The organism is Rhodococcus sp. PSi06 (genome assembly GCF_054960675.1).
In genome coordinates this window covers 57,672-115,342 of the sequence record NZ_JBHNYO010000002.1, presented here as the reverse complement: position 1 = coordinate 115,342, position 57,671 = coordinate 57,672, and the positions used below count along the sequence as shown (strand labels likewise).

Genomic DNA, 57,671 nt, shown 5'->3' with positions numbered 1-57,671 from the left:
CCGTAGTTGTGGTGGGCTACGAGAATTCGGACGCCGTCGGTGCCAGGTTTTCGGAGCTGCCGAATTTGCGTCTGGTTCAGACCCTCAACGCCGGTTACGAGCAGTGGCTGCCCCACATCGCCGACGGCGTGATGCTGTCCAACGGACGCGGCGCGCACGGCGGATCGTGTGCGGAGTGGGCGGTGGCCGCGCTGCTGGCCATCTACCGTGAGCTGGCCCTGTTCGGCGAGCAGCAGCAGCGCGGCGAGTGGGGGCCGAAAACCACCGACACGCTGATGGGAAAGCGCGTGTTGGTCCTCGGTGCCGGCGATCTCGCGGTCAACCTCGCGGCCAGGCTGACACCCTTCGAGGTGGAGGTCATCCTCTACGGCCGACGCGCCAGGCCCGGCGTGCTGGCGCTCGAGGACGTCGGCGAGCTGTTGCCGACCGCCGACGCGGTGGTCGTCATGCTGCCGGAGAACCCGTCGACCCATCACATTGTCGACGGCGAGTTCCTGGCGCGGTTGCACGACGGCGCGATCGTCGTCAACGCCGGTCGCGGGGGTGCCGTCGACACTGCGGCACTGCTGCGGGAGCTGACGGCCGGCCGGCTACGCGCCGCGCTCGACGTCACCGACCCTGAGCCATTGCCCGCCGGGCACCCGCTGTGGTCGGCTCCGGGACTGCTGCTCACTCCGCACGTCTCCGGTATGACAGCAGGTGCGTGGGAGCGTGCCTGGAACATTGCCCGCCACCAACTCGATCTGTACGCAGGTGGCGGGCGTCCGACGAATGTCGTGGTCGGCCCGACTGGTTCGGGACCACGCGACCTTCGGTAGGGCGAGTCGTCCGGAGGTCGATCTAGCGGAACGCGTCGATCCCGGTCACCGCCTTTCCCACGATCAATTGGTGGACCTCGGACGTGCCCTCGTACGTCAGGACGGATTCGAGGTTGTTGGCGTGGCGCAGTGCCGGGTATTCGAGCGTAATTCCGTTGGCTGCCAATATCGTTCGGCATTCACGGGCAATGCCGATGGCTTCGCGGACGTTGTTCAGCTTGCCGACGCTGACCTGCTCGGGCTTCAGATTTCCCGCGTCCTTCAACCGGCCGAGGTGGAGCGCGAGCAATTCGCCCTTACCCAGTTCCAGCGCCATGTTCGCGATCTTCGCCTGTGTCAATTGATAGCCGGCCAATGGCTTGTCGAAGATGTCGCGGGTCTGCGAGTACTCGACAGCGGCTTCGAGGCAGTCGCGTGCGGCACCCATCGCGCCGAAGATGATGCCGAAGCGGGCTTCGTTGAGGCAGCTCAACGGCCCGCTCAAACCGCGGGCCTCGGGCAGCATCGCATCGGCGGGGAGGCGAAGGTCGTCGAAGACCAATTCGCCGGTGATCGAGGCGCGCAGCGAGAGCTTCTTCTTCACCGTGTTCGCGGTGAAGCCCGGTGTGTCCGTGGGTACAACGAACCCTCTCACCTTGTCGTCGGTCTGCGCCCACACGACGGCGACGTCGGCGACCGGTCCGTTGGTGATCCACATCTTGCTGCCGTTGAGAATCCAGTCTTCGCCATCGCGCTTGGCGCGGGTGAGCATGCCGCCGGGGTTGGATCCGAAGTCTGCCTCGGTGAGACCGAAGCAGCCGATCAGCGATCCCTCGGCCATCCCCGGGAGCCACTGCTGCTTCTGCTCCTCGGACCCGTACTTCCAGATGGCGAACATCGCCAGCGAGCCCTGCACCGAGACCAGCGAGCGGATGCCGGAGTCGATGGCTTCGAGTTCGAGACAGGCCAGGCCATACGCCGTCGCCGATGTTCCGGCGCAGCCGTAGCCCTCGAGGTGCATGCCGAGTAGCCCGAGCGATCCCAACTCCTTGGCGAGTTCACGAGCGGGAACGGTGCCCTCGTCGAACCAGTCCGCGATGTGCGGACGGATGCGTTCGTTGCCGAACTTGCGCACGGTGTCCCGGATCTGGCGTTCCTCGTCGTCGAGGAGTGAATCGAGTGCGAACAGTTCGTCGACGCTCTGGGAGTTGGCCACGATGCCTCTTTTCCGCTGGGGGTTGTCTTCGCAGGTTACCCACGACCCCGCCGGGCGACGCAGGCCGATTAGTGTGGAGGGCATGAGTGAGCAGCGCAGCAAGGCAGACAACACCTCCGGGAGTGGAGCCCGCGGAACGACCCCGGCAGGTCAGCAGGGCTTTTCCACCAAGGCGGTACACGCCGGCTACGAGCCGGATCCGCTGACCGGCGCGGTGAACGTGCCGATCTATGCGAGCTCCACCTTCGCCCAGGACGGCGTGGGCGGTATGCGCAGCGGATTCGAGTACGCGCGCACCGGCAACCCGACGCGTCGACCGCTCGAGGCGAACCTCGCGGCCATCGAGTCGGGTAGCTACGGGCGAGCGTTCTCCTCGGGGATGGCGGCAACGGACTGCTTGCTGCGTTCGGCGCTGCGTCCCGGCGACCACCTCGTCATTCCCAACGATGCCTACGGCGGCACGTACCGATTGATCGACAAGGTCTTCACCCAGTGGGGCATCGAGTACTCGGTGGCCGCGGTGTCGGACGTCGACGAGGTTCGCGCGGCGATGCGACCGAACACCAAGCTCGTCTGGGTCGAGACGCCCACCAACCCGTTGCTCAACGTCGGAGACATCGAGGCGCTCTCGGGTGTAGCGCACGAGGGTGGAGCCAAGCTCGTCGTCGACAACACCTTCGCATCTCCTTACCTGCAGCAGCCTTTGAGCCTCGGTGCCGACGTGGTGTTGCACTCGACCACCAAGTACATCGGCGGACACTCCGATGTCGTCGGCGGCGCACTGGTGACCGACAGCGAAGAGCTCGATACGGCGTTCGCGTTCCTGCAGAACGGAGCAGGCGGAGTTCCGGGACCGTTCGACGCGTTCCTGACCTTGCGCGGCATCAAGACCCTCGCGCTGCGCATGGAACGGCACAGCGACAATGCCGAGAAGATCGTCGAATTCCTGAACGGACACCCGGCGATCTCACAGGTCATTTACCCGGGCCTCGAATCGCACCCGTCCCACGCGGTGGCCGCGAAGCAGATGCGACGCTTCGGCGGCATGGTCTCGGTGCGCCTGGCCGGCGGCAAGCAGGCGGCACTCGACTTCTGCGCGAAGACCGAAATCTTCACACTCGCGGAGTCTCTGGGCGGCGTCGAATCGTTGATCGAACACCCCGGCGCGATGACGCATGCGTCCACGGCAGGTTCCCTGCTCGAGGTACCCGACGATCTGGTGCGGCTGTCCGTCGGGATCGAGGACGGTGCCGATCTGGTCGGTGACGTAGAGCAAGCGCTGGCGTGATCGTCGCACTGATCGACTCGGGCCTGGGCATGATTCCGACGGCGGCGCGGCTGCGCCGACTGCGTCCCGAGCTCGATCTGGTGCTGTTGATGGACCCCGACAATGCCCCGTGGGGTCCCAAATCGGATCGATGGGTCATCGACCGGGTCGTGGGCACCGCCCAGCATGCCGTCGAACTCGGAGCCGAGGTGGTGGTACTGCCGTGCAATACGGCCAGTGTGACGGCGCTGAGTCACGTGCGGGCTGCATTGGGTGACTCGGTTCCCGTCGTCGGTACCGTGCCGGCGATCAAACCTGCTGCGGCAGTGAGTGATCGGATTGCGATCTGGGCGACGGCAGCAACAACGGCGAGTGCGTATCAGGCCCGCTTGATCGAGGAGTTCGCGGCGCATCGGACGGTGACCACCGTGGCGTGCCATGGTCTGGCCGATTCGATCGACCGCGGCGACGAACGTGGGATCAGCGCGGCCATCGCTGCTGCGGTGGCGTCGACCCCCGATGACGTCGAGTCGATCGTGATGGGCTGCACGCATTACCCGCTGGTGCGGGATGAGATCGTGGCTCGCCTGCCCATCGGGGTGACGATGTTCGACAGCGCCGAGGCTGTGGCCAACCAGACGATACGACGGGTAGACGAGGTCTCGCCGGGTGGTTCCGGCTCCGGCCGCGTATCGGTGTGGCTCAGCGGCGTCGAAGGCGAATTGCCTGCCAGTGCGCAACGTTATCCCGAAGGGCAGCTGTTGCTCGACGGGGCGCAAGCGCACCGACTCTGAGTCGTCGGGAATGCGAGACCGTCCTACGCGTTGTCTTTCACTGAAGTAACGGTCACTGCAGCGGAGGGACAACACATGGTCGACATGGACGTGCGGGGTAGTGCCGGACGCAGTGCCGTCAGAATGCCGAATCGGTACGCCTTCTGGGTGGTCGGCGTGGCCTTCGTCGTGTTGATGGCGTCCTCCGCAGCACCGTCCCCGCTGTATCCGGTCTACCAGCAGTCGTGGGGATTCAGCGCGATCACGCTCACGGTCATCTTCGCTGTGTATGCACTCGCCCTGCTGTTCACGTTGCTCACTGTCGGTAGCCTGTCGGACCACATCGGGCGCAAACCGATTCTGGTCGCGTCCCTGCTGCTGTTGGTCGTCAGCCTGGTGCTGTTCATCGTCGCCGACAGCGTGCCGCTCCTCATCGCGGCACGCGTCGTGCAGGGAATCGCAGCAGGTGCGGCTACGGGTGCCATGAGTGCGGCCATCATCGATCTGCAGCCCACCGTGTCGACCGGGCCGTTGCTCAACAGCGTGGCCCCGTCGTTCGGTCTGGCGGCCGGGGCGCTCGGTGCCGGGTTGCTGGTGCAGTTGGCACCGGCGCCGGAGATCCTCGTGTTCGCCCTGCTGATCGGCGCGGCGTCGGTCCTTGCGGTGGCACTGCTGTTCGTACCCGAGACCTCGGCGTTGCGAGGCTTCGATTCTCGACGACACCTCGCGTCGACGCTGCTGCCGCGAGCGTCCATTCCGAAGTCCGTAAGAGCACCGTTTCTTCTCATCGCGCCCGCTCTGTTCGCGACCTGGTCATTGGGCGGGTTTCACCTCTCGCTCGGTCCGTCGATCATCGGCACAGTGTTCGGCATCGACAACCACATCGTCGGTGGGTTGGAAATCTTCGCACTGTTCGGTTCCGGCTCGATAGCAGCCGCTGTGGTGCGCAAGGGATTTCCTCGCTCGGTGATGATGATCGGAGCCTCGGTCCTGGCCGCGGGTGTCGCCCTCACTCTGGTGTCGGTACAGATCGGCTCCATCGTGTTGTATTTCGTCGGTGCGGTGATTGCCGGATCGGGCTGGGGAGCAACTTTTCTCGGTGCGATGCGCACACTCGGTGCAATGGTTCCCGCCGCAGAGCGCGGTGGAGTGTTCGCTACGACATTCGTCATCAGCTATCTCGCATTCAGCGTGCCCGCAGTAGTAGCCGGACTGGCCGTGCACCGGTTGGGGCTCAGCACGACGGTGGAGATCTACGGAGCATTCGTCATCGTGCTCGCACTGATCTCGGTACTCGGATTCTCTGTCGCAGCGCGTCGAGATCGGTAGTGCAGCAGTCTCGCTCGGCCGACCTGTACCGAGGATGAGCACGGCTCCCTGCCCGATCGGGTAGTTCGGTGCGTCGTTGGCAGAGTTCACCCGGCCGGCTGTTCCCAACACGGTGCCGGGTCGTCAGTGTGGTCATCAGTGAGACGCCGATCACAGAGGATGGCGTCTCCGACTCACACTCACCGAGGAGACACCGATGGTTATCGAGCTCAATCAGATCTGGGAATTCCCCATCAAGGAGTTTCACCCGCTACCGCGCGCCAAGCTGGGAGTCGGTGCCCACGACATGATCGGTGTCGAGGCCAAAGAACTCGGATTCAAGCGCTCGCTGCTCGTCACGACCGGTCTGCGCGGATCGGGCATCATCGAGGAACTGATCGGCAAGATCGAATACCAGGGCGTCGAGGTGGTTCTCTACGACAAGGTCGAGTCCAACCCCAAGGACTACAACGTCATGGACGGTGCCGCGCTCTACCAGAAGGAAAAGTGCGACAGCGTCATTTCCGTCGGTGGTGGTTCCAGCCATGACGCGGCCAAGGGCATACGCGTCGTCGTTGCCCACGACGGCCGCAACATCAACGAGTTCGAGGGCTTCTCCAAGTCCACCAACAAGCAGAATCCGCCGCACATCGCCGTATCGACCACTGCCGGTACAGGTTCGGAGACATCCTGGGCCTATGTCATCACCGACACCTCGGACATGGACAAGCCGCACAAGTGGCTCGCCTTCGATGAGGCGTCGACACCGACTCTGGCGCTGGACGATCCGCTGCTCTACTACACCTGTCCTCAGCAGTGGACCGCGTTCTGTGGGTTCGACGTTCTCGCACACGGTGCCGAGCCGTACGTCTCGCGTCTCGATTTCGCGCCGTCGCTGGGCAATGCCATCTACTCCATCGGCCTGGTGTCCAAGCATCTTCGTGAAGCCGTGTACGACCCGGGCAATCTGAAGGCTCGTGAGGGCATGATGAACGCCCAGTACATCGCGACACAGGCCTTCAACTCCGGCGGACTCGGTATCATCCACTCGATCTCGCACGCGATCAGCGCCTTCTACGACAGCGCGCACGGGCTCAACAACGCCATCGCGTTGCCGCGCGTGTGGGAGTACAACCTGCCTTCACGCTACGAGCGGTACGCCGAGATCGCCGTCGCCATGGGCGTCGACACCCGGAACATGACCACCGTTCAGGCGGCCGACGCCGCCGTCGAGGCCGCCATCAGGCTGGCCAAGGATGTCGGCATTCCCGACAACTTCGGGTCGATTCGATCGGCGACCTACGACAAGAACCGGATGAACACCGGCAGGTACGCCGGCAAGGGCGACGTGATCAAGGGCGACGAGAAGTCGGTGCTGAAGATTTCCGAGCACATCCAGGACGACTGGTGCACCCCGGGCAACCCGCGCGAGGTCACCGTCGAGTCGATGATTCCCGTCGTCTCACACGCGATCAACGAATCGTACTGACCCACAACCCATGTGAGTGGAACTTCGTAGCAGGCTACGAAGTTCCACTCACATGCGGCGCAGCCGCATTCCGAAGGGAAACACATGACCTCGCTGTCGACAGTGCGTAGCGACGACACCGACACCGTCAGATTCACCGACGCCGCGGATCTGCGTAGTGCGCTCGCCGAGCAGGACTACATCGCCGACGACGACCTCGCCACCGTGGTGCATCTGGCGACAGCGCTCGATCGCCCTCTTCTGCTCGAAGGCCCAGCAGGCGTCGGTAAGACAGAGCTGGCGAAATCTCTTGCCGCGGCGAGTGGGCGCAAGCTGGTGCGTCTGCAGTGCTACGAAGGCCTCGACGACAACCGAGCCCTGTACGAGTGGGACTACGCCAAGCAGTTGCTGCACGTGCAGATGCTGCGCGAACACATCGGTGCGCTCACCCAGCACGTCACCGATATCGACGATGCCTCGAAGATGCTCGCGGCCAAGGATTTCGGTCTGTACTCCGAGCCGTTTCTGTCCGTCCGGCCCCTGCTGGAATCGGTTCTGTCCGAGGAGCCGGTGGTGCTGCTCGTCGACGAGGTCGACCGCACCGAGGAATCGATGGAGGCCCTGCTGCTCGAGGTGCTCGCCGAGAAGCAGGTGACCATTCCCGAGGTGGGCACCTTCACGGCACGGAGTGATCCGTGGGTCATTCTGACCTCCAACGACACTCGTGAGCTGTCGTCGGCCCTCAAGCGCCGTTGCCTGCACTTTCATCTGGATTACCCGACGGCCGAGCGCGAACGCGAGATCGTCACCGCTCGCGCTCCCGAGGTGCCTGCCGACGTCGCGGCCGACATCGTCGCACTGGCAACGGAACTGCGGGAGCTGCCGCTGCGCAAGAGCCCGTCGATCTCGGAGGTCATCGACGCTGCTCGTATCGCATCGGTCCTCGGCCACACCGAGGACACCCGCAAATACCTGCTTGCCGCGCTGGTCAAGTACTCGTCCGACATGAAGATCGCGTTGGCAGGGCCGACCACCGAGACAGCCTCTGCAACGACATCGCTCGGAGCCGTCGTCAACACGACCGCGACAGCATTTCGTGGACACGGCGGACGTGACAAGGGTGGCATCGGAATCCGACGATGACTGTGCATCAGACGTTCTCGGCATCGGTGGTACTCGACGTGCTGTCGGCAGTGTTCGGCAGAACGCTGCGGCGATTCGGTGTGCCGGCGTCGCCTGCCGAGGTCATCGAGGTACGACGCGTGCTCGGGCTGCTGGGGGCACGTGACCTGACGGTTCTGTGCGCGGCACTGCGTGCCACGTGCGCGAAGTACGATCACGAACAGCAGGGCTTCGACCTTGCGTTCGAGTCGATGTTTCGGCACGTGGCAAACACGGCTGTGGACGAGCCTCGCTCGGCTGTGGGTGCACAGGTGGCGGGCGGCCTCCCGACCGATCTGGATGTGGGAGCCGACCAGGAGGCGGCGAAATACGCCGAATACAACGAGCGTGCCGTCGAGATCGGAGATCTGCTCGACGCCCCGGAGGCAGAAAAGGGCTTCAACCCGCACAAGGACGACGACGACATCAGCCTGTCGTCCGAGGACCACGATCTGTCGATCGACACCGACGGCGACATGGGTCGACGCGGTGTCACCTACACCGTCGATCTGGAGCGTTCCGGTTCGACGGCGGCAGGGGAGTTGGCGTCGAGTACGAGCGGAGCGGTTGCCGGGCAACTGAACTGGGAAGATCCGGCGAGCATCCTGGCCTGGTTCGACGCCTACGACGCCCGCAGCGTGTACGGGGACGGTGGCGATGCGGAACCACTGAGCGCGGCGATGCTCGACAGGATCACCGATGCCGTCGAGGCTTTCGTGGCCGCGCTGGGTGAGTTGACCGGGACGATGTCGGCGGCGGTACCCGTGGATGGTGTGGATCGGGCGATCGACCGTCATGCCGAGATCGAGAAAGCCACACACGAGATCTTGCGTCACATGCGGGGGACTCCGCGGCCCCGGCCGCGTGAACACTCACGGGGCCCGCTGGACATGCGGCGCACGGTCCGGTCGAGCCTGCGCACGGACGGCATTCCGTTCCGGCTGGTGACCAAGACGCCGGTTCCGGACAAGGTTCGGGTACTGGTGCTGGCGGACGTCTCGTTGTCGGTGCGCCCGATCACCGCGTTCACGCTCAGACTCGCGCAAGCGATGCATTCGCGCGCGCACCGGTGCACGGTGATGGGCTTCGTCGACGCGCCGGTGGACGTGACGACCACCCTGCTCGCGAGCACGGGCGACGGCGCACTGGCTGCCGTGTTGGCAGATGCTCGACTCGACCTGGAGGCCAGCAGCGACTACGGCACCACGTTCGCCGCGTTGTTGGACTCGCACGGTGAGGCGCTGAACAAGCGGACTGCGCTGATCATCGTCGGCGATGGTCGGTGCAACGGACGCCCACCGGGACTCGACGCTCTGGAAAAGATTCGGTCCAAGGTGCATCGCATCGCCTGGATCACCCCCGAGGCCCGCCGTTACTGGGCGCAGGCAGCGTGCTCGATGGAGGACTACGAGCAGTTTTGCGACCGCGTGGTGGTAGCACGAGACGGCGAACAGTTGACGGCGCAGGCCGCCGATCTGGGACATGCTCTGTCCTGACCGGCGGTGCGGTTCACCTGCCCGAACGGGCAGGTAGGAACCTGTTCGGTCGCGGGTAGGAATCCCCACGGCAGGCCTCGTAGAGTTGTAACCTGAATCACAGACTCGAGAGCGTTCGAGTCGACAATGCAGTGAGGGTGACAACGGTGGATCAGGCGGCGACTGCGGATATCGGAAAGGCGCTACACGAGCTGGATTCTCGACGAGTGCGAGCCGAGTCACCGCGCGTACTGAAGTTTCATGACCCGGAGATCGTGTTCGGTCAGGACTCGCTCGGTGAGGTGGCGCACGCGGCCCTTCGTCTCGGTGGGGTACGTCCGATGGTTGTCACCGATGCCGGCTTGATCGAAAGTGGTTGGGCCGGAAAGCTGATCGATCTGCTCACAGCGCAAGGTCTGATGCCGCAGCTGTGGAGTGGTCTCACACCCAATCCGAAGGATGTCGAGGTCGAAGCCGGCTTCGCCGTGTACACCGAACTCGGGTGCGACGTGCTGGTGGCGATCGGCGGCGGATCGGTCATGGACGCCGCCAAAGGTATTGCCGTGCTGGCCGGCAACGGTGGCAGGATTCTCGACTACGAGGGAGTGGACCAGGCGACTCGTCCCATTCCGCCTCTGGTCATGGTGCCCACCACGTCGGGTACCGGTGCCGACGTATCCCAGTTCTGCATCGTCACCGACACCGCGCGTTCGACCAAGATCACGATCCTGGGACGCGCGTTGGTTCCGGACATCACCGTGATCGATCCGCGCTTGCTCACCACGATGCCCGAATGGCTCAATGCAGCAACCGGTTTGGATGCGCTGACCCATGGGATCGAAGCTTTCGTCTCGCTCGGTCACAATCAACTCACCGACCATCACGCCCTGCGCTCGATCACCATGGTGATCTCCCACTTGGCTCACACCATCGACGAGCCGGGCGACATGACCGCTCGTGGTTCCATGGCGCAAGCGAGTCTCGAAGCGGGGCTGGCGTTCACGAATGCGATCCTCGGTGCCACGCACGCCATGAGCCATCAGGTCGGGGGCTTGCTGGACCTGCCGCACGGGGTGATCAACGGGGTGCTGCTGCCGCATGTCATCCGCTTCAATGCTGCTCAGGATCCGCTGCCGTACGTGGCCATCGCGACGAGCCTCGGCTTGCCGGAGGGCAGAGCCAGGCCGGAGGAGGCGGCGATGGCCGTGGCAGATCGAGTCGACCGCCTCGCCCGTCAGGTCGGTGTCCCCACCGGGCTCGCGGAAATCGGGGTGCGCGAATCCGATCTGGATGTGTTGGCCACCAACGCATTGCACGACGCGTGTATGTCGACGAACCCTCGGTCGGCCACCCATCGGGAGATAGTCGATCTGTTCAGGTCGGCGTTGTGATGTCGAGACCGGATGCGGCCCCTGGGCCCGACCTGTCGCTGTTGACGGGACTGCGATCGGGCAAGAACACCTTCTACCCCCAGTATCGAGGCGCGGCAGAACGTTTGGAACGAGTTGTCTACGCGCTGGAATTGATTTCTCGGGCTCTGGTGCGGACGGTGGACGGACCGGAAACGCTGGTGTGCGCGGTCGCGGAAGCCGCGCGGGCGCACCTGAGCGCGCAGTGGGTGGTGTTCGCGCTCGCCGACGGAGCACTGCCCGATGCCGGCCCACGCCGGTTGGTACTGGGACCGGATGCGACCCCGTTCTTGGTCGACAACGTCGAGGGGCCGCCGCTGCCCGAGGACGTCATCGACTGCATCGAGTCGATTCAGTCGTCGTCCCACGGAGCCGGCGCAGCCCCGGTGATCTCTGCCCATCATGCGTTCGTGCCGATCGCATTCGACGGTGGCGTCGTCGGTGCGATCGCCGCGTGGACCGGTGAGCTGCGCGTTCTCGACGCCACCGACGCGGCGGTGTTGAGCATCCTGGCCAGCCAAACTGCTGTGGCGCTACAGAATTCGGCACTGTTCCAGAGTCGGCGGCAACTTCTCGAACGTACCGAGAACGCATATGCGGAGGCCAACCGGACAGCTGCCGATCTCGCGACTCGAAATGCCGAACTCGAGGCGACGCAACGCCAATTGGGTGCTGCACACCGGCATCAGGTCCTCGACGACGAGCGTCACCGGATCGCCCGAGAGCTGCACGACAGCGTGACTCAGGCGGTGCTCTCGGCGGGCATGCAGATCGAGGTGTGCCGCAGCGATATCCCGGCGCAGGAGCGCGGCGAACGGCTCGATCTGGCCAAGGAACTGACGCGGCGGGCCGTCGAGCAATTGCGCTCGGCCATCTACGCTCTCAACCATCCGCAGGATGCCGATCGCACGTCCCTGCCCGAGATGCTCGAGCAACTCTCGGTGGTACACATGCCCGACGAGTTGCAGGTCTCGCTCCGAGTGGACGGAACTCCCGTCGAGTTGAGCAGTGAATGCGAACATGCGCTGCTGCGCATTGCGGGAGAGGCCCTGTTCAACACCGCGGTACACGCGCATGCTTCGCGCGCTGTTCTCCGGCTGACGTACTCCGCGGATCAGGTCCAGTTGTCGGTAGCCGACGACGGGAACGGCGATCCGGCACATCTACGCATGATGTTGCACCTGTCCGAAACGACCGACGTCGATGGTCGACATCGAGGATTGGCGAACATGGCAGCTCGCGCCCGCGAGCACGGCGGCGTTTTCGACATCCGCCGCGCTCGTACCGGGGGCGTGCGAGTGGCAGTGCGCATTCCGCTCGACCAGAATCCCACGAAGGGCACAGCATGAGCGTCACCGCGGTTCGAGACAATTCGGCTCAGGCGGCACCGCCCACCGTTCGCATCGTCCTGGTCGACGACCATGCGATTCTGCGCGATGGATTGCGTTCGGTGCTCGAACGCGAGTCGGACCTGACGATCGTGGGGGAGGCGTCGACGCGGGAGGAAGGGTTGGCCGTCGTCGCACGCGTCGAACCCGACATCGTACTGATGGATCTCAAGCTGTCCGCCAGCTCGGACTACGAGGGGCTTGCCCTGTGTGCACAGTTGTCGAAGGCGCACAACGGAATCGGGCTACTCGTCCTGACGACTTTTCTCGACGATCGTCTGGTGGTGGAAGCTGTGCACGCCGGAGCCCGGGGATACGTGGTCAAGGACGTCGACACCACAGAGTTGGTTCGTGCGATCCGTGCCGTGTCGCGCGGGGAGAGCGCGTTCGATTCGCGGAGTGCATCGGCGGTCGTTCGTTCCCTCAACGGCTCGCCCAGCAGCATCGAGCGGCTCACCGAGAGGGAGCTCGAAGTGCTGCGCCTACTGGCGACGGGGCTGTCCAACAACATGATCGGAAGTCGGCTGTTCATCTCGGCGACCACGGTCAAATTCCACGTCAGCAACATCATGCGCAAGCTCGCGGTGTCTCGACGCGCCGAGGCCGTCTACGCCGCGAGTAAACAGGGATTGATCTGAGCAGTGGGCCTTCGGGCGCAGAGTGCAAAGTAGACGGCACTCGGCGTCCTGTCGGGAGCGTCTTCGCGGTGCAGGCTACGGATTACACACACCAGTGACATCCACGCCGAGGAGCACCCATGACGACTGTTCAGGACGACACGCGCCCACACGACGCTCCTGCCGACCGCCCGAAGGAGCTCACCGTTCTGGGGGCCTGCGGGCAGGACTGTCCGGATTCGTGCTCGATGGTGGTGACCGTCGAGGACGGAGTGGCGACAAGCGTCAGCGGTAGCAAAACGAACCCGTACACCAACGGTGGCCTCTGCGTGAAAGTGGACAACTATCTCGACAAGGTTTACAGCCCGGAACGAGTGCTGTACCCGCTCAAGCGATCCGGACCGAAAGGCTCCGGCCGCTTCGAGCGAATCTCGTGGGACGAGGCGGTCGCGACCATCGCCGCGAAATTCACCGCCATCGCCGAGGAATTCGGCCCCGAAGCGATCATGCCGTGCAACTACCTCGGCACCCAGGGAATCACGCAGGGTCTGAACGTGGGGGATGCGTTCTTCAATCGACTCGGGGCGACGGTTGCCGAGCGCACCTATTGCGATGCCGGCTCGTGCACTGCGTACGCGATGACGGTGGGCGACACGGCAGGCGTCGACCCCGAGAGCTTCGTCCACTCGAAGTTCATTCTCATCTGGGCGTCGAACATCATGAGCACCAACCTGCACCTGTGGCCCTATGTGGCCGAGGCGAAGAAGCGCGGGGCCAAGGTGGTGGTGATCGATCCGGTCAAGACCAGAACCGCCAAGGCCGCGAGCTGGTACGTCCCCATTCGTCCCGGTACCGACGGCGCTCTGGCCCTGGCGATGATGCACGTCATCATCGACGAGGGACTGACCGACGCGGACTACATCGAACGCTTCACCATCGGTTTCGACGAATTGGCCGAGAGGGTGAAGCAGTACACCCCGGAATGGGCCTCCGAGGAGACAGGCATTCCCGTCGAGAACATCTACACGCTGGCCAGGGAATACGCGCAGAGTCAGCCGTCCGTGATTCGCATCGGCGTCGCCATCGAGCGCAGCGCCGGGGGCGGTCAGAGCGTACGAGCCATCTCGTGTCTCCCGTCGTTGGTGGGGGCATGGCGTAAGCCCGGTGGCGGCATTCTCCAGCTGCCACTGTGGGCGTTTCCAGTGAACTGGCCGGAGTTTCTGCAGACGGATCTGCAGACTCCGGGTACCCGCGTGATCAATCTGTATCAGCTGGGAGAGGCGCTGACCGGCGGGCTGAATCTGGACACGCCCCTCAAAGGACTGATGGTCTACAACTCGAACCCGGTGGTGGTGTGTCCGGATCAGAAGCGCATGGTCGACGGGCTCAGCCGCGAGGACTTGTTCACCGTCGTCAGCGACCACTTCATCACCGACACAGCCGATTATGCCGATATCATCCTGCCCGCCACGACACAGCTGGAACAGGACGACATCAACTTCTCCTGGGGCCATCTGTTCGTCACGTACAACAATCGGTCGATCGAGCCCATCGGAGAGGCCGTCCCCAATACCGAGCTGTTTCGTCGTCTGGCCGCAGCGATGGGCTTCACCGAACCGGTGTTCTCGCGCACCGACGAGGAACTCATCGCACTGTCCTACGACTGGAACGCCCCCGCCATGGAGGGCATCACGATCGACTCGCTGAAAAAGCTCGGGTGGCAGCGCCTCAATCTCCCCGGTCCCGACGAGTACGCGCCGCACGCGGAGGGCAACTTCCGTACTCCGTCCGGCAAAACCGAGTTTCTGTCCTCGGCCGCTGCGGGTGGCAACTTCGTGTTGCCGCTGTTCCGGCAGGGATCGAACGACCACCAGCCGGGACAGCCGGTGGATCCGCTCCCGCACTACATCCCGCCCCGCGAGTCGGCGAGGTCCAATCCTGCATTGGCGCAGAAGTATCCACTGAATCTGCTCACCCCCAAGTCGCACGCGTACTTGAATTCGAGCTTCGGAAATCTCGACATGCATCGCAAGGTGCAGAAGGAGCCGACGCTGTTGGTCAATCCGGTCGATGGCGAACGCCGCGGAATCAGCTCGGGTGACGTGGTGCGGGTGTTCAACGATCGGGGCGAATTCACTGTTGTTGCCAAGCTGGACAAGTCGGTCATGCAGGGTGTGACCGTCTGTGCGATGGGTGCGTGGCGCAAGAACATGCTGTCTCTGTCGACTCCGGCGTCGCTCAACCCGACGGTGTTCGCGGACCTCGGAAACGCTCCGACGTTCTCCGACACCCTCGTCGAGGTTGCGGCACACGACGCCTGACTACCCCATTTCTACGAAGACAAGGATTTCGACATGGCTTACGTGGTGACCGAAGCGTGCATCGATCTGTTGGACAAGGCGTGCACCGAAGAATGTCCCGTCGATTGCATCTACGAGGGCGCTCGCATGATGTACATCAATCCCGACGAGTGCGTCGATTGCGGTAAATGCATGCCCGCCTGCCCGAACGACGCCATCTTCTGGGAACACAAGATTCCCGACGAGCAGAAGCAGTTCGTCGACATCGCCGTCGAATTCTGCGAGGACGCCGACGCATCGGGTGGTGCCGAGGATCTCGGACCGATCGGGCACGACCATCCCTCGATCGACGAAGTGGCGAAGAAGTGAGTGCTACAACGGTTTCTGAGTGTGACCTGATCATCGTCGGTGCCGGGCCGGCAGGGTTGTACGGCGCGTACTACGCGGGTTTCCGGGGTATGACGGTCACCGTGATCGACGCACTGCCCTATCCAGGCGGTCAGCTGGCCGCGTTGTATCCGGAGAAGAAGATATTCGATGTTGCCGGCTTTCCGGTGATCAAGGCCCAACATCTCGTCGATGCTTTGGTCGAACAGGCGGATCAGGCGAAGCCGACTTACCTGATGAGTCACGTCGCGACCGAACTCGAGGAATCCGAGAACTTCGTGCGGGTCACGACGGACAAGGGCGCCACCGTCGTCGGAAAGGCCGTTCTGGTGGCCGCGGGCATCGGTAAGTTCACACCGAGGCCGCTGCCGACCGGAGCCGAGTTCCACGACCGGGGACTACGGTATTTCGTGCCGAAACTCGATGACCTGGCCGGTGAACGAGTGCTGATCGTCGGCGGCGGAGACTCGGCCGTCGACTGGGCATTGAGTCTGGAACCGATCGCAAAGTCCGTCGTATTGGTCCACCGACGCAACGACTTTCGAGCTCATGCTCACAGTCTGGGATTGTTGGAACGGTCGAGTGTCGAAGTTCTCACGCCGTTCGAGGTGGAGGGAATCCTGGGCGCGGACGCAGTCGAATCGGTCACGATCGTCGACGGCACCGGAGTCGATCGTCGACGGCTCGAGGTATCGAGTGTCGTCGCGGCGCTGGGGTTCAAGGCCGCGCTCGGTCCGATCGCACACTGGGGATTGGACAAGTATCAGCGCGATATCGCCGTCGGTCGCACGATGCGTACCAACCGGAAACGAGTGTTCGCTGTCGGTGACGTCGCCGGACACGAGGACAAGGTGAAGTTGATCTCGGTCGGATTCGCCGAGGCGGCCACTGCGGTCAATCACATCGCGCCACTGGTGGACGGCTCGGCAGCAATCGTGCCCGGCCACTCGAGCGACTTGATTCACTGACCCGAGTCGCCCGCGAGTTCAGTTCGACCGACGACCGTGAGCAGTGCCGACCTCGGTCTGCTCACGGTCGCTGGACCGCATCGGGCGAGTGAATGCTCGGGGGTCGTCGGAGTGTGCGCAGGCCGCCGCGCGGTACTGACGCGGGCTCATTCCGTACTGCTCGCGAAAGGCGCGACTGAACACAGCGGAGTCCGCGAAGCCCCACCGCCGACTGATCTGTCCGAGGGAGCGATCCACCGCGACGCTGGCGATGATCTCGCGCCGGCAGCGTTCGAGCCGTTTGACGCGAATGCTGCGCGCCACCGTAGTGCCACTGGCCGCGAAAAGACGGTGCAGTTGGCGGGTCGAGACGAGCATGGCCGACGCGACCGAGCTTGGTGACAGGTCGGGATCGGCGAGGTGGTCGTCGATGTAGCGCTGCGCCGTACGAACCAGGGCGTTGCTGGGAGAGTCCAGCGCAGGGCTCGCAGTGGTGTTCCGAGCGATGACGCTGACCAGATCTCCGACCTCGTCCGCGATGGCCTGTGCGCCAGCGGTTCCCAGCGTCGATCGGGTCGAGCCGAGGTCGTGCAGAAATCGACTGAGGAGGCCGCTGAAACCGGCCGAACCGTCGAACGCCATGGCAGTGAGGTCACTGGATTCGCGCTCGTCGAGTCGCAGCATGTTCCGGGGCCAGGTGAAGACCTCGAGTTCCCACTGATCGTCGTCGGGATGACCGTCGATGATCCAGTCGAAGGGACGGGAGGTGTCGTAGATGGCGAAGTCGCCGCGCGTGAGCACGCACTCGCGACCGTCCTGCACCACGATCGCCCGACCTCTCCGGATCATCCCGATCTGGACGTATTCGATCCGGTCCTTGCCGATGAGCGAGTCGGTCCGCGCGATGCGTTGAGTCGTCGAGCGAACAGTGGACACCTGAAGGTGAGCGAGGGACATCGACCGAACGGCCCCGGTGAATCGGCTGTCCGCCACGTCCGCCACGTCCAGAGCGACGAAATGCTCGTTCAACATATCGGACCAGTCGCCGCGGCTGGTCGTTCGAGTCGGAACGGAGAATCCGGATCGAGACAGCATGGGGACCCCTTGTCGTAGGCGCTCACGGCTATGCAGGAGCTTTCTTCGAGATTAGCCCTCAATGTTTCCGGTGCATTCACTGTTCGTAACTTTGCCGGAAAGTCGTCAGTCGGTGCCGTGCGCTGGTCACTGCAGGTCAAATACCGGGCGCGCGCGGTCAAGTGTGGGGCGCTGCCGTCGGTGAAGCTGGGATTCGAACGAGCGAAAGGGATATTCCGTGGGAGAAACCGCTCGAGCACTGCGCGCGCACCCGACCGACTTCGATCCGGTGACGAAGGACCTCCGGGGACGAGCGCTTCGAGACCTTCGAATCTCGGTCACCGATCGGTGCAACTTTCGCTGTGTCTACTGCATGCCGAGGGACCGATTCGGACCCGATCACCAATTCCTCGACACCGGAAGGCTGTTGTCTTTCGACGAGATCGACGCAGTTGCGCGGGCCGCAGCCACCATCGGGATCCGCAAGATCCGCCTGACGGGCGGTGAACCGTTGCTGAGGGCCGGTATCGCCACGTTGGTCGAACGACTGAGTGCCATCGACGGCGTCGATCTCGCGATGACCACCAACGGGTCGCTTCTCGCCAAGCACGCCGAATCGTTGTGCGCGGCCGGTCTGAAGCGCATCACCGTCAGCTTGGATTCGATCGACCCGGCGACGTTTGCGCGGATGAGTGACACGCGCGTGCCCGTCGGGACCGTGCTCGATGGTATCGACGCGGCACTTCGAGTGGGCATGTCGCCGGTCAAAGTGAATGTGGTGGTGCGGCGGGGTGTGAACGGCGATTCGATTCTCGACCTTGCCGAACGATTCCGAGGGTCCGGCATCGTCGTGCGCTTCATCGAGTACATGGATGTGGGGGAAACGAACCAGTGGGAGATGGGTCAGGTCGTGGGCGTCGAATCGATCGTCGACGTCATCGGAGCAGTTCATCCGCTCGAGCGAGTCGAGTCCGATTATGCAGGCGAGGTCGCGACGCGATATCGGTATCGGGACGGTAGCGGAGAAATCGGAGTGATCGGCTCCGTGTCGAAACCCTTCTGCAGCAGCTGTACTCGGGCCAGGCTGTCGGCGGACGGCCAGGTGTACACCTGCCTGTTCGCTTCTGCGGGAACCGATCTGCGCGCCTTGCTGCGTTCGGGGGCATCGCAGGGCGATCTCGTGGCGCGGTTGTCGGCGCTCTGGAACAACCGTGACGATCGGTATTCGGAACTGCGAGCGGGATCGGGGGACGCCCCGGCCGGCGAGCGAATCGAAATGTCCTACATCGGCGGATGAGGTCGACCAGAACCTCCGGTACACGTTCGGTCGACGAACATCGTTGTGCGATAGCCCAGCTGGGAGTGACAAACCGAGTGCGGTCGGTGCCCATCGCAGCTGCGATCGGCGGCGTCCTCGCCGACGATGTCGTTGCCGAACGTGCACTGCCGCCGTACGACAATTCCGCGGTTGACGGATTCGCTGTGCGCCGCACCGATGTGACCGAGTCCCGGGGACTGCCGGCGATACTGACCGTGTCTGCTCGTAGCGTCGCCGGGCGGGTGAGTACGGAGCTGAGCCTGTCGCCAGGGGAATGCGTACAGATCATGACCGGTGCCGTACTGCCACGTGGGGCCGACCTGGTGGTTCCGGTCGAACGGACCAGCGGATTCGTGACGTCGTTCGGTTCCGATACCGTGACCATCGGTTCGAGCAGTACGAAGAGCAACATTCGTCGTCGTGGATCGGATTTCGACGCCGGTGACGTGGCCATCGAGGCCGATACGGTGCTCACGCCCCCTCAGATCGGACTTCTCGCCGCACTCGGACGTACCCACGTGAAGATCCGCTCGACGCTGACCGTCGCAGTGTTGTCCACCGGATCGGAAATCCGCAGTGCCCAGAGCACGCCGGCGTTCGGCGAGTGTTTCGACGCCAATTCTCCGATGATCACAGCCGATCTTCTGCGATGTGGCGCAGACGTTCACCTCGAATCGGTGGTGTCCGACGACGTGGAGGCATGCAGGGCGGCCCTCGCCCGCTGCGCTGAGGTAGCCGACGTCATCGTGACGACCGGAGGAATCAGCGCAGGTACCGAGGAGGTGGTCCGGCTTGCGCTGGCGGATCAGGACGTCGACTTCGTCTCGGTGGTGGTCAGGCCAGGAAAGCCGCAGGGCTGCGGGGTTTTTCACGGGACACCGATCGTGTGCCTTCCCGGAAATCCGGTGAGTGCGCTGATCTCGTACGAACTGTTCGTTCGGCCGGTGGTGGCGGCCGCGCTGCAGGATCCAGCAGCGGATCGGACGGTGAGGACCGTACGAGTCCGGGACGATGTGACCTCGCCGTCCACTACACCTCGGATGCTGTTGGCATTCATCGACGGCCCGGACGCAGAAGTCCTGCAATCACATTCGACGGGAGCATTGGCAACCGCGAACGGGTTGGTCGTCGTTCCCCCGTGTGATTCCTTCCCGAACACGACGGGGCCGTACCCGGCATGGACCTTCGATTCGCGCGCGGCATCGAGACCGGGCAGGTGCTTATGAGGCTCTCGAGGTCGTCACTCTCGGTGTGAGGTCTACGCAGGAACTCCGTAACGCGAACGCATCGAACCACTTACACAATTGGCCTATCGTGAGTGCACTCGAATACTAGTGCGGAAAGCAACATGACTTCTTCGTGGACCACACGGGGGCTGACCCCTGCCGATCAAATGAGTTTTTGGGCAGATGTGCTGTGTCAGGCCTTCACTCCGCTCGCACCCTGGCGGACACGGGATCATCTCGAGCGCAGCTCTACGCATTCGGGACTACCGGGGTGGGTGCGTTCGGCCCCCGTCGGGGGCGGAAACCTCGCCGAAATCTCCTCGTGCACCCAGAGAATCGACCACGGAAAGCGCGAAGTGGCCCGCTCGGCGGAGGAGATGGTGTTCGTCAATCTGCAGCTGAACGGACACTGTGTCGCAACTCAGGACGGACGACGATGCATCGTGTCCAGAGGCGAGTTCACCGTGGTCGATTCCACCCGACCCTATCGACTCGAGTTCGCGGAGGACGCGCGAGCCCAGCAGTTGTGGCGAGTGCTGTCGTTCCGTTTACCGCGTGCGCTCCTGGCCGATGTCGTGTCTGCCGACGCTGCGACGACGGCGCAGACCTTCGGCGGTACCGTGGGTTCTGCGCGATTGCTCAGCTCGCTCATGGTGCAGACCTGGGGTACGGACTCCCCACTGCAAGCAATGGAGCGGCACATGATCGGTGCGGCACACGTCGACCTGGTTCGGGCGGTGCTCGGCGGTGCGGCCGAGCGGAGAATCGGGGTTGTGCAGCGAACCGACGACACGCTCCGGGTTGCGGCCACTCGCTTCATCGAAGACCGGCTGCCGGTAGGACGCGTACTGGCCGGCGAGGCGGCCGAGCACGTCGGCGTTTCGGTACGAACCCTGCATGCGCTGTTCGAGCGTGCCGGAACCACATTCGGGACCGTCGTCCGCGACCATCGATTGGAAGCGTGTCGGCGTGAGCTGGCCGATGTCGGACGGAGCCGGACGATCGGGACGATCGCGGCCTCGTGGGGCTTTTCGGACTCGGCGCACCTGGCGAAGACATTTCGTGTGCGGTTCGGTTGCAGCCCAGTCGAGTACAGGGAGTCGGTGAAAGCGGGGGAGCTGCGTGCGCTGTGACGACACGGCGCGCCAGGTCGCAGAACTGTACCGATCGATGCGCAGTTCGGTACAAGACCCGGGCCGTCGGGGACGCGAAAGATGAAGGAAGAGGCAGCGTCGCCCATTCCTGCACTACAACTTTCGACGTCGACAGACACCGAGGAGTCCCCATGACATTGAGTTTCGAGCTGAGCCCGGAGCAGCTGGCCGTTCGCATGCAGGCACGGCAGGTGGCAGATGAGATTCTGTCCGGCGTAGCGTCCGCGACCGCGTCGTTGCAGCGTCCCGAAGATCGCTTCTATGCGCTGGAGCCGATCTACAAGCAATTGGCTGGGCTCGGATTCGTCAAGGGTCTCGTACCCGACGAGTTCGGCGGTGCGTACTTCGACAATCTGACGTTCGCGCTCGCCGCCGAGGAACTCGCTCGGGTGGATGTCAACGTGCCGAGTGCCTTGCTTGCTACCGGTTTGGGTCTGAGTCCCATCATCAACTTCGGCACCGACACTCAGAAGCGGCGCTGGCTGCCGATGTTCTGCGATGGCGAACCGCGTTTGGCCGCAATCGCTTACGCCGAGGTGACCGGAGGGGCCAACTACGACTCGGAGGACCCGACAGTCGGTGTCCGGACCTTCGCACGCCTCGAGGGAGACGAGTGGGTGATCAACGGTGCCAAGCACTACACCACCAACGCATCGGGCTGGGACGGTCAGGGCGCTGACCTGATCAGTGTGGTCTGCCGTACCGATCCTGCACTGCCACCGTCACAGTCGCTCGCTGTCATCGTCGTGGAACGAGGAACGCCCGGCGTCGAGATCACCGACATGATCGACACGATAGGTCATCGCGCCACCAATTCGCCTCGGGTGGAATTCCGCGACGTACGCGTTCCCGTGGGCAATCTGATCGGCAAGCCGGGCGATGGGTTGGACATCGTCGCGACCGCGTTCTCGTGGACCTGCTCGTCCATCGCTGCCGCCTGCGTGGGCAGGATTCGGGCTGCGTTCGACTTCTCTCTGCAGTTCGCCAAGACCGATCACCGATCCGGCCCGGTACCCGTCATCGAGTATCAGAACGCCGGATACATGTTGGTGGACATCAAGACTCGGATCGAGGCGGTTCGCTACTTTGCATGGAAGGCCGCCGACCACTTCGACCGTACCGGCGGGCGTGACAGAGAATTGGCCAACGAAGCGAAAATTTTCGCGTCCGAGACCGCTGTGCAGGTGGTGTACGACGCGATGCGTCTCGTCGGCGTCGATGCGTATACGAACCTGACCCCGATTGCCGCCATCATGGAAGACGTTCTGTGCTTCCCGGTGTACGACGGAGGCAACATGGGGGTTCGGCGAAGGAACGTTCACAAGCTGCTCGCATCCGATGGGTTCGACCCTCTCGCCGCAGCCGAGAACCGATTGTCGGTTCCCGAGTTCACGTAGGCCGTCGGAGGGCGTGGTGTCAGGACCCCACCGATCCTGACACCACGATCGGTCGCTCACGCCGATCCGCATATTGGTAACCTGGCGGTGTGATCGACACACGACAGGCTTGGTGGTGGCTGCACTAGCAGCCCAGTCGATCATGTCCCGCGGGCTGTACTCAGCCCGCGCATGTCCTGAATTCGGATCGAAGCGCGGCCGGTACGGCCCTTCGATCGTTCAGGAGGAAATCGATGAAGTCCTATTCGTCCACCATCGTGCGCAGCGACGCGTTGGGTGCGGCCATTGCGGCCGACCCCGGCAGTTTCACAACGTTGACCGGCGAAAGACCAACGGGGCCATTGCATCTCGGTCATCTGCTAGGGACGATCCAAGAACGAGTTCGCCTGCAGGATTTGGGGGTCGACACTCTGGTCGTGTTGGCCGACTACCAGGTGATCACGGATCGCGAGGCAATCGGGCACGTGCGTCATCACGTCTACGAGGCCGCATTGGACAATGTGGCTGCAGGAATCGATCCGAACAAATCGACGATCTTCACGCACTCTGCGGTTCCGGCGCTCAACCAATTGATACTGCCGTTTCTCAGCCTGGTCACCGAGCCGGAGCTTCACCGAAATCCCACAGTCAAGTCCGAGCTCGCCGCCAGCGGCCGCCCTCTGAGCGGGCTGCTGCTGACATACCCGGTACATCAAGCGGCGGACATTTTGTTCTGTAAGGCCAACGTGGTGCCCGTCGGCAAAGATCAACTTCCACATATCGAGATGGCGAGAGTCGTCGCGCGGAGGTTCCGTGACCGCTACGGGGCTGTATTCGAGGAACCGCAGGCGCTGCTGACATCGACTCCCGCGGTGCCGGGACTCGACGGCCGCAAGATGTCGAAGAGTTTCGGTAATGCGATCACGTTGTCGATGACACCGGACGAGACGGTAGCTGTGGTGCGACGAACTCCTACCGATTCGGATCGATACATCTCCTACGATCCGGCTGCACGGCCGGGAGTCTCGGCACTGCTCACCATTGCGGGCCTGTGTACGGGGCGGGACCCCGTGGAGATCGCCGCCGACATAGGTGGGGGAGGAGCGGGATCCTTGAAAAGCTATGTGGCCGAGTCCGTCAACTCGTTGCTCGCGGCGCATCGCCATCGGCGGGCCGAGATTGCTGCCGACCCCGAGTACGTACGGTCGGTGGTGCGTAAGGGAAACGAGCGAGCAAACGAGATCGCGGAGCAGACGCTGAACGAGGTGCGCGCGGCAATGGGTACCGAGTACTGATCATCCCACGCTCGCAAACTGTGATCTCGAAACCTGTCGGTGGGTCGAGATACTCTTCTCTCAGTTCGAACGTGTGTTCCTTTTTCGATTCACTGGGGGGTGAAGAGATGGCGATACCGATTGTGTCGTTGGATGCGTTGACTGCTGCTGCGAGGGAGGAGAACCGGCTTGCGGCCCGCAAGATTGCCGCCTGCTACGACGTCCATCGGAGCTGGATCACTCTCGATTCCAAGCACAAGCACTACAGCCGGTATGGACGCACGGAGATGGCGGTGGCGTTGGGGTGTTCGGCGACGGTCGCCGAGGCGTATGTCTCGGTCGGGGTCGCTCTGCACACCCGCCTGCCCCTGGTGAAGAAGGCATTCGAGTCCGGGGAGATCGACCTCCCGCGAGTGCGGGTCGCGTGCCGAATTCTCGACAACCTCTCCGACGAGATCGTCACAGCCGTCGAAGCCGAGATCGTCGAAGCGGCCCGACGGTCGTCGCCGGGTCCGTTGGAGAAGGAGATCTGGGACATCCTGCTGCGGGTCGCACCGGAGGAAGCAGCAGCATTGCGGGAGTTCGCGAAACGATTCCGTACCGTCACCTACAGCCCGGCCGGTGAATTGGCGCGCATTCGAGCGGAATTGACCGCCCCCGAGGCTGCTGCGGCGTGGCAGCTGCTGGAGGAGATGGCCGACACGCTGTGCCCGAAAGATCCGCGCGGTAAGCAGGAACGTTTGTGTGATGCGTTCATGGCTCGGATGCACGGCGAGCCCCGCCTGGCGTGCCTGTGTCAACGAGAGGACTGCCCGAAGAAGGATGCAGCATTGCCGGATCGGCGGGTGCCGTTGACGATGGTCACGGTTGATATCGCGACGCTGATCGGATTGCTGGCGAACCCGGCGTATCTGGCCGGTCACGGTTCCATCGATCCTGACCTGGCGCGGGAGTTGGCGCGCAACAGTCAGTGGCAGATCCTGCTCACTGAAGCCGTGACCCTCGCAGAGAAGCTCGGGCTGGCGGTGCAGAACCCGGACACCGGGGAATGGGAACGACGCCCGGATGCCGAGAATGCAGGGGCTGCAACGGAACCTGGTGTGGGAACAGGCGCAGACACAGACCTGGGAGCGGATGCAGACACAGACTCAGACCCGGCTACTGATGCTGATGCCGATACCTCGACCCCGCCGAATCCGGCCAGTTCGCCCACCCCTGCGCCAGGGAGTGCCTCGGCACCGGCAGCACCGGCAGCACCGGCAGCACCGGCAGCACAAGGTTATGCCGCCGATAAGAACGAGACCGAGCAGAACGACGAGTCCGCACCCATACCTGTGACCGACGTGTCGACGACTCTTGACCCGGACACCGCCGATCCCGTCCGGCCGCACGCCGCAACACGCGCAGGCGCACCAGAGACCGACCCGCTAGCGGAGCCAACGTCAGCCACCGGCCGTGCGGCAGCTACAGCGTCGCAACCCACGTCAACTTCACCATCACCCGCGCAGCAGCCATCGCCGGCACCGGACATCGCATCGAACTGCTCGGAATCACGCTCTTCCACAAAAACAATCGGCTCGACAACATCCGGCGCGACAACATCGGGTCCGACATCAGCCGAAGGCCCGGCACCAGGAACACGCGGAGCTGCAGCTGCCGCCAGCGACGACCAACCCGGCCTGCAGTCGCTGAGATCCGCTGCATCCCTGTTCTGTACTCACACTCCTGTCGGCAGGGGTACACGGCACAGCTCTGCCCTCGATCTGCCCTCGGGAATCCGGCGCACCAACCCGGCCATCCACACACCAGGCAAGACCCCCTCGGGCATCTACCTCGGCAATGCCTCGCTTGCCGCAGCCCTGGAAGCCGCCATCGCCGCCGACCCCACCTTCGCGAAATCCGTCCGACGCGACCCACTGACCGACCGCGCCCTGATCTACCGACCCGACGCCCTCACCACCGCCGCCGTACGACTCCGCGACCGCCACTGCCGCTTCCCCGGCTGTCACCGACCCGCGACTCGCTGCCAACTCGACCACGTCATCGCCTTCGACCACGCCAACCCCCGCGGCGGCGGCTGGACCACGGTCAACAATCTTCAATGCCTCTGTGAATACCACCACACCGTCAAAACCGCCGGCTACTGGAAAGCAGTTATGCTCCCCGGCGGCGCGATCCTGTGGACCTCTACCTCCAAGACCACCCGAATCACACTGCCCGCCAACGGCACAGCCGTGCCCATCATCGACAACGACTTCAGACCGCACATCCCCACCAAACCCAAACGATCCGGCATCATCGCCTACCCCGACCCACCCGACAATCCGGAACCGGAACTGGAACCGAGCGACAAGAAAGACGACACAGCACCGCCGTTCTAGGAACCCTCGGATTCGAGGCCAGAAAGATCGAGCCCGTTCAGACGAGTAGTAGTTCCGTCGTCTTGTCGATCACGAGCCATCCACCGTGGAAGGTCGAGGTCTCGAAGTGCATTCCCGTCGAGCGACCGAGCTCGGCCAGCGCCGTCTCGTCGAAGGTTCGCACGTGGCCGTGGCAGACAGTGGTCTCGGTTTCGAACGGAACTGCGACCACGACGCGGCAGCGCGCGATTCGGAGTGCCTCGGCCAGGATTCGAGATCCATTCTCGGCATCGACGTGCTCGAGCAGATGCAGCGCCGTCACGGTGTCGACGCTGTTGTCCGCAACGGGAACTGCGGCAGCGTCACACACCACGGTATCGAGTGTGATCGCGAGGTGAGGAGCCACGGTTGCAAGTAATCGCATGGTGCCGGCGGATAAATCTGTCGCAGTTACCGTGTGGCCCTTCATGGCCAGGCGCAGCGGAAAGAAGCCGAAGCACGAACCCATGTCCAGCACCGATCCGGCGATCAGTGTTTCGGCGCGTTCGTGGACAGGCGCGAAATCAGCAGTGCCGAGCAGTAGTTCGTCCAGCGAATTGCGGTAGTAGGTGGACCACGCGTCGATCGGATCTGCGACGGTGGTGCGTACGAGTCCGACCAACACCAACTCGAACTCGCGTTGGGACAGACCGACGTGACGCGCCTGTTCGGTCACGATGGGAACGAGGCGTTCGCCGATCTCGGCCGACGTCAGACCATGGCAGATCTGCACGGTCGATCCCACTCGGACGGCGTCGAAGTCGAGTCCGTTCAAATGCCGAACCACGACATTCTCGTGCGCCCAGAGGCCGTCGGGGCTCGGAGCAAGTGCATCCAACTCGGTCATGTCATCGGTCTTTCGGACTTTGTCGTGGAATCCGACATCGGGGCGAGGCCGGAATAGAGCGGCTTGATACCGGTGGCAAGAAGTTCCGCGAGATGCAAGGTGTCGTCGGTCAGCCACTGCTCGTATGCCGAGATTGCCACACCCAGGACCATCCAGCCGACAGTTCGCGGAAAATGGTCACCGGGTTCGCAATCGCATCGTGCTGCAACGTATTCGGCGATCACCTTCCGCCAACCGTCGTACATCACCATCGAGTAACTCTGTAACGCCGGGTTTCCCAGGATCAAGGCCATTCTCTCCCGGTGAACAGCAGTTTCTTCCGGGGGGAAGGTGTTGAACTGCAACAACGCCGAGCGAAGTCCGTCGGATAGCCCGATGTCGGCGGGCAGATCTGCAAGGTGGGTTCTCAGGGCGTCGAGTTGGGCGTCGAAATCACCCCAGGGAACAGCGTTCTTGGATGGGAAGTAACGGAAGAACGTTCGGCGGGCGATGCCGGCTGCCTGGGCTATGTCGTCGATGCTGGTTTCGTCGAAGCCCCTCGAGGCGAACAGTTCGATGCCGAGATCGCTCAGTTCGCCGCGCGTAGTGGAGGGGCGTCGACCTACCCGGCTGGACGGTTTCTCGATTTTGGACATATTTCCCTGCCGTTCCATTTCTTTCTGCACCCAGTGCCATTATGGTGGTGATCCAAGCCACTGTCGAACCCGATCGTGGTCAGAACAACATTGGAGGTACCAGATGTCGAAGAACAACGAGAGCGCCGTGGTCGGTACGTCGGTCGTAGAGTCCGACCTGGTCGAGGAGTCGTTGGTCGAAGAAGTGTCGATCGACGGCATGTGCGGCGTGTACTGATCATGACCACTGCAGTGCGGGACGCGCCCGCGCTCGATCTGGACGCTCGTTGGTCATTGCATCCGCAAGTTGCGTTGCGCCCGGAGTCGTTCGGGGCGTTGCTGTATCACTTCGGCACCCGCAAGCTGTCGTTCCTGAAGAACCGCACGATCGTGGCGATCATCGAGTCGTTTCCCGACCACCCGAGTATGCGGTCGGCAATCGCCGCCGCCGGCGTCGCCGAATCGGCATCGGCTGCCTACGTCGAAGCTTTTGCGACGCTCGCCGATTCGAAGATGATCGTCGCCGTCTGAGCCGCGGTTCGGTCCTGGTTCGGATCGAGCGTTCCCTGGTCCGTCGCAGCCTCGATGGATCTTTCCCCTGATTGTACGAATGAGGTTCCTTCATGACTTCAACCCTCGAAAGACCAGCTCCGGTTGGCAGATTGGTCGATCAGTTCGAGCTCGGACTCGACGCCCCGATCTGTCTGACGTGGGAGTTGACCTACGCCTGCAATCTGTCGTGCGTGCACTGTCTGTCGTCGTCGGGTCGCCGTGATCCGCGTGAGCTCTCCACCGAGCAGTGCAAGTCGATCATCGACGAGCTGCAGAAGATGCAGGTGTTCTACGTCAACATCGGCGGCGGTGAGCCGACGGTCCGCAGTGATTTCTGGGAGCTGGTCGATTACGCGACGGCGCATCAGGTGGGGGTGAAGTTCTCCACCAACGGGGTCAAGATCGACAAAAAAGTTGCTGCTCGGTTGGCGGCGTCGGACTATGTCGATGTGCAGATCTCCATCGACGGCGCGACCGCGGAGGTCAACGACGCGGTCCGCGGTCCGGGGTCGTTCGACATGGCGTGCCGCGCTCTGGAGAACCTGAAGGAGGCGGGCTTCCGGGACGCGAAGATCTCGGTCGTCGTCACTCGGCACAATGTGAGTCAGCTCGACGATTTCAAGGCATTGGCCGACAAATATGCTGCGACACTGCGTATCACCCGGTTGCGGCCGTCGGGTCGCGGTGCGGATGTGTGGGACGATCTGCATCCGACGGCGGGGCAGCAGCGCGAGCTGTACAACTGGCTCGTCGCGAACGGTGAGGGTGTATTGACCGGCGATTCGTTCTTCCACCTCTCGGCGTTCGGGGACGCGCTGCCCGGGCTGAATCTGTGTGGTGCCGGGCGGGTGGTGTGTCTGATCGACCCGATCGGTGATGTGTATGCGTGCCCGTTCGCGATCCACGAGAACTTTCTTGCCGGCAACATCGTCCGCGACGCGCGTCCAGCGACAGCGACATCTCCCGGTATGGGCGGGTTTCAATCGGTGTGGCAGACCTCGGAGCTGTTCCAGGAGTTGCGGTCTCCGCAGACTTCGGGTGCGTGCACCAAGTGTGCCCATTTCGACGCATGCCGCGGCGGGTGCATGGCGGCGAAGTTCTTCACCGGTTTGCCGATGGACGGCCCGGATCCCGAGTGCGTGATCGGTAACGGTGAGATGGCGTTGGCGGCCGCGGGGGAGATCCCCAAGTCCAGTGTCGATCATTCGCGTACCGGGCAGCGCAAGACCCCTCGTAAGTCGGTGCCGTTGACGTTGATGATGCGTCCGCCGACCAAGATTTGCGACGAGAACCCGCTCGCAGGAATGGAACAGGAACACTGATGGCGAAGAGTGTGTGGTTCGAGACCGTTGCCGAAGCGCAGCGGCGTGCGAAGAAACGTCTACCGAAGTCCGTGTACGCCGCGCTGGTGGCTGGGTCCGAACGCGGAATCACGGTCGAGGACAACATGTCGGCGTTCGGCGAGCTCGGATTCGCCCCGCATGTGGCGGGGTTGTCGGACAAGCGTGATCTGTCGACGACGGTGATGGGGCAGCCGCTGTCGTTTCCGGTGATGATTTCCCCGACGGGTGTGCAGGCGGTGCACCCGGACGGTGAGGTTGCGGTGGCGAGAGCTGCTGCGGCGCGGGGTATTCCGATCGGGTTGTCGTCGTTCGCGAGCAAGTCCGTGGAGGAGGTCGCGGCAGCGAATCCGCAGACGTTCTTCCAGATGTACTGGGTGGGTTCGCGTGAGGTACTGCTGCAGCGGATGGAGCGGGCCCGCGCAGCCGGGGCGGTCGGGTTGATCATGACCCTGGATTGGTCGTTCTCCAACGGCCGCGACTGGGGTAGCCCGTCGATCCCGGAGAAGATGAACCTCAAGGCGATGGCGCAGTTCGCTCCCGAGGGCATCACTCGTCCGAAGTGGTTGTGGGAGTTCGCCAAGACAGGAAAAATCCCGGATCTGACTACCCCGAACCTGACCCCGGCGACCGGTGGGCCGGCTCCGACGTTCTTCGGAGCGTACGGCGAGTGGATGGGGACTCCGTTGCCGACGTGGGAGGACGTGGCGTGGCTGCGCGAGCAATGGGGTGGGCCGTTCATGCTCAAGGGAGTGATGCGCGTCGACGACGCCAAACGCGCGGTCGACGCCGGGTGTACTGCGATTTCGGTGTCCAATCATGGTGGCAACAATCTCGACGGCACTCCGGCACCGATCCGGGCGCTACCGGCGATTGCCGAGGCCGTCGGTGATCAGATCGAGATCACCCTCGACGGCGGAATCCGACGGGGCAGTGATGTGGTGAAGGCGTTGGCGCTGGGTGCGCGGGCGGTGCTCGTCGGGCGGGCATATCTGTGGGGTCTGTCGGCGAACGGTCAGGCCGGTGTGGAGAACGTGCTCGACATCCTGCGCGGTGGAGTCGACTCCGCTGTCCTCGGGCTCGGGCACACCTCGGTCCACGATCTGTCGCCGTCGGATGTGGTGATGCCGGCAGGCTTCGACCGTCGGCTGGGTGTGTGACCGACTGGTTCGACACTGTTGCCGAGGCACAACGCCGCGCGAAGAAGCGACTGCCGGCGTCGGTGTATTCGGCACTCCTCGCAGGTTCGGAGCGGGGAATCACAGCAGGCGACAACACGGCAGCATTTGCTGAGCTCGGGTTCGCCCCGCACGTGGCGGGGCTGTCGGACACGCGGGAGTTGTCGACGACGCTGATGGGGCAGCCGCTGGCGTTTCCGGTGATGATCTCCCCGACGGGTGTGCAGGCAGTGCACCCCGGCGGTGAGGTCGCGGTAGCGAGAGCAGCCGCGGCGCGGGGGATTCCGATGGCGCTGTCGTTGTTCGCGAGCAAACCCATCGAGGAGGTGATCGCGGCGAATCCGCGGACGTTTTTCCAGCTGCATTGGGTGGGGTCGCGGGAGTTGCTGCTGCACATGCTTCATCGCGCGCGGAACGCCGGGGCGGCCGGGCTGATTCTGACGATGGACTGGTCGTTCTCCGAGGGCCGGGATTGGGGGAGTCCGGTGATACCGGAACGCCTCGACGCGCGGGCGATGCTCCGGCTGGCACCGGAAGTAGTGGCCCGTCCGCGGTGGCTCGCGCGGTGGGCGCGGTCGGGGACGTTTCCGGATCTGACGGCACCCAATCTCGCCGAGCCCGGGAAATCAGCGCCGACGTTCTTCGCCGCGTACCGCGACTGGATGTCGACTCCGTTGCCGACGTGGGAGGACATCGCATGGCTACGCGCGCAGTGGGACGGTCCGTTCACGCTCAAAGGGATTTCGCGGGTCGACGACGCGGTGAGGGCCGTAGATGCCGGTGTCACCGCGATCTCGGTGTCCAATCACGGGGGCAACAATCTCGACGGTGCTCCGGCGTCGATTCGGGTGTTACCGGCGATCGCCGACGCTGTGGGCGATCAGGTCGAGATCACCCTCGACGGTGGAATCAGGCGCGGTAGTGATGTGGCGAAGGCACTCGCTCTCGGCGCGCGGGCGGTGCTGATCGGGCGAGCGTATCTGTGGGGATTGGCGGCGAACGGTCGAGCAGGCGTGGAAAACGTGCTCGACATCCTGCGCGGCGGCCTGGACTCCGCGGTGCTCGGACTGGGTCATGCTTCGGTACACGACCTCGGACCCTCCGACGTCGTCGTGCCACCCGACTTCGGCCGGTCCCATCGGCTCCCCGATCCGGAATACCCGACGCCGATCAGAGTCCGGGATACAGAACCGAGGAGCTGATTCATCGCTGCGCCCGGCGTGTTCGACGCGCACCGACAATCACCACTCGGACAGCTGGGTATGACCGTCCTGCAGTGCACGTGCGAACAGGGCTGCCTTCGTCGGCGCGCTGCGACCGACCGCCGAGTATTTCTGCCGGATCCGAGTGATGTGGGTATTGATCGTGCCGACCGAGATGTAGACGGACCTCGCTGCGACGGTCTTGGAGTCGGACGCGAACCAGGCAAGCATGACCTCGATCTCGCGGGCGCTCAGCGCAGGTTTGCGGAGACGAGAATCGTGCCGCGCCGAGAGTGCAGCGGGCGCTTGCCGTATCGGCGTCAGGAACGAGTGATGTGCCGCCGATGTCAGCATCTGTTCGAGCATGGATATCCCCCCTGGACTTCGACCGATCCGAACGACCCCCATCGTCGAAGATGACGCGCGTCGGATCCAGCCGTGCGCGCAAGTCCATACAGGGTCAATACGAACGATCGCGCGTCCGTCATAGCCGTCATTCAAACGACGTAACTTGCTGTTTATGCTGCTCAGCGGTTCGATTGCGCGCATCCGTGCCTACTTCGACGGCTCTATAGTGTGCGCTCATGACCACTGACCGCCCGGATCCTTCCGCGATTTCGGACCGCACCGAATTCGCGGCGGCACTGCGTTCGGTCAGGATCGAAGCGGGCGCAACGGTCCGTGACATCGTCGAGCGTTCCGGGGGACTGCACGGGACCATCAGCGGCTGGTTCTCCGGTCACCACGTTCCGACCAAAGCCAGCGCCGAGATGTTCTCCGCTGTCCTCTCCGCGTGCGGAGTCGACGAGGAATCGGAGCGCGCGTTGTGGTGGGACGCAGTGTCGAGGGTGCGGTCCATCCCGGGCAGGCGCACTGCCGATCCTGTGAAGGGCGACCCTCCGTACAAGGGTCTGGAAACGTTCGAGGCCGCCGACGCGGAGTGGTTCTTCGGGCGAGACGATGTGATCGAGCGACTCGGCGCACGCGTCCGGGATGCCCTCGACTCCGGCGGGGGCATCGTCTTCGTCGTCGGCGCTTCCGGCTCGGGTAAATCATCGCTCCTGCGCGCTGGATTGGCATCGAAGTTTCCCGGAGCGGAGGTCCATTCCGGCGTCGGACAGATCCGCGCGTTCCCCGAGCGACTGGGATCATTCGCGCCGGGATCCGTTCTGGTCCTGGATCAGGCCGAGGAGTTGTGGACTCTGTCGACGGCGACCGAGCGGGAGAGCTTCCTTCGCGTGGCGTCGGAGCTGCCGAACTCGGGGTCGGTTCTCGTAATCGGCCTGCGAGCGGACTTCTATCAGCACGCCGTATCGGAGGAGTCACTGCTTGCCGGGCTGTCGGACAACCCCGTGGTCGTCGGGCGCCTGACCGAAGCGCAGCTGCGGGACGTCATCGTCTCGCCTGCCGCCAAGGCAGGCGTCACCGTCGACGATGCTCTGGTGCAGGTGTTGGTCGGGGAATTGAGCCCGCGCGGTTCGCAGTTCGCTCATGACTCCGGTGCTTTACCGTTACTTTCGCATGCGCTGCTGTCGACGTGGCAGGTGTCGAAAGGCAAGACTTTGACGGTTGCGGACTACCTCGCAACCGGTGGCATCCGAGGTGCCGTGGGGCAGAGCGCCGAGGAGGTGTTCTCGGACCTGACCGTCGAGCAACAGCGCGAAGCGCGGCGCATCTTCATGCGTCTGGTCAATCTCGACGACGACGTGGTGACTCGTCGTCGCGTCGATCGTGTCGGGTTGTTCTACGGCGACGAGAACGTGGACGCGGTCACCGACGTCGATACCGTGGTCGAGCTGTTCGCCGCCCGTAGATTGTTGACCGTCGAGGAAGAGACGGTCCAGGTGACGCACGAGGCGTTGCTGACGGCGTGGCCGCGGCTGGGTGAATGGCTCGACGACGATCGACAGTGGCTCGTCGAACACCGTCGGCTCACACACGCGGTAGAACTGTGGCAGAACAACGACCGAGACGAGGGTTCACTGCTGTCTGCGTCGAGGCTGGCACTCGTGCAGGAATCTGTCGGTTCGGTACGCCGACGTGATCTCAATTCCATCGAGAAGCTCTACCTCGACTCGAGCATCGACCGGGTGGAACAGCAGAATCGACACGAGCGCCGTCGGCGTCGCATTCTCGAAACGCTCGTCGGAGCCCTTGCAGTTCTGACGGTGCTGGCCGTAACACTGGCAGTGACTGCATTCGCCGCCCGATCGGACGCGAACAACAGACGGGTCGATGCCGAACAAGCGGAAGCAACGGCGGTCTCACGTCAGATTGCAGGCCTGGCACAACAATTGCGAACGCACGACCCCGGTCTGGCGGCGTACTTCGCTGTGGCTTCCTACGAAGTGGACCGAACGTCGGAGGCGCGATCGGCGTTGCTCGATTCATCGGCGATCCACACACCGGTGCGGTTGCTCGGTGTCGAGGGCGATGCCGCGACCGCAGTCGATCCTGACGGAAGCATTGTCGCAACCGGAGGATCCGACGAACATGTGCGACTGTGGTCGCTTGCCGACGGTCACGCGCGGCTGGGCGAGATCGTCTCGCTTGACTCGCGGGTGGTGACATTCGATCCGCGTGGCGGCGTTCTTGCCGTAGGTGGGTTCTTCGGGGTGGAACTCTGGGATGTCTCGGACCCGACGGCACCGACGATGATCTCGGAGACCGGTGTCACCGGTGTGCGGAACCTGTCGTTCTCGCCCGACGGCCGATTGCTTCTCGTCGGCACCGAAAAGGACAGCGCACCGCTGCTCGACGTCGTCGACCCCGTCCGGCCACGCGCCGTCGGCGCAGTCGTTCAACCCGGTTCGCCGTCGGCGACGGAATTCAGTCCCGACGGCAGATTTCTGGTGACGGCCGGTGCTGGACGCGCCATGAGGGTCTGGGATGCCAAGCAGCTCAGTGCTTCTCCCACGAGTATTCCGCTGCTCGACGTTCCCTCCGACGGGTCGACCTACACCGAGCAACAGTTGGCGTTCTCTCCCGACAGCACCACGCTGATCGCAGGTACCACCGGGCGTGACGTGCCGAGGTGGTCTGTCGACGGCAGTGGACGGCTCACCCCACTGCCGTCGTTGACGGGTTTCACCAGCTATGTCAACGACGTGGCGTTCAGCGCGGACGGGACCCTGATCGCTGCGGCGAGTTCGGACAATTCCGCAAAGATATGGGACGCCGCGTCGGGCACACTACTGCTGACCCTTCCCGGACCGACGTCGGTGGCATCGCTCGCCTTCACACCGGATCGATCGACGATCGTGACAACGGGTGCCGACGGGACCACCCGGATTTGGCCGCTGCCCGGGCCGGCACTGGCCGATGCCGGCGATACCGTCTATCAGAATCCCATCGACGCATCGGGCACGCGGTTGCTCGTCGGTGGCGGTAGGCGTGCTTCTGCAACGACCCTCTGGGATGTCTCGGACGTGGAGCATCCGGTGGCGTCGGCTCCGTTGGATCTCGGCGACGGGGTTCTCCGGACCGGTGCCGTGGCGCTCACCGCCGACGGCACCCGTGCTGCGGTGGGGACGACGACCGGGGGATTCCACCTTTGGGACACAACCGATCTCGACAACCCAGTGGCCCTCGGTGTCGTACCGAACGCAGCAAGTACCTTGACCGCGGTGTTGGCATTCGATCGTTCGGGAACGACACTCGTCGTCTCCGGGCAGAACTCGAACGACGTGTCTTTGTGGTCGCTCGCGGACCCGGCCGCTCCGCGTGTGTTGTCGACCCTGGCGGCGGGAAACTACCCCGCGGGTATGGTCGTGTCTCCCGACGGTTCGGTACTCGCCATAGCGACTGTCGGAGGTGTGGTCGAATTGTGGGATATCGGCGACCCCACCGATCCGCGCCGGACGACCACCCTCGCCGGGTTCGGAAGTGATGTCCAGGCAGTAGCCATCTCACCGGATGGGCGCACTCTCGCTGCAGGCAGCGCAGATCGCTCGATTCGACTGTGGGACATGAAAAATCCCGATGCTCCGCAGCACCTGGCTCGCATCGTCGGGCCGTCCAGCCCGATCTACTCGCTCTCGTTCGACCGGTCCGGTACCGGGCTCGCGGCGGGAGACGGGGGTTCGACCCTCTGGCTGTGGAATGTAGAGGACCGCACCGCACCGGAGCAGTACGCCGCCCTCACCGCGTACGGCGAGCGCGTCAACGATGCGGTGTTCGGCGAGGACGGGCGCGTGGTGTTCGGCGGTGGTTCGGCACGCAATGTCCGGATCTGGCGCACCGAGCCGGACGACGTCCGCACCCGACTGTGCGAATCCGGGGGATCGGTGATCACCGAGGCCGAGTGGGCTCAATATCTGCCCGGCGTTTCCTACCGAAAGTTGTGCAGCAACTGACCGACCGGAAATGGTGTACTGAGGTAATGACCGGCAAGTTTCCGAGAAGCGCTGCTGCCTCTGCTCTCATCGGGCTCGTGGCGTCCTGCGTCGTGATCTACATCGCGTTGTTCGACCACTCGATGTCCACGACCCTCCAGGTTGTGCTTCTGCTCGTGGGAGTTCTGGTTGTCGGCGCAGCAACCGGATACACCGTGACCACGCTCGGTCGGTCTCGGTGACGCTCAGGGCCTGGTGAATCCTTCGAGCATTCCCGTGTAGAGCTTGGGCGGCGGAGCGGCGAATTCGCCGCGCTTTCCGGTGTGCAATCCCAGGGTGATCAGGGACTGCACGAACAACGTTCCCGCGGCCACTCCGTCGACGACGGGAACACCGATCTCGGCCGAAATATGTTGGCAGAGATCGGCCATGCCCGCGCATCCGAGGACCACGGCATCGCTGCCGTCCATTTCGACTGCGAGGCGGCAGGCCTCGGTCACGATCTTCCGGGCGTCGGGGTCGGTCTCGAGATCCAGAACAGGCATCTCGCACGCATGAATGCCGAGGCAGTGGCGTCCGAAGCCGTAGTGGTTCGCCAGATCTTGTGCCCGGCCGACGGTTCGACCGAGGGTGGTGACCACGCTGAAGCCGCGGCCCAGGAAACTGGCGGCGTGCATCGCGGCCTCGGCGATACCGATGACCGGGCCACGGGCCAATTCTCGGGCCGCATCGATGCCGGGATCGCCGAAACAGGCGATGACGTAGCCATCGACACCGGCTGCTTCGCCGCTCGCGATTTCCGCGAGAATGCCGGGCACACTGAGGGCTTCGTCGACATGGCTTTCGATGGACACCGGTCCCATCGCGGGACTGACCGCATCGACGACCGTGCCCGGGCCGACCACGGCCCGGGCACAGTTGCCGATCGTTGCGGTCATCGAACCGGTGGTGTTCGGATTGATGACCTTGATGAGCACGTACGAAATCCTAAGCCTTGGCGGGAACGTCGAAGTTGGTGACAGCGAGCTTGGTTCTCGTCGCCAAGTAGAAGTACATGACGAAGCCGATGCCGCAGCCGATGAACCAGCTGTACTTCGACGCCGTCGACATACCGGCGATCTCCATGCCGTCGATGGCCCCGTTGAAGAGCACGGTGAACATGGCCACGAGTGCGCCGACGATGGTGGAGTAGACGGCCGCCGGGTTGTAACCCCTGGAGTACCAGTACAACCCGGTGGGTGACATCGAGAACAACTCGTCGACGACGACCTTCTGCTTGCGGACGAGGTAGTAATCGGCGATGAGGATGCCGAACAGAGGTCCGATGAATGCGCCGAGTGTCTCCAGCGTCAGGTGGATGACCTCGGGGTTGTTGTACAGGTTCCACGGGGTGATCAGAACCGAGCCGATGGCGGCGATCATGCCGCCGGCACGCCAGCTGATCTTCTGTGGGCTGACGTTGGAGAAGTCGAACGCCGGGGAGATGAAGTTGGCGACGATGTTGATGCCGATGGTGGCGATGGTGAAGGTGAGGGCCCCCAGGACGATCGCGAATGTGCTGTCGATTCGAGCGACCGTCTCGACAGGGTCGGTGATCAATTCACCGAACACCGGAAGGGTGAGCGACGCAGTGACGACGACGAGGATCGAGAACACCAGGAAGTTCACCGGCAGCCCGAGGAAATTGCCCTTCTTCACTGCGGCGTAGGACTTGCCGTAGCGGGAGAAGTCACCGAAGTTGAGCATCGGACCCGAGAAGTAGGACACCACGAGGGCGATGGCACCGAGCATGACCGGGATGGAACTCAGGCCGGTGTGCTCGACCTTCTGGAGGTTGAGATCGATTGCACCCCAGCCGGCTTTCCAGATCAGGTAACCGCACAACAGGAACATCACGACGTACACCGCCGGGCCGCAGAAGTCGATGAACTTACGGATGGACTCCATGCCGCGCCAGAACACAGCAGCCTGGACGACCCAGAGGAACAGAAAGCTCGCCCAGCCGAGCAGCGAGAGTCCGGCGAAACCGTAGTCGGCGGTGATGGCGTACGGAGCCAACGACGGGAACAACTTGATGAGCACGATGTCGAGTGCGGCGGAAGCCAGGAACGTCTGAATGCCGTACCAGGCCACGGCGATCAAACCGCGAATGATCGCCGGAATATTGGCACCGAGAACACCGAAGACACTGCGGCAGATGACCGGATACGGCACTCCCGACACCTGGCTGGGCTTGGCCACGAGGTTGCAGAAGAAATACACGATGGCGATACCGACGAGGAGTGCGATCAGCACCTGCCAGCTGGCCAATCCGAGCGCGAACAGGCTGCCCGCGGTGACGTAACCGCCCACCGAATGCACGTCCGACATCCAGAAGGCGAACAGGTTGTACGAGGTCCACGTCTGCTTCTTCAGAGGGGCCAGATCTTCGTTGGTGAGCCGCGGGTCGTAACTGTCCTTGATCAGTCCGCCGCCGACGGGGTGGCCCGCGGCTTCCACGAGATCTCCCGTGTGGGCGGGACCGTGCGCTGTATCTGTCATCGATGCTCCTGACGGCATGGCCTATGAGACGAACGGAAGAGATGAATGAAGAAAAGCTAGCGGCGAAGTGTTGCGGCCTCGTGACGTCAGCGATATATCTTTTGTCGACGTTTCAATACGTCTGGTCGGGTGATGGATCGGCAAACAACCCGTGCTCGTTCGACAATGTCGAAATGACCGAATTGAGCCGTGTGTGATGATGCTGCGCTGCACGCAGCAGACCACTGGAATCGCCGGCAAGAAAGGCCGTGAGCATTTCTGCGTGATCGATGTGCAAGGACGCCCTGTCGGATCCGGCCACATGCACCATCGGTTGGATGGGTTCGGTTATGTTCCAGGCAGATTCGAGCATGTGAAGCAGTCGGTGCATGCGCGACGGGCGGGTGAGAGACAGGTGGAACTCACGCGAGAGCCGGTGGTACTCGCGTGAGTCGTCCTGGTCGAGTGATGCCTCGAGCAGGCGATTGACCTCGACGAGATGGGCGCGGTCGTCCTCGGTAGCGAGGTCGACCGCCACCGGAAGTGCGGCGGTCTCCAGAACCTCTCGCACGATGTACATTTCGCGCAGCTCGGCCGCAGTCAATTGCGCGACCGTGTAGCCGAGGTTGGGTCGATGATCCACCAGGCCTTCGCCGATGAGCGTTTTGAGAGATTCGCGCACCGGAATTCTGCTTACCCCGAAGAGTTCCGCTACTTCGTTGAGGGGAATGGGTGTGTTCGGTGGTGCATCGCCGGCGAGAATGACTCGGCGCAACTCTCTGAGAATTGTCGGCTGCGGGCCGCCCGGCGTTGTTATCGACAATTGCGAGAGCAATATCGACCGGCGGCGAGGTGGCACGAACCGAAGATTAACGGCGCTGTGTTTCGACGGCGTGACGACTCTGTTCCATCCGATAGCATCTGCGCCCATGACCACCGACCACCTCGGTACGCAGTATTGGCCGGACCTGGATGGGTCGAGGACCCTCGTGGTGCCGGTGGGCTCGATCGAGCAACACGGACCGCACCTGCCACTCGATACCGACACCCGGATCGCCACGGCCGTGGCGCACACCATCGACGACGCGATAGTGGCCCCCGCGATCGCGTACGGGTCCAGCGGCGAACACGAGGGCTTTCCCGGCACCGTGTCCATAGGTGCCGCAGCGCTCGAGGCGGTGCTGGTGGAATACGGCCGCTCCGCGTGCCGGTGGGCCGAGCGGGTGGTGTTCGTCAACGGACACGGCGGCAACGGCCCCACGTTGCGATCTGCAGTGCTGCTACTGCGCTACGAGGGGCGCGACGTGGTCTGGTTCCCGTGCGCGGTGCCCGGAGCAGATGCTCACGCCGGGCGCACCGAAACGTCCTTGCTGCTGCACCTTTCACCCGAGGTGGTGAACATGAGCAAGGCTGAGCCGGGAAACGTGACCGACATCGCTGCTCTGCTCCCGGCGCTCCGCACCGACGGCGTTGCCGCGGTGGCCGCAAACGGTGTGCTCGGCGATCCCACCGGGGCCGATCCGGAGGAGGGGCGTCGCTTGTTCGAGCTACTTCGTTCCCGCGCCCGCGATGCGGTGCAGAGATGGAGCCCATCCGAACACGGAATGATCGGGTGACCGACCTGGGCGAAACGCCTGTTCAGCCGCCCTCTGCCGCTCCCGGCGAAACGGGGAGCAGGTATGTTCCGTCCGATTTCGCGGGTGGCCGACACACCAGAGGCTTGTCCGCTTACGATCTGCTGATGGGTGAAGGTCGGTTGCCTGATGGCTTCGGGGTGAGAGTCGATCCACGCGTACGCACATTCTCCGAAGGACGCGTCCTGATCGGTGGTTCGCCGACTCGGATGCTGACACTCGCACCGACGGCGGCCGCGATGATCGGCGACGGTTTCATCGAAGTGACCGACTCGAAGTCCGCGCTCGTCGCACGCAAACTCCTCGACTCAGGAGTAGGCAACCCGCGCCCGATGTCGATCCCGTCGCCGTCCGACGTCACCGTCGTCGTTCCGCTCAAGAACAACGAAGCCGGGCTCGAGCGTCTGATCACCGCGCTGCACGGACTCCATGTCATCATCGTCGACGACGGGTCCGACATTCCGGTAGCGGTGCCGCGGATGGCATGCAGTGTGGGCAGTGTGACGGTACTTCGGCACGAGCACTCGCGTGGGCCGGCCGCAGCGCGAAACACTGGATTGCGATGCGCCACAACTGATTTTGTCGCGTTCTTGGATTCCGACGTCGTTCCCCGTAAGGGCTGGCTCGAGGTGATGCTCGGTCACTTCTCGGATCCGGCCGTTGCACTGGTCGCACCCCGTATCGTCGCGCTCGAGCCCGAGGGCAGTGCGCTGGCTCGATACGAGCACGCACGCTCGTCGCTCGATCTGGGTCGACGAGAAGCGGCTGTGCGGGCCGGAAGCTCCGTGTCCTATGTGCCCAGCGCCGCGATGTTGCTCCGTCGGTCGGTGGCGATCGACTGCAAGGGGTTCGACGAGTCGATGCACGTGGCCGAAGACGTGGACCTGTGCTGGCGGTTGCAGGAGGCAGGGTGGAGGTTGCGCTACGAGCCCGTGGCCCACGTTGCGCACGAGCACCGGGTGACCTTCGTCGAATGGTTCGCTCGCAAATTGTTCTACGGAACCGGTGCCACACCGTTGTCCGCGCGCCATCCGGGGATGGTGCCGCCGATCGCGATGTCTCCGTGGACGCTCCTTGCCTGCCTGCTCGCTGCGAGTCTGACGCGGATCGGCCTGCTCGGTGCAGCCGCGACACTCGGTGTGACGATCGTCCGACTCCGCAAGATGTTCGTCGGTCTGGATCAGCCCACTCGGATCGCGGCAATTCTCGCCGCGGAGGGTTTCGTGGCGGGACTGTGGCAACTGGCATCGGCCCTGTGTCGACACTATTGGCCGATCACGCTTCTAGCGGTACTGCTGTCCAGTCGAATTCGTAAGATCGCGCTCGGATTGGCGGTGGCGGAAGCATTCTCGGATTGGAGTAAGCACCGCGAACTCGGCGGTCTCGATCCGGTGCGCTACGCATTGTTCAAACGTGCCGACGATATTGCCTACGGCGCAGGGTTGTGGAAAGGCGCTCTGTCCGCACGCAGTATCGACGCGCTCAAACCACGTCTGGACGGCTGACGCGGTGCGAGTCCGGCCCGTTCCGTCGACGATGTGAACCGAACCGACCATGCGGACGTCATCGTCGTCGGCGGTGGCTCCTGCGGCTGTGTGGTCGCTTCCCGGTTGAGTGAGGATCCTTCTCGATCGGTGCTGTTGCTCGAAGCCGGACCCACGTTCTCCGACGTTGCAGAAGTACCGGCAGCCCTGACCGACGCGTCGATGCTTCCCATCGGCCCCGGCAGCGAATGGGTCGGAACGTACTCGGCCGAACTCACTCCCGGGATCGGCCGAATGCTCGCCCGAGGCCGCGTCCTGGGAGGCTCCGGCGCGGTGAACGGTGGCTATTTCGTGCGTGCCACGCCCTCGGACTTCGACGACTGGCCGCAGTCGCTGTGGTCTTTCGAGCAGGTGCTGCCGTTCTACATCGGCTCCGAAACAGATCTCGACACGGGCGTGCAGAGGCAGTGGCACGGATCCAGCGGACCCATGCCCGTTACGCGAACCCCGGCACACACGCGGCACCCGATCACGGCGGCCTTCGTCGATTCTGCAGTGAGTGCGGGATTCCCGATGCAACCGGACCTGAACGCTCCCGATGCGGGCATCGGGGGAGTAGGTGCGGTGCCGTTGAACATTCGCAGTGGAGTGCGTGTAAGTGCTGCTCTTGCTTACCTATTGCCGATCCTGGATCGAGAGAACTTACGCGTGCAGGGGAATTCGGCGGTGACATCGTTGATGTTCCGCGGTAGCACAGTGATCGGTGTCGAGATCATCGTCGACGGCGTGCGCAGTATCGTCGAGTCCGACAACGTGATCGTGTCGGCCGGAGCCGTACACACACCGGCGCTGCTGCTTCGATCCGGAATCGGGCCCGCCGACGATCTTGTCGCGCTGGGCATCTCGGTCGTGGTCGACAGTCCGGGCGTGGGTCGAGGTTTCAGTGACCATCCCGAAGTGGGTGTTCCCGTCGTGGCGAGGAACGAATATTCGACGACATCGCCTGCGCTGGAGGCGGTTCTGCATACAGACGCGGTGGAGATCAGGCCGTACACCCGTAGTTTCGATCGACTGATCTCCGGGCTCGAGCCCGGGCCGCAGCTGGTGGGGGTCGGCCTCATGCGATCGACGAGCCGCGGGCGCATCGCGCTGCGCAGTACGGACCCGTTCGAGGCACCGGACGTGCGATACCACTACCTCGAATCGGACGTCGACCGGCGCGCAATGAGGGAGGGCGTCGAACTCGCGCGCGATCTGCTGGGGTCGCCGATCATGTCGAGCCTGGTGGCCGTTCCGGCGATCGAGGATCCGTTCGCGGTGCTGGGGTCATCACTGCACTTGTCCGGTAGCGCCAGGATGGGGCCGGACTCCGACCCGAGCTCGGTACTCGACGATCGCTGCCGTGTGCGCGGCGTCGATGGACTCTTCGTGGTCGATACCTCGGCATTCCCCGTGGTGCCCAGTCGTGGCCCTCACGCGACGGCCATCATGTTCGCCGAGCGTGCCGCGGCGTTGCTTACCGACCACGATGGGGGTGGGGGAGCGTAGCGTTCGTGGTCTGGGGACCGTTCAGGTTCCCCAATAGATGGGTTACTGCCATGTCGGACAAATCACCCCGCAACACGATGACCAAGAAAACCGGCAAATCTCTCAAGGACAAGCGCGCAGACAAGCGGGCGAAGTCCAGTGGTGACACCAGCAACGACATCATCACCTCGGCCGTCAAGAAGAAATAGTCACTCGCGGTCGACGTGACCGGGCGCACCGCTTGCGTCGACCACGGCTGTATCCTTACTTGTGAGCTGGGTTACAGCAATGTGGACAGGTCTCGGAGGAAGTGTCGAATGGCAAGCCGATCGGACAGTCGCGGCAACCCTTGGGTCGCCGTGCGCCCGGGTGAGGACGTCGCCGTTCTGGCGCGCCAAATGTCGAGTGCCCATCAATCTTTCGTCGACGACATTCGTACGCAGGGATCGACGGTGCGGTCCGTCGTATTCGATTCGTGGATGCGCAGCCGCACCAAGGGAGTCGACCCCGACGGTGGCAACGAAACCCCGATTCTGACCGGCCCCGATCTCGAGCGGTACCGCAACGAGCATCCGATGGCACTCATCCGCCCGGTTATCCGCAAACTTCTGGTCGAGGATGCCGCAGACACCGGTCTGCTCGTCGCGATCTCCGACGCGGATGGTCGCTTGCTGTGGGTCGAGGGTGATTCTTCGGCCAAGGATCGAGCGCTGAGGATGGACTTCGCCGAGGGAGTGGACTGGAGCGAGGAGAGCAAGGGGACCAACGCGCCGGGAACGGCACTCGCTGTCGATCACAGTGTGCAGATCTTCGCGTCCGAGCACTTCTCGCGATCGGTCCACGAATGGAGTTGCTCGGCGGCCCCGGTGCACCATCCCACCAGCGGTCATATTCTGGGTGCTATCGACATCACCGGCGGCCCACGGGTAGCGGTGCCCGAGGTGCTCTCCTTGGTGCGTGCCACCGTCGCCGCAGCTGAATCCGAGTTGCGCCTGCATCTGATGAACTCACCGAAGTCCCTGGGCGACACTGCTCCTCGTCTCGAAGTTCTCGGATCCGGCCGGCCGGGAGTGGTGCGCGGATCGGGCCGCATTCCGCTCTCCCAGCGGCACGCAGAAATTCTGTTGCTGCTGGGGGAGCATCCGGAGGGCCTGAGCTCGGACCATCTGGCGGTGCTGCTCGACGAACAGGAGCTCGACTCCGTCACCATCCGCGCCGAAATGTCGAGGTTGCGCAAGACCTTCGGCACCGCGGGCCTGGCATCGCGGCCCTACCGGCTGGTCGGCGAATTGGCCTCCGACGTGAGCGACATCCGGCGTGCCTTGGACCGCGGCGATGTCGACGCTGCGCTGAGGATCTACTCCGGCCCGGTGCTGCCGGGATCCTCCGCGCCCGGCATCGAGAGCATTCGGGAAGAATTACGGTCTCGGATGCAGGCCGCGCTCCTGCGTCTCGGAGACCCTGTGCTGCTGGCGCAGTGGACCTCGTCCATTCACGGGCGCACCGACGTCATCGCGTGGGAGGCCTACCGAGCCACCCTGAGCAGGGATTCCGCGCTCTACGCTCAAGTCGGTGCACGTATCGATCTCCTCGATCGCGAACTCGGAATCTGACGGGGTTCTCGGTTCGAGCCATCGGCAACGTACTTGCAACGTTGCACCCCCTAGTGTCCTGAATCACACACCGCATCAGGTGCAGCACGTGTCGATCAGGAGGATTTTCAATGTCCGTCTATGCCCGTCCAGGTACCGCCGATTCCGTCATGTCGTTCCAGTCGCGCTACGACAATTGGATCGGCGGCGAGTGGGTACCGCCGGTCAAGGGCCAGTACTTCGAGAACCCGACTCCCGTCACCGGTGAGAACTTCTGCGAGGTCGCCCGTTCCACATCCGAGGACATCGAGCTCGCACTCGATGCCGCGCACGCCGCAGCTCCGGCCTGGGGCAAGACGTCGGCCGCGGAGCGCGCCGTGATCCTCAACAAGATCGCCGACCGCATTGCCGAGAACCTCGAGTCCATCGCGCTGGCAGAGTCCTGGGACAACGGCAAGCCGATCCGCGAAACCCTCAACGCCGACATCCCGCTGGCCGTCGATCACTTCCGCTACTTCGCCGGCTGCATTCGAGCACAGGAAGGCTCGCTGTCCGAAATCGACAGTGACACAGTCGCTTACCACTTCCACGAGCCCCTGGGTGTCGTCGGCCAGATCATTCCGTGGAACTTCCCCATCCTCATGGCCGTCTGGAAGCTCGCACCTGCGCTCGCCGCCGGAAACGCCGTGGTGCTGAAGCCTGCCGAGCAGACTCCCGCCTCGATCCTGCATCTGATTTCGATCATCGGCGACCTGCTTCCCCCCGGCGTCGTCAACATCGTCAACGGATTCGGTGTGGAAGCAGGCAAGCCGCTCGCATCGAGCCCACGCATCGCCAAGATCGCCTTCACCGGCGAGACCACCACCGGCCGCCTGATCATGCAGTACGCCTCGCAGAACCTGATTCCGGTCACGCTCGAACTCGGCGGCAAGAGCCCCAACGTCTTCTTCTCCGACGTGCTCCAGGCCAACGACGACTACCAGGACAAGGCGCTCGAGGGCTTCACGATGTTCGCCCTCAACCAGGGTGAGGTGTGCACCTGCCCGTCGCGTTCGCTGATTCAGGCGGACATCTTCGACGAGTTCCTCGCACTGGCCGCTATCCGCACCAAGGCTGTGCGACAGGGTGATCCGCTCGACACCGAGACCATGATCGGTGCTCAGGCATCGAACGATCAGCTCGAGAAGATCCTCTCGTACATCGAGATCGGCAAGGGCGAGGGCGCTCAGGTCGTCACCGGCGGCGAGCGGGCCCAGCTGGGCGGCGACCTCAACGGTGGCTACTACGTGCAGCCGACGATCTTCACCGGCAAGAACAACATGCGCATCTTCCAGGAGGAGATCTTCGGACCTGTCGTCTCGGTGACGTCGTTCAAGGATTACGACGATGCCATCGACATCGCCAACGACACCCTCTACGGTCTCGGCGCAGGCGTCTGGTCGCGTGACGGTGGCGTTGCATACCGCGCCGGCCGCGACATCAAAGCCGGTCGCGTGTGGACCAACACCTACCACCAGTACCCCGCCCACGCCGCGTTCGGTGGCTACAAGCAGTCCGGTATCGGCCGCGAGAACCACAAGATGATGCTCGATCACTACCAGCAGACCAAGAACCTGTTGGTCAGCTACGCGCAGAAGGCACAGGGCTTCTTCTGATGAACGCCCCTCGGCCGCCCGCGCGGCTGAAGACAACCGTCGAGGCGATGGACCTGCTCCGTCGCCTCGGCGGTATCCACGGCGAACTGATGATGCATCAGTCCGGCGGGTGTTGTGACGGGTCGTCGCCGATGTGTTATCCCGCAGGGGAATTCATCGTCGGTGACCGCGACGTTCTGCTCGGTCTCATCGATCTTCGGCTCGGGGTCGGCGAGGTGGCGACCACGTTGCCCGAGGGCCCGGACGGGGTCGCGGTCTGGATCTCGGGATCGCAGTTCCAGGCGTGGAAACACACGCAGCTGGTACTCGATGTGGTGCCGGGCCGCGGCGGGGGTTTCTCGCTCGAATCTCCCGAGGGTGTGCGCTTCCTGAGCCGGGGCCGGGCCTACACGGCAGAGGAGAACGACATCCTGGCCGAGCACCCTCCGCTGGTGGGTGTGGACTGGGAAGAAGGCCGACGGCCCGAACTTCCCGACGACCCCCTCGTGGTAGCCGAGGCTGTCGACGCATGTCCTGTTCCGGGGATGCTGCGGGGCTGACTGCGGCTGCGCCGCCGTGCACCCAGTACGGCTGCGCCGCCGTGCACCCAGTACGGCTGCGCCGCCGTGCAGCAATGGCAGCGCATACAGTGCGAACGATGAAGAGCTCATCGAAGTCCGACGCGGCCGAGGGCGGCGAAAGCCTACGCACCGTGGTGATCGCTTTCGTCGCCAATCTCGGCGTCGCCATTGCCAAGACCTTCGCCGCCGTGTTCACCGGATCGGCGTCGATGGTCGCCGAGGCGGCGCACTCGTGGGCCGATACGGGTAACGAGATCTTCCTGCTCGTCGCCAATCGACGAGGTTCACGGGGGCCGGACGATCGTCGGCCGCTCGGGTACGGACGCGAAACCTACTTCTGGTCGACGCTGGCAGCCATCGGGCTCTTCGTGGCCGGTGCCGCGGTATCGGTGTGGCACGGCATCACCTCGTTGCTCGCCGGCGAATCGAGCAGTGAGAACTACCTCGTCGCGTACGTGGTGCTCGCCATCGCATTTCTGCTCGAGGGAATCTCGTTTCTGCAATCGGTTCGCCAGATTCGTGGGGAAGCGGCCGAATACGACAGGGACTTTCTCGATTACGCACTCGAGACCTCGGATCCGACGCTGCGCGCGGTGTTCGCAGAGGACAGCGCCGCGTTGATCGGCATCGTGATCGCCGGTGCCGGAATCGGATTGCACCAACTGACGGGTAACGCGGCCTTCGACGCCATCGGGTCGATTCTGGTCGGAGTACTGCTCGGAACAGTCGCATTCGTACTGATAGATCGAAACCGCCGATTCCTCACCGGTGAACCGGGATCGAGAGCATTATGGAATGCGGTGGTGCAACGAATCGAGCAACTCCCCGAGGTGGCGTCGGTCAGATTCGTGCGCATCGAGTTCGTCGGTCCCAAACAGATCTACGTGGTGGCGAGTGTCGATCTCGTCGGTGATTTCGCGGAATCACGCATCGCACACACGCTCCGGCGGCTGGAGCGTGAGTTGGAAACCAACAGAGCTGTGGTGGACGCGGTACTGACAGTCGCCGAACCGGACGACGGCGACATAGGTGACATCAACGCGGTGGGGCACCAGGCGTAATTCGCCCGTCATTCATCGATGACGCGGCGATTACATCTCGGGCCTATCGTGAACCGATTCGCGCGCCACACGTGTTGTGAATCGTCCCCTCGGGCGTGAACCCGCTCCGAGCGCAACGGCTACGAGAGGCTTGCAATGTCCGTAGTAGATCCCCAGTCGTCTCCTTCGAGGACCGGCTCACACGAGAGCACGCAATCGCACGTCGAGGGCGGTGACTATCTGGCCAAGCGCACTCTGAAGAAGGGGACTGCGGGCTGGGTGCTGCTGGCCGGCCTGGGCGTCAGCTACGTCATCTCCGGCGACTACTCGGGGTGGAACCTCGGTCTCGCCGAGGGCGGTTTCGGTGGCCTGCTGATCGCGGCGATCATCATCGCGGGGATGTATCTCGCCATGGTTCTCGGTATGGCAGAGATGTCGTCGGCGCTGCCCGCGGCCGGCGGCGGTTACACCTTCGCCCGTCGGGCCATGGGGCCATGGGGCGGATTCGCCACCGGCACAGCGATTCTCATCGAGTACGCCATCGCACCGGCAGCGATCGCGACGTTCATCGGTGCCTACGTCGAATCGCTGGGACTCTTCGGGATCACCGATGGCTGGTGGGTCTACCTGGTGGTCTACGCAGTGTTCATCGGTATCCATCTCTCGGGCGCGGGTGAAGCCCTCAAGATCATGTTCGTCATCACCGGTATCGCCTTGGTCGGTCTCGTCGTGTTCGCCATCGCCGCCATCGGCCAGTTCGACTCGAGCAACCTGACCGACATCGCACCCACCGACGCCGCCGGGGCCTCCGGATTTCTCCCGTTCGGCTACCTCGGCATCTGGGCGGCCGTTCCGTTCGCAATCTGGTTCTTCCTCGCTATCGAAGGTGTTCCGCTGGCTGCAGAGGAAGCCAAGGATCCCACCAAGAACGTCCCGCGCGGCATCATCGCAGCGATGGGTGTTCTGCTCGTCACCGGTGCAGTCGTGCTGTTCCTGGTGACCGGAGCGGGCGGGGCCGACGCCGTCAAGGAATCGGGAAACCCGTTGGTGGAGGCTCTCGGTGACGGAACGGCGAGCAAGATCGTCAATTATATCGGCCTGGCCGGATTGGTCGCGTCCTTCTTCTCGATCATGTACGCGTACTCACGCCAGCTGTTCGCGCTCTCGCGCGCGGGCTACCTGCCGAAGACTCTGTCCATCACGAACTCTCGCAAGGCACCGACTCTCGCGTTGATCGTGCCCGGCATCATCGGCTTCCTGCTGTCGCTGACGGGCCAGGGCGGAATGCTGCTCAACATGGCAGTGTTCGGCGCTGCGCTGAGTTACGTTCTGATGATGGTCAGCCACATCGTGCTTCGTTGCCGAGAGCCGAACATGGAGCGCCCGTACCGAACCCCCGGCGGCATCGCCACCACCGGATTCGCATTGGTCGTCGCAGCATTGGCCGTGGTCGCCACCTTCGTCGTCGACTCCACCGCAGCACTGTGGTGCCTGGCCGTGTTCGTGGCCTTCATGGCGTACTTCGGCATCTACAGCAGGCACCATCTGGTTGCGAACTCGCCGGACGAGGAGTTCGCCGCGCTGGCCGAGGCCGAGGCCGAACTGGAATGACGATCTACACCCAGCAGGTCTCGGGCACCACCTACACGTTCGACGGTCTGGTGGACCTGATGGCCAAGGCGACCCCCCTGCGATCGGGCGACGAATTGGCCGGGTGCGCAGCCGAATCGGATGCCGAACGAGCTGCCGCGCAGTGGGCGTTGTCGGAAGTGTCACTCGATGTCTTTCTACACGACCTACTGGTTCCGTACGAGACCGACGAGGTCACCCGGCTCATCATCGATTCTCACGACCGCATCGCCTTCGGGGCCGTCTCGCACCTGACCGTGGGTGGTCTACGAGACTGGCTGCTGGAGGTGGCCGCACGCCCCGACGCGGCGGCAACGCTGCGATCGGTCGCAGCCGGCTTGACGCCCGAGATGGTGGCCGCGGTCAGCAAGATCATGCGGAACCAGGATCTGATCGCGGTGTCCCGGGCGGTGCAGGTGACGTCCGCGTTCCGAACGACTATAGGGCTGCCCGGAACCCTCACCACGCGACTGCAACCCAATCACCCGACCGACGATCCCCGCGGAATCGCCGCGGCCACGCTCGACGGATTGCTGCTCGGATCGGGTGACGCCGTCATCGGTATCAATCCCGCGACCGACTCCCCGCAGGCCACCGCGGAGCTGCTCCATCTGCTCGACGACATTCGGCAACGCTTCGAGATCCCGACGCAGTCGTGCGTACTTTCGCACGTGACGACGACGATGGAATTGATCGACAAAGGAGTGCCGGTCGATCTGGTGTTTCAGTCGATCGCGGGCACCGAGGGTGCCAATTCGAGCTTCGGCGTGAACATTCCGCTACTTCGGCAGGCCAACGAGGCAGGACGATCCTTGCACCGCGGAACCGTCGGGAACAACGTCATGTATCTCGAAACCGGGCAGGGCTCGGCGTTGTCGGCAGGCGCGCACATCGGTACCGGCGACCGCCCCGTCGATCAGCAGACCCTCGAGACGCGTGCCTACGCCGTGGCCCGCGATCTCGAGCCGCTGTTGATCAACACCGTCGTCGGATTCATCGGGCCGGAGTACCTGTACGACGGAAAGCAGATCATCAGGGCAGGGCTCGAAGATCACTTCTGCGGCAAGCTGTTGGGGCTGCCGATGGGCGTGGACGTCTGCTACACCAACCACGCCGAGGCCGATCAGGACGACATGGACACCTTGCTGACACTGCTGGGTGCAGCCGGTGTCGCCTTCGTCATCGCAGTGCCGGGAGCAGACGACGTCATGCTGGGTTACCAGTCACTGAGTTTTCACGATGTGCTGTACGTGCGACAGGTCCTGGGTCTGCGTCCCGCACCGGAGTTCGAGTCGTGGCTCTCGCGTCTGGGCATGGTGGACGCAGACGGCCGGGTCCTCGACGTCGATGCTGCGGGATCGCCGCTCCGGGCCTTGATGAGTGCGCGATGACGGAGATATCGGGAGCAGTGCCTGCGGAACGGCCGAAACCAGAGTTCTGGGACGAGTTGCGTGCGGTGACTCAAGCTCGAATAGGCTTGGGGCGCATTGGTGATTCGCTGCCCACCACCCGGGTTCTGGAGTTTCGTGCGGCCCATGCTGCTGCTCGGGATGCGGTGCACATGCCGCTCGATGTCGAGGACTTCGTGAGCCGGGTGGAGCAGGTGGGGCTCGGTGCGCCGGCAGTGGTGACGTCGTTGGCGACGAGCCGGGCCGAATATTTGCGGCGCCCGGACCTCGGCAGGCAACCGAAGGATCTCTCGGCGGTCGTGCATTCGGAAGACGAGATCGGAATCGTGTTGAGCGACGGGTTGTCTCCTCGGGCCTTGGCCGATCACGGCGTCGCCATGGTCGAGGCGTTGAAAGACGAACTGGCCGATCGGTATTCCATCGCGGCCCCGGTCATTGCAATCGAAGCGAGGGTTGCCCTCGGCGATCACATCGCCGCTGCGATGGGTGTGCGGACGGTCTTGGTTCTGATCGGTGAGCGCCCGGGATTGTCGGTTGCGGACAGTCTCGGCATCTACCTGACGCATCTGCCGAAGCCCGGCCGCACGGATGCCGATCGCAACTGCATCTCCAATATTCATCCTCCCGAAGGCCAGGGGTATCGGCACTCGGCGCGGATAGTGGCGGGCCTCCTCGCCGGAGCGCGGAAGCTCGGGCGGTCCGGAGTGGCACTCAAGGACACCTCGCGGGCCGATGTGCTCGATTCGGCCGAGGCACTCACGCTGGAGTGACGTCCCCCCATTCCGGGGGTGGCTGCGCGTGACGGCGGTCACTACCGTGGAGGCATGGACAGTTATTCTTCCGGTGCGTCGGACACTGCGGTTCTGAACGAGACGATCGGCGCGAATCTGGATCGGACTGCGGCGCAGTTCTCCGAGCGTGACGCGTTGATCGACGTGCCGCGCGGGCGACGGTGGACCTACTCCGAGTTCGTGGCCGACGTCGATCTGTTGGCGGCCGGACTGCTGGTGGCCGGCGTCGCGGTGGGCGACCGAGTGGGGATGTGGGCACCCAACTGTCCCGAATGGGTTCTGGCGCAGTACGCGACAGCGAAGATCGGGGCGGTCCTGGTGAACATCAACCCTGCGTATCGGTCCCACGAGCTACAGTTCGTCCTGAAGCAGGCCGGGGTCTCGGTGTTGTTGTCGGCCAGGGATTTCAAGGGCTCGGACTACGCGGCGATGATCGAGGACGCCAGGCCCGAGGTGCCGTCGTTGCGTGACGTGCTGTTCATCGGCAGCATCCAGTGGGAGGCGATGACCGATCGAGGGCACCGCGCGCTGGCGAAGACTCCGCACATGATCACCGAGGTGTCCGAGCGTCTCGGTGCCGACGACGCGATCAACATTCAATACACCTCCGGGACAACGGGTTTTCCGAAGGGAGCGACGCTCAGTCATCGCAACATTCTGAACAACGGGTTCTTCGTCGGCGAGCTCTGTCATTACACCGCCGAGGACCGAGTGTGCATTCCGGTGCCGTTCTACCACTGCTTCGGCATGGTGATGGGCAATCTCGCGTGCACCTCGCACGGAGCTGCCATGGTCATTCCCGGTCCTGCGTTCGATCCGGTGGCGACGTTGACGGCCGTGGCCGCCGAGAAGTGCACTTCGCTCTACGGCGTACCGACCATGTTCATCGCCGAATTGGCATTGGAGAACGTCGACGAGTTCGATCTGAGCAGTCTGCGTACCGGAATCATGGCCGGATCCCCATGCCCCACCGAGGTGATGAAGCAGGTGATCGAACGGATGGGGATGTCGGAGGTGTCGATCTGCTACGGGATGACCGAGACGTCTCCGGTGTCGCTACAGACCCGAAGCGACGACTCCATCGAACAGCGAGTGTCGACCGTCGGCAGGGTGGGTCCGCATCTCGAAGTGAAGATCGTGGACCCCGTCCTCGGCGACACTGTGCCGCGAGGTGAGGCGGGCGAACTGTGCACACGCGGCTATTCGGTCATGTTGGGTTACTGGGAGCAGCCCGAGAAGACTGCCGAGGCAATCGATGCCGAGGGTTGGATGCACACCGGCGACATCGGTGTCATGGACGGCGACGGCTACGTTGCCATCACCGGGCGGATAAAGGACATGGTCATTCGCGGCGGCGAGAACATCTACCCCCGTGAAGTAGAGGAATTCCTCTACACCCATCCCGACATCCTCGACGCCCAGGTGATCGGCGTTCCGGACGAGAAGTACGGCGAAGAATTGATGGCCTGGATACAGCTCAGAGACGGTGCGGCACCTCTGGACTCGGACGCGGTACGGCAGTTCTGTCATGGCAGGCTGGCGCACTACAAGATTCCGCGGTACGTGCATGTCGTCGACGAGTTCCCGATGACGGTCACCGGCAAGGTACGCAAGGTGGAGATGCGCGAACGGTCGCTGGGATTGATCTGACGACGTCGCTCGGCTGACATACTCGCAGGCATGGACAGTGTGCTCTGGACGCCGACGGATTCCGATGTCGCCGAGGCTCGGGTGACCGAGTTCGCGCGTTTCGTCGAGCAGCGCCACGGGGTGAAATTGCCCGACTATCGGTCGCTGTGGCGTTGGTCGACGACCGAGCTGGAACCGTTCTGGCGAGCGGTGTGGGACTTCTTCGAGATTCGCGCGACTTCCGATCCCACGGCGGTGCTCGGAAATCGCACCATGCCTGGTGCGCAGGGGTTTCCGGGAGCGGAGCTGAACTACGTGGACCAGGTGATCAGGCATGCTCGAGCCGATCGCACGGCCATCGTCCATGCTCGTGAGGACGGTTCTGTGCACACCGTGACATGGGCGGACATGATCGAGCAGGCGGGGGCGCTCGCGGGGACGCTCGCAGACAAGGGGGTCCGGCTCGGCGATCGAGTCGTCGGCTATCTCCCGAACGTGCCGGAAGCGGTGATCGCATTTCTGGCGACGGCAAGCCTGGGTGCGGTGTGGTCGACGTGCGGGCAGGACTACTCGGGCGCGGCAGCTCTCGATCGTCTGGGACAACTCGAACCCACGGCACTGATCACCGCCGACGGGTACACATTCGGTGGAAAGTTTCGCGACAAGGCCGCAGATGTCGATGTTCTCGTCGACGGCCTACCGTCACTGCGGGCCGTGGTGACGATCGGCGAACCATCGGGAACAGCGCAGAGCTGGTCCGACGCCACTGCCGAAAGCCGGGCGCTGGTACCGGTGGCCGTGCCGTTCGATCACCCGCTGTGGATCGTGTTCTCCTCGGGCACCACGGGTCTGCCGAAGGGAATTGTGCACGGTCACGGTGGTGTTCTGCTCGAGCACCTCAAATCCGTTGCTCTGCAATCCGATCTGAGACACGAGGACGTGTTCTTCTGGTACACCAGCCCTAGTTGGATGATGTGGAATTTTCAGATCGCCGGCTTGCTGACCGGTGCCACGATAGTGTGCGCCGACGGAAACCCGTCGTTCCCGACACCGGATGCGCTGTGGGACATCGCAGCCAGGCTGGGTGTGACCTACCTCGGAACGAGCCCCGGTTACGTGCTCGCGTGCATCAAGGCCGACACCCACCCCGGCACCGATCACGACCTGTCGGCCCTGAGAGCTATCGGTATCACCGGGTCCGCCATGCCTGCGTCCTCGTCGACGTGGCTGTCGGAGAACATCGGCGAGCAGGTGCCGGTATTTTCCATTTCCGGCGGTACCGACGTCGTGTCGGCATTCGCCGGGGGAGTGCGGACAGTGCCGGTGTGGGCGGGCGAGCTGTCGGTGCCGTTCCTCGGGGTTGCGCTCGATGCCGTCGACGAAGCCGGTGACTCGGTGCGGGGGACGGTCGGCGAACTGGTCGTCACCGAGCCGATGCCGTCGATGCCGTTGTATTTCTGGAACGACGCCGACGGAAGTCGATATCGCGAAGCATATTTCGGCAACTACCCGGGAATCTGGCGGCACGGCGATTGGATCACCATGACCGATCACGGCAGCGTCGTGGTGCACGGCCGATCCGATTCGACATTGAACCGGAACGGAATTCGCATGGGGAGTGCAGACATCTACCAGGCCGTGGAGTCGCTCGACCAGGTCACCGAAGCGTTGGTTCTGGGCATCGAGCTGGCCGACGGTGACTACTGGATGCCGTTGTTCGTGGTGGTTCCGGATGGTCTCACCGACGACCTGCGGGCGCGTATCGAAGCGGTGATCAGGACGCAGGCGTCGCCGCGGCACGTTCCGGACGACATCGTCGCGGTGCCTGCCATCCCGCACACGCGAACCGGAAAGAAGCTCGAGGTGCCACTCAAGCGACTCTTCCAAGGTGCCTCGGCGGCAACCACTCTCGACGCGAGTGCCGTCGACGATGCGGCTGCGTTGGCGTGGTTCGTGGATCGGGCGGCCGAGTATCAGCGAGTCCAGCGGGCGAGATAGGCCTTCTCTTCCGGCGCGATGCGGCGCAAGGTCTCGGCACCCACGTCGACCATCGCCATGCGGGTGGTCGCCACCACCGCCGGCGGCGAACCCGGTTCCGCGCCTGCTGCCCGCACCTCGTACCCGATGGTGAAGTCGACTGCCCGCACCTTCTCGAACCAGAGTGTGACGTCGAGCGGGCCGTCCGAGTGTCGAAGCGGCTTCTTGTATGCGATGGCCACATTGGCGATCAACGCACTCTTGATCAGGCTTTCGTTGGCCTCGCCATCACTGAGCAGCCATTCGATTCGTGCCTCCTCGAGCAAGGTGACCATCCGGGCATGATTGATGTGCGCGAAAGCGTCCATGTCCGACCAGCGCACCGTGACGGTCGCGTGATATCCGACGGGACCGGTCGGCTCTGTCTGCATCGCACCAGGCTCTGTTTTCATTGCTAGAGGATGGCATGCGCAGCTGCGTCGGCGACGCTCTAGAGTCCCAGGAGTGATTATCGCCAATGTCGCACTGGATGGTTCCGGCGTTCTCTTCGACATCGAACTCGTCGGCGCGGTCATCGCGTCCATCGCTCCCGCCGGCAGCCCACACGGTACCGGCGTCGAGGTGCTCGACGGTGCGGGTGGAGTCGCCCTACCCGGGTTCGTGGACAGTCACGTTCACCTGACTCAATGGGCGGCGGCGCGTCGGCGCATCGATGTGGGGCCGGCCACGTCGGCGGCCGATGCCGTCGCGCTGGTGTTTCCCTACGCGCGCACGGCCGGTGACTCAGTGGTGCGTGCCAACGGTTTTCGTGATGCGCACTGGCCCGAGGAGCCGCACAAGGATCTGCTCGAGAACGCGTTGCCCGGCGTCCGGGTGGCGATGACGAGCATGGACCTGCACACGCTGTGGCTCAGCCCGGCGCTGCTCGCGGACTTGGGAATCGACCATCCCACCGGGGTGCTGCGTGATGTCGACGGACTCGAAGCGGTCATGGCACTCGAGGAACAGGAGGATCCGGCCGAACTCGACCGGGCCGTGCTCGACGCCACCGCGGCACTTGCGGTCCGCGGTGTCACCGGCGTCGTCGATTTCGAGTTCGCGGACAACAAGTCGGTCTGGGATCGACGCCTGTCCGCCGGTTCTCCCGCGGTACGCGTCGACACCACGGTGTGGCCGCAGTGGCTCGACGAAGCACTCGAGCGCGGCGAGCGGACCGGCGATGTCTCTGCGGTCTCGGACATGATCCGGCGCGGACCGCTCAAAGTGATGCTCGACGGATCGCTCAACACCAGAACGGCGTGCTGCCACGATCGGTACCCGGGCATCGACGGCGACGACGCATACGGACTCTTGCTCGAGACCCGGGAGGGTTTGTTCGATCTCGTCTCGCGGGCGTCGCGCGGTGGCATCGTGCCGGCGATCCACGCGATCGGTGACCGCGCGAACGGCGTTGCGCTCGATGCGTTCGAGCGCGCCGGCTGCGGAGGTCGCATCGAACATGCACAGCAAATCCTGCCGGAGGACATCGCACGTTTCGCCGAACTGGGAGTGACGGCTTCGGTGCAGCCGCAGCACGCCATGGCCGATCGCGACATCGCCGAGGACCTGTGGTCGGGCCGGCGCTCGGTGGCCTACGGCTACGGAACGCTCCATCGCAGCGGCGCGAGGCTGCTCTTCGGCTCCGACGCTCCGGTGAGTTCACCCGAGCCGTTGGCGGGAGTAGCCGCGTCGGTCTTCCGGACCGACGACGACCGACCCCCGTGGCACCCCGAGGAAGCAGTGCCCCTCGACGCGGCACTGCAGGCCGCGTGCGGCGGTCGTCG

49 protein-coding genes (2 of these 49 cut by a window edge) are annotated in these 57,671 nt (G+C 63.8%); 40 read left to right on the top strand and 9 right to left on the bottom strand.

What is annotated here, in order from left to right:
- Positions 1-818: the 3' portion of a 2-hydroxyacid dehydrogenase gene (locus tag ACFI9K_RS02930; protein WP_462662161.1), read on the top strand. The gene continues 139 nt to the left of window position 1, outside the view; the window shows 818 of its 957 coding nt (coding positions 140-957); its start codon lies off the left edge, out of view; its stop codon occupies positions 816-818.
- Between the two features lie 22 nt (positions 819-840).
- Here ACFI9K_RS02930 and ACFI9K_RS02925 read toward each other — a convergent pair whose 3' ends face one another.
- Complete coding sequence (locus ACFI9K_RS02925) at positions 841-2,013, bottom strand: acyl-CoA dehydrogenase family protein (RefSeq protein ID WP_462662160.1); 1,173 nt, start codon at positions 2,011-2,013, stop codon at positions 841-843.
- 82 nt (positions 2,014-2,095) lie between these two features.
- Between ACFI9K_RS02925 and ACFI9K_RS02920 the strand changes: the two genes are divergently transcribed.
- The 12 genes from ACFI9K_RS02920 (at position 2,096) to ACFI9K_RS02865 (ending at position 16,534) form a co-directional block, all read left to right on the top strand.
- Positions 2,096-3,301: a cystathionine gamma-synthase gene (locus tag ACFI9K_RS02920; RefSeq protein ID WP_462662159.1), complete on the top strand. Its 1,206-nt coding sequence runs from the start codon at positions 2,096-2,098 to the stop codon at positions 3,299-3,301.
- Positions 3,298-4,074, top strand: coding sequence for a glutamate racemase (locus tag ACFI9K_RS02915; protein WP_462662158.1), 777 nt, complete (start codon positions 3,298-3,300; stop codon positions 4,072-4,074). The genes ACFI9K_RS02920 and ACFI9K_RS02915 overlap by 4 nt, the downstream gene beginning before the upstream one ends.
- A gap of 75 nt (positions 4,075-4,149) precedes the next feature.
- Positions 4,150-5,382, top strand: a complete 1,233-nt coding sequence (locus ACFI9K_RS02910; RefSeq protein WP_462662157.1) for an MFS transporter — start codon at positions 4,150-4,152, stop codon at positions 5,380-5,382.
- 196 nt (positions 5,383-5,578) lie between these two features.
- The gene (gene mdo, locus ACFI9K_RS02905) at positions 5,579-6,850 is read left to right on the top strand and encodes an NDMA-dependent methanol dehydrogenase (RefSeq protein WP_222092796.1); all 1,272 of its coding nucleotides are present in this window, start codon (positions 5,579-5,581) and stop codon (positions 6,848-6,850) included.
- 84 nt (positions 6,851-6,934) lie between these two features.
- Positions 6,935-7,972, top strand: coding sequence for a MadB family AAA-type ATPase (locus ACFI9K_RS02900; RefSeq protein ID WP_462662156.1), 1,038 nt, complete (start codon positions 6,935-6,937; stop codon positions 7,970-7,972).
- On the top strand, positions 7,969-9,486 hold the full coding sequence (madC, locus tag ACFI9K_RS02895) for a MadC family VWA domain-containing protein (protein ID WP_462662155.1): 1,518 nt from the start codon (positions 7,969-7,971) through the stop codon (positions 9,484-9,486). Before ACFI9K_RS02900 ends, madC begins: the two co-directional genes overlap by 4 nt.
- A 191-nt stretch (positions 9,487-9,677) precedes the next feature.
- The gene (locus ACFI9K_RS02890; protein ID WP_462662448.1) at positions 9,678-10,856 is read left to right on the top strand and encodes an iron-containing alcohol dehydrogenase; all 1,179 of its coding nucleotides are present in this window, start codon (positions 9,678-9,680) and stop codon (positions 10,854-10,856) included.
- Entirely contained in the window at positions 10,856-12,223 is a 1,368-nt protein-coding gene (locus ACFI9K_RS02885) for a MadS family sensor histidine kinase (RefSeq protein ID WP_462662154.1), read from the top strand. The genes ACFI9K_RS02890 and ACFI9K_RS02885 overlap by 1 nt, the downstream gene beginning before the upstream one ends.
- Positions 12,220-12,900 (top strand): MadR family response regulator transcription factor, encoded by a 681-nt coding sequence (locus ACFI9K_RS02880; protein ID WP_222092799.1) that lies wholly within the window; start codon positions 12,220-12,222, stop codon positions 12,898-12,900. Before ACFI9K_RS02885 ends, ACFI9K_RS02880 begins: the two co-directional genes overlap by 4 nt.
- A 119-nt stretch (positions 12,901-13,019) precedes the next feature.
- Positions 13,020-15,200, top strand: coding sequence for a molybdopterin-containing oxidoreductase family protein (locus ACFI9K_RS02875; RefSeq protein WP_462662153.1), 2,181 nt, complete (start codon positions 13,020-13,022; stop codon positions 15,198-15,200).
- A gap of 33 nt (positions 15,201-15,233) precedes the next feature.
- The gene (fdxA, locus tag ACFI9K_RS02870; protein WP_462662152.1) at positions 15,234-15,548 is read left to right on the top strand and encodes a ferredoxin; all 315 of its coding nucleotides are present in this window, start codon (positions 15,234-15,236) and stop codon (positions 15,546-15,548) included.
- Positions 15,545-16,534: an NAD(P)/FAD-dependent oxidoreductase gene (locus ACFI9K_RS02865; protein WP_462662151.1), complete on the top strand. Its 990-nt coding sequence runs from the start codon at positions 15,545-15,547 to the stop codon at positions 16,532-16,534. The genes fdxA and ACFI9K_RS02865 overlap by 4 nt, the downstream gene beginning before the upstream one ends.
- A gap of 18 nt (positions 16,535-16,552) precedes the next feature.
- Here the strand turns inward: ACFI9K_RS02865 and ACFI9K_RS02860 are convergent, their stop codons facing one another.
- Positions 16,553-17,608, bottom strand: coding sequence for an AraC-like ligand-binding domain-containing protein (locus ACFI9K_RS02860; protein WP_462662150.1), 1,056 nt, complete (start codon positions 17,606-17,608; stop codon positions 16,553-16,555).
- Positions 17,609-17,825: 217 nt separating this feature from the next.
- On the opposite strand from ACFI9K_RS02860, the gene moaA reads away from it, so the two are divergent.
- The 6 genes from moaA to ACFI9K_RS02830 all read left to right on the top strand — a co-directional run bounded on the left by moaA (position 17,826) and on the right by ACFI9K_RS02830 (position 26,316).
- On the top strand, positions 17,826-18,884 hold the full coding sequence (moaA, locus tag ACFI9K_RS02855) for a GTP 3',8-cyclase MoaA (RefSeq protein WP_462662149.1): 1,059 nt from the start codon (positions 17,826-17,828) through the stop codon (positions 18,882-18,884).
- The gene (locus ACFI9K_RS02850; protein ID WP_462662148.1) at positions 18,881-20,131 is read left to right on the top strand and encodes a molybdopterin molybdotransferase MoeA; all 1,251 of its coding nucleotides are present in this window, start codon (positions 18,881-18,883) and stop codon (positions 20,129-20,131) included. The genes moaA and ACFI9K_RS02850 overlap by 4 nt, the downstream gene beginning before the upstream one ends.
- 122 nt (positions 20,132-20,253) lie before the next feature.
- Entirely contained in the window at positions 20,254-21,264 is a 1,011-nt protein-coding gene (locus tag ACFI9K_RS02845) for a helix-turn-helix domain-containing protein (protein WP_462662147.1), read from the top strand.
- Positions 21,265-21,416: 152 nt separating this feature from the next.
- Positions 21,417-22,682, top strand: a complete 1,266-nt coding sequence (locus tag ACFI9K_RS02840) for an acyl-CoA dehydrogenase family protein (protein ID WP_462662146.1) — start codon at positions 21,417-21,419, stop codon at positions 22,680-22,682.
- 233 nt (positions 22,683-22,915) lie between these two features.
- The gene (gene trpS / locus ACFI9K_RS02835) at positions 22,916-23,956 is read left to right on the top strand and encodes a tryptophan--tRNA ligase (protein ID WP_462662145.1); all 1,041 of its coding nucleotides are present in this window, start codon (positions 22,916-22,918) and stop codon (positions 23,954-23,956) included.
- Positions 23,957-24,063: 107 nt separating this feature from the next.
- Positions 24,064-26,316, top strand: coding sequence for an HNH endonuclease (locus ACFI9K_RS02830; protein WP_462662144.1), 2,253 nt, complete (start codon positions 24,064-24,066; stop codon positions 26,314-26,316).
- A gap of 37 nt (positions 26,317-26,353) precedes the next feature.
- Here the strand turns inward: ACFI9K_RS02830 and mftM are convergent, their stop codons facing one another.
- Complete coding sequence (gene mftM / locus ACFI9K_RS02825) at positions 26,354-27,181, bottom strand: mycofactocin oligosaccharide methyltransferase MftM (protein ID WP_462662143.1); 828 nt, start codon at positions 27,179-27,181, stop codon at positions 26,354-26,356.
- Entirely contained in the window at positions 27,178-27,816 is a 639-nt protein-coding gene (mftR, locus tag ACFI9K_RS02820) for a mycofactocin system transcriptional regulator (RefSeq protein WP_462662142.1), read from the bottom strand. Before mftR ends, mftM begins: the two co-directional genes overlap by 4 nt.
- A gap of 103 nt (positions 27,817-27,919) precedes the next feature.
- Here mftR and mftA point away from each other — a divergent pair, with 103 nt between their 5' ends.
- The 5 genes from mftA to mftD (ACFI9K_RS02795) all read left to right on the top strand — a co-directional run bounded on the left by mftA (position 27,920) and on the right by mftD (ACFI9K_RS02795) (position 32,067).
- Entirely contained in the window at positions 27,920-28,033 is a 114-nt protein-coding gene (mftA, locus tag ACFI9K_RS02815; RefSeq protein WP_462662141.1) for a mycofactocin precursor MftA, read from the top strand.
- 2 nt (positions 28,034-28,035) lie between these two features.
- Complete coding sequence (gene mftB, locus ACFI9K_RS02810) at positions 28,036-28,326, top strand: mycofactocin biosynthesis chaperone MftB (RefSeq protein WP_462662140.1); 291 nt, start codon at positions 28,036-28,038, stop codon at positions 28,324-28,326.
- Between the two features lie 92 nt (positions 28,327-28,418).
- The gene (gene mftC, locus ACFI9K_RS02805; protein WP_462662139.1) at positions 28,419-29,669 is read left to right on the top strand and encodes a mycofactocin radical SAM maturase; all 1,251 of its coding nucleotides are present in this window, start codon (positions 28,419-28,421) and stop codon (positions 29,667-29,669) included.
- The gene (mftD, locus tag ACFI9K_RS02800; RefSeq protein WP_462662138.1) at positions 29,669-30,847 is read left to right on the top strand and encodes a pre-mycofactocin synthase MftD; all 1,179 of its coding nucleotides are present in this window, start codon (positions 29,669-29,671) and stop codon (positions 30,845-30,847) included. The genes mftC and mftD (ACFI9K_RS02800) overlap by 1 nt, the downstream gene beginning before the upstream one ends.
- The gene (gene mftD, locus ACFI9K_RS02795; protein WP_462662137.1) at positions 30,844-32,067 is read left to right on the top strand and encodes a pre-mycofactocin synthase MftD; all 1,224 of its coding nucleotides are present in this window, start codon (positions 30,844-30,846) and stop codon (positions 32,065-32,067) included. The genes mftD (ACFI9K_RS02800) and mftD (ACFI9K_RS02795) overlap by 4 nt, the downstream gene beginning before the upstream one ends.
- Positions 32,068-32,106: 39 nt before the next feature.
- Here mftD (ACFI9K_RS02795) and ACFI9K_RS02790 read toward each other — a convergent pair whose 3' ends face one another.
- Positions 32,107-32,433: a LuxR C-terminal-related transcriptional regulator gene (locus ACFI9K_RS02790; RefSeq protein WP_462662136.1), complete on the bottom strand. Its 327-nt coding sequence runs from the start codon at positions 32,431-32,433 to the stop codon at positions 32,107-32,109.
- Positions 32,434-32,651: 218 nt separating this feature from the next.
- Here ACFI9K_RS02790 and ACFI9K_RS02785 point away from each other — a divergent pair, with 218 nt between their 5' ends.
- Complete coding sequence (locus ACFI9K_RS02785) at positions 32,652-36,422, top strand: nSTAND1 domain-containing NTPase (RefSeq protein ID WP_462662135.1); 3,771 nt, start codon at positions 32,652-32,654, stop codon at positions 36,420-36,422.
- Positions 36,423-36,448: 26 nt separating this feature from the next.
- On the top strand, positions 36,449-36,643 hold the full coding sequence (locus tag ACFI9K_RS02780) for a hypothetical protein (protein ID WP_462662134.1): 195 nt from the start codon (positions 36,449-36,451) through the stop codon (positions 36,641-36,643).
- Between the two features lie 3 nt (positions 36,644-36,646).
- Here the strand turns inward: ACFI9K_RS02780 and ACFI9K_RS02775 are convergent, their stop codons facing one another.
- From ACFI9K_RS02775 to ACFI9K_RS02765, 3 genes are all read right to left on the bottom strand, one after another.
- Positions 36,647-37,378: an aspartate/glutamate racemase family protein gene (locus ACFI9K_RS02775; RefSeq protein WP_462662133.1), complete on the bottom strand. Its 732-nt coding sequence runs from the start codon at positions 37,376-37,378 to the stop codon at positions 36,647-36,649.
- Between the two features lie 10 nt (positions 37,379-37,388).
- Positions 37,389-38,942, bottom strand: coding sequence for an NCS1 family nucleobase:cation symporter-1 (locus ACFI9K_RS02770; protein WP_462662132.1), 1,554 nt, complete (start codon positions 38,940-38,942; stop codon positions 37,389-37,391).
- A 112-nt stretch (positions 38,943-39,054) separates the two neighbouring features.
- Positions 39,055-39,780 carry a GntR family transcriptional regulator gene (locus ACFI9K_RS02765; protein WP_462662131.1) on the bottom strand — a complete coding sequence of 242 codons (726 nt, stop codon included), beginning with the start codon at positions 39,778-39,780 and terminating at the stop codon, positions 39,055-39,057.
- A 70-nt stretch (positions 39,781-39,850) separates the two neighbouring features.
- Between ACFI9K_RS02765 and mftE the strand changes: the two genes are divergently transcribed.
- The 13 genes from mftE to ACFI9K_RS02700 all read left to right on the top strand — a co-directional run bounded on the left by mftE (position 39,851) and on the right by ACFI9K_RS02700 (position 55,869).
- Positions 39,851-40,537, top strand: coding sequence for a mycofactocin biosynthesis peptidyl-dipeptidase MftE (gene mftE, locus ACFI9K_RS02760; RefSeq protein WP_462662130.1), 687 nt, complete (start codon positions 39,851-39,853; stop codon positions 40,535-40,537).
- 125 nt (positions 40,538-40,662) lie between these two features.
- The gene (mftF, locus tag ACFI9K_RS02755; protein WP_462662129.1) at positions 40,663-42,060 is read left to right on the top strand and encodes a mycofactocin biosynthesis glycosyltransferase MftF; all 1,398 of its coding nucleotides are present in this window, start codon (positions 40,663-40,665) and stop codon (positions 42,058-42,060) included.
- Between the two features lie 33 nt (positions 42,061-42,093).
- Positions 42,094-43,587, top strand: a complete 1,494-nt coding sequence (mftG, locus tag ACFI9K_RS02750; protein ID WP_462662128.1) for a mycofactocin dehydrogenase MftG — start codon at positions 42,094-42,096, stop codon at positions 43,585-43,587.
- A gap of 50 nt (positions 43,588-43,637) precedes the next feature.
- A complete protein-coding gene (locus ACFI9K_RS02745) occupies positions 43,638-43,775 on the top strand; it encodes a hypothetical protein (RefSeq protein ID WP_165712752.1) in 138 nt (45 codons plus the stop codon).
- Between the two features lie 108 nt (positions 43,776-43,883).
- Positions 43,884-45,179 (top strand): sigma-54-dependent transcriptional regulator family protein, encoded by a 1,296-nt coding sequence (locus ACFI9K_RS02740; protein ID WP_462662127.1) that lies wholly within the window; start codon positions 43,884-43,886, stop codon positions 45,177-45,179.
- 110 nt (positions 45,180-45,289) lie between these two features.
- The gene (exaC, locus tag ACFI9K_RS02735) at positions 45,290-46,813 is read left to right on the top strand and encodes an acetaldehyde dehydrogenase ExaC (protein ID WP_094680482.1); all 1,524 of its coding nucleotides are present in this window, start codon (positions 45,290-45,292) and stop codon (positions 46,811-46,813) included.
- Entirely contained in the window at positions 46,813-47,352 is a 540-nt protein-coding gene (locus ACFI9K_RS02730; protein ID WP_462662126.1) for a DUF779 domain-containing protein, read from the top strand. Before exaC ends, ACFI9K_RS02730 begins: the two co-directional genes overlap by 1 nt.
- Before the next feature lie 98 nt (positions 47,353-47,450).
- Positions 47,451-48,434 (top strand): cation diffusion facilitator family transporter, encoded by a 984-nt coding sequence (locus tag ACFI9K_RS02725; protein WP_462662125.1) that lies wholly within the window; start codon positions 47,451-47,453, stop codon positions 48,432-48,434.
- Between the two features lie 135 nt (positions 48,435-48,569).
- A complete protein-coding gene (gene eat, locus ACFI9K_RS02720; protein ID WP_462662124.1) occupies positions 48,570-50,024 on the top strand; it encodes an ethanolamine permease in 1,455 nt (484 codons plus the stop codon).
- Positions 50,021-51,433: an ethanolamine ammonia-lyase subunit EutB gene (locus tag ACFI9K_RS02715; RefSeq protein WP_462662123.1), complete on the top strand. Its 1,413-nt coding sequence runs from the start codon at positions 50,021-50,023 to the stop codon at positions 51,431-51,433. Before eat ends, ACFI9K_RS02715 begins: the two co-directional genes overlap by 4 nt.
- Positions 51,430-52,221, top strand: coding sequence for an ethanolamine ammonia-lyase subunit EutC (gene eutC / locus ACFI9K_RS02710; RefSeq protein WP_462662122.1), 792 nt, complete (start codon positions 51,430-51,432; stop codon positions 52,219-52,221). The genes ACFI9K_RS02715 and eutC overlap by 4 nt, the downstream gene beginning before the upstream one ends.
- Positions 52,222-52,275: 54 nt before the next feature.
- Positions 52,276-53,892 carry an AMP-binding protein gene (locus ACFI9K_RS02705; RefSeq protein ID WP_462662121.1) on the top strand — a complete coding sequence of 539 codons (1,617 nt, stop codon included), beginning with the start codon at positions 52,276-52,278 and terminating at the stop codon, positions 53,890-53,892.
- A 30-nt stretch (positions 53,893-53,922) separates the two neighbouring features.
- The gene (locus ACFI9K_RS02700; protein WP_462662120.1) at positions 53,923-55,869 is read left to right on the top strand and encodes an acetoacetate--CoA ligase; all 1,947 of its coding nucleotides are present in this window, start codon (positions 53,923-53,925) and stop codon (positions 55,867-55,869) included.
- Here ACFI9K_RS02700 and ACFI9K_RS02695 read toward each other — a convergent pair.
- Positions 55,845-56,279, bottom strand: coding sequence for an acyl-CoA thioesterase (locus ACFI9K_RS02695; protein ID WP_462662119.1), 435 nt, complete (start codon positions 56,277-56,279; stop codon positions 55,845-55,847). The two genes, ACFI9K_RS02700 and ACFI9K_RS02695, sit on opposite strands and share 25 nt — an antisense overlap.
- A 73-nt stretch (positions 56,280-56,352) precedes the next feature.
- Between ACFI9K_RS02695 and ACFI9K_RS02690 the strand changes: the two genes are divergently transcribed.
- On the top strand, positions 56,353-57,671 hold the 5' portion of the coding sequence (locus ACFI9K_RS02690; RefSeq protein WP_462662118.1) for an amidohydrolase. The gene runs 139 nt beyond the window's last position; only the first 1,319 of its 1,458 coding nucleotides appear in the window; the start codon lies at positions 56,353-56,355; its stop codon lies off the right edge, out of view.

Coding starts and splice junctions, on each gene's coding strand:
- ACFI9K_RS02920 (WP_462662159.1), top strand. CDS start 2,096: ATGAGTGAGCAGCGCAGCAAGGCAGACAACACCTCCGGGAGTGGAGCC.
- ACFI9K_RS02910 (WP_462662157.1), top strand. CDS start 4,150: ATGGTCGACATGGACGTGCGGGGTAGTGCCGGACGCAGTGCCGTCAGA.
- mdo (WP_222092796.1), top strand. CDS start 5,579: ATGGTTATCGAGCTCAATCAGATCTGGGAATTCCCCATCAAGGAGTTT.
- ACFI9K_RS02900 (WP_462662156.1), top strand. CDS start 6,935: ATGACCTCGCTGTCGACAGTGCGTAGCGACGACACCGACACCGTCAGA.
- madC (WP_462662155.1), top strand. CDS start 7,969: ATGACTGTGCATCAGACGTTCTCGGCATCGGTGGTACTCGACGTGCTG.
- ACFI9K_RS02885 (WP_462662154.1), top strand. CDS start 10,856: ATGTCGAGACCGGATGCGGCCCCTGGGCCCGACCTGTCGCTGTTGACG.
- ACFI9K_RS02880 (WP_222092799.1), top strand. CDS start 12,220: ATGAGCGTCACCGCGGTTCGAGACAATTCGGCTCAGGCGGCACCGCCC.
- ACFI9K_RS02875 (WP_462662153.1), top strand. CDS start 13,020: ATGACGACTGTTCAGGACGACACGCGCCCACACGACGCTCCTGCCGAC.
- fdxA (WP_462662152.1), top strand. CDS start 15,234: ATGGCTTACGTGGTGACCGAAGCGTGCATCGATCTGTTGGACAAGGCG.
- ACFI9K_RS02860 (WP_462662150.1), bottom strand. CDS start 17,608: ATGCTGTCTCGATCCGGATTCTCCGTTCCGACTCGAACGACCAGCCGC.
- ACFI9K_RS02850 (WP_462662148.1), top strand. CDS start 18,881: ATGAGGTCGACCAGAACCTCCGGTACACGTTCGGTCGACGAACATCGT.
- ACFI9K_RS02845 (WP_462662147.1), top strand. CDS start 20,254: ATGACTTCTTCGTGGACCACACGGGGGCTGACCCCTGCCGATCAAATG.
- ACFI9K_RS02840 (WP_462662146.1), top strand. CDS start 21,417: ATGACATTGAGTTTCGAGCTGAGCCCGGAGCAGCTGGCCGTTCGCATG.
- trpS (WP_462662145.1), top strand. CDS start 22,916: ATGAAGTCCTATTCGTCCACCATCGTGCGCAGCGACGCGTTGGGTGCG.
- ACFI9K_RS02830 (WP_462662144.1), top strand. CDS start 24,064: ATGGCGATACCGATTGTGTCGTTGGATGCGTTGACTGCTGCTGCGAGG.
- mftM (WP_462662143.1), bottom strand. CDS start 27,181: ATGACCGAGTTGGATGCACTTGCTCCGAGCCCCGACGGCCTCTGGGCG.
- mftR (WP_462662142.1), bottom strand. CDS start 27,816: ATGTCCAAAATCGAGAAACCGTCCAGCCGGGTAGGTCGACGCCCCTCC.
- mftA (WP_462662141.1), top strand. CDS start 27,920: ATGTCGAAGAACAACGAGAGCGCCGTGGTCGGTACGTCGGTCGTAGAG.
- mftB (WP_462662140.1), top strand. CDS start 28,036: ATGACCACTGCAGTGCGGGACGCGCCCGCGCTCGATCTGGACGCTCGT.
- mftC (WP_462662139.1), top strand. CDS start 28,419: ATGACTTCAACCCTCGAAAGACCAGCTCCGGTTGGCAGATTGGTCGAT.
- mftD (WP_462662138.1), top strand. CDS start 29,669: ATGGCGAAGAGTGTGTGGTTCGAGACCGTTGCCGAAGCGCAGCGGCGT.
- ACFI9K_RS02790 (WP_462662136.1), bottom strand. CDS start 32,433: ATGCTCGAACAGATGCTGACATCGGCGGCACATCACTCGTTCCTGACG.
- ACFI9K_RS02785 (WP_462662135.1), top strand. CDS start 32,652: ATGACCACTGACCGCCCGGATCCTTCCGCGATTTCGGACCGCACCGAA.
- ACFI9K_RS02780 (WP_462662134.1), top strand. CDS start 36,449: ATGACCGGCAAGTTTCCGAGAAGCGCTGCTGCCTCTGCTCTCATCGGG.
- ACFI9K_RS02770 (WP_462662132.1), bottom strand. CDS start 38,942: ATGACAGATACAGCGCACGGTCCCGCCCACACGGGAGATCTCGTGGAA.
- mftE (WP_462662130.1), top strand. CDS start 39,851: ATGACCACCGACCACCTCGGTACGCAGTATTGGCCGGACCTGGATGGG.
- mftF (WP_462662129.1), top strand. CDS start 40,663: ATGGGTGAAGGTCGGTTGCCTGATGGCTTCGGGGTGAGAGTCGATCCA.
- ACFI9K_RS02745 (WP_165712752.1), top strand. CDS start 43,638: ATGTCGGACAAATCACCCCGCAACACGATGACCAAGAAAACCGGCAAA.
- ACFI9K_RS02740 (WP_462662127.1), top strand. CDS start 43,884: ATGGCAAGCCGATCGGACAGTCGCGGCAACCCTTGGGTCGCCGTGCGC.
- exaC (WP_094680482.1), top strand. CDS start 45,290: ATGTCCGTCTATGCCCGTCCAGGTACCGCCGATTCCGTCATGTCGTTC.
- ACFI9K_RS02730 (WP_462662126.1), top strand. CDS start 46,813: ATGAACGCCCCTCGGCCGCCCGCGCGGCTGAAGACAACCGTCGAGGCG.
- ACFI9K_RS02725 (WP_462662125.1), top strand. CDS start 47,451: ATGAAGAGCTCATCGAAGTCCGACGCGGCCGAGGGCGGCGAAAGCCTA.
- eat (WP_462662124.1), top strand. CDS start 48,570: ATGTCCGTAGTAGATCCCCAGTCGTCTCCTTCGAGGACCGGCTCACAC.
- ACFI9K_RS02715 (WP_462662123.1), top strand. CDS start 50,021: ATGACGATCTACACCCAGCAGGTCTCGGGCACCACCTACACGTTCGAC.
- eutC (WP_462662122.1), top strand. CDS start 51,430: ATGACGGAGATATCGGGAGCAGTGCCTGCGGAACGGCCGAAACCAGAG.
- ACFI9K_RS02705 (WP_462662121.1), top strand. CDS start 52,276: ATGGACAGTTATTCTTCCGGTGCGTCGGACACTGCGGTTCTGAACGAG.
- ACFI9K_RS02700 (WP_462662120.1), top strand. CDS start 53,923: ATGGACAGTGTGCTCTGGACGCCGACGGATTCCGATGTCGCCGAGGCT.
- ACFI9K_RS02695 (WP_462662119.1), bottom strand. CDS start 56,279: ATGCAGACAGAGCCGACCGGTCCCGTCGGATATCACGCGACCGTCACG.